Source organism: Niabella aquatica (genome assembly GCF_054779315.1).
The window spans coordinates 1-57,671 of sequence record NZ_BAAGYM010000014.1 but is presented as its reverse complement, the minus strand read 5'-3'; the positions used below and the strand labels follow the sequence as shown (position 1 = coordinate 57,671).

Below are 57,671 nucleotides of genomic sequence, written 5' to 3'. Positions count from 1 at the left end.
ATCTGGATCCAGGCTATTGGCTGCAGCAGGAAGAAGCCCGCTATATATGGAGCCCATTTTAAAGGAAGCCTGGTTAACAATAAAACAATAAATCCTACGATCATATATACGCCCAGTATATCGCCATCGGGGAAAAAAAGAGCGTTTAAGCATGCAAATGGCATCAACCCTAGTAATCTTTTAAAAGAACGCATAAATGGCCTTTCGTTGGCAGATTGGTTCACCAAAAACATAGAGAAGCCAAAAAGCAGCGCAAAAATCGGATAGGTTTTGTCCAAAAGAAAATGATAATCTGCCGCTTCAATCCATTTATCGATTTTATATAAAAACGGGTTGTCCGAATAAACGCCGCCATTGTAGTCAAACCGGGAAATAAAATGCCTGAGAGAAATTCCCAGCAAGGCAAAACCCCGAAGTACATCTATGACTTCAATCCTATTAACTATATTTGCTTCTAAACGTTGCATTAATGGAGGGCGATTAAATAAAATTGCTTAATCAGAATGCTAAATAAGTTCTTTTGAAAAAGTTTGTAAGTGCCTTTTAGACCAATACAGTGATTTTTTCGATGAACAGCTCCATTTTTTAGTTAAACCGTGTCGGGAAAATGATAAAATTGATCGCCATCGACCTTGATGGCTCTTTATTGAATGATGAGAAAAAGCTTCCTCCGGATTTCTGGCAGGTAATTCCGCAGGTATTTGAAAAAGGTATTACGGTAGTTATAGCCAGCGGCCGCCCTTTCCACAATGTATCTGCTGTTTTTGAAAGGATCAAAGATCAGCTTTATTTTGCATGCGACAATGGCAGCTTTGTAGTACATGCGAATGAAGAAGTTTTGGTAAGCCGGCTTGATGAATCGTCTATAAAAAATTTCATAGAAATATCGAGGTCTATAAAGGATGTGTACCCTGTTTTATGCAGCAAGCATATTGCTTACCTGGAAGACTGTAATGAATCTTTTAAAAAACAGGCGCTTACATATTACCAGGAATTTAGAATTGTGGAAGATCTTACGATGGTTGATGATATGATTGTAAAAATATCCTTGTGTGACCTGGCGGGTTCTGAAACCAACAGCTATCCTTTTTATAAACCGTTCGAGAACGATTTTAAGATAGCCGTTGCAGGGAAGATCTGGCTGGATATCACTAATATAAATGGCAGCAAGGGAAATGCGATCAAAGCTATACAGCGCAGGCTGAACATTGAAGCGGAAGAAACCCTGGTTTTTGGTGACTACCTGAATGACCTGGATATGATTCAAAATGCAGGATACAGCTACGCTATGAAAAATGCCCACCCGGCTATATTAAGAGCGGCAAAGTATATTACAGAACTGGATAATAACCAGGGAGGTGTAACAGATACCATTAAAAAGCTGCTGAACCTGTGATGCCTATAAAATTTATCGCGGGGATCTAAGTAATAATTCTGTTTTGTAGGCATAGCGTTTATCCACGAGATTTGGCAGACAGAGGGTGGACAATTTTTCGAATCGTTTTTAAACTGCTGATACAGTAAAAATTAATTGCCAAACAGCCGTTCCATGCACTGTGGAATGCTTTTGCTGTAATCTATCTGTACCGGCTGGTAATGATGTACCCAGTTCAGAAATAGCGATTTAAAGTCGCCCCCTATTTTTTCAATTGTCATAATGCCCATTTCCTTTAATGCAGCACCATTGCAGCACTGCTCATACTGACCCCGGATAGGTACCGCCATTATTTTTTTACCCAGGTGAATCGCTTCCGAAGGCGTTTCGAAACCGCCGCCCGTAATGATGGCGTGGCAATTTATCATGCTCTTATTGAAACGTTTTTTGTCTACCGGCAAGAAACGGATATTGCCCACCTCGTGCGCCGCAGTGCTTTGACCGCTAAAAATTTCGAACCTGAAATCTTTAAAAGGTAAAAATAGCGCAATCAGCTGTGGCTCACAATAAGAAGGCAGGTACACGGTTATATGGCCCTCGTCTTTCGGGTCTGCTTCCAGGATCTCTTTTTTAATAACCGGGGTAACGATAAAATCATCATAGCTTTTAAAGTGCAAGCCAATATATTTGTCGGCCTTTGCATAACTTTTTAATAGCCATTCGCCGGTTATGCTTTTTTGCTTCGGGCGCGGCACTTTCATCGACTGGAAGCTGGCCTGGTGGCCGAAGTTCACAGACGGAATTTGTTTCGCAGCACAGGCTTTGGCGGTTATGTACTCATAATCATTAATAACAAGATCATATTGCTCCACAGGCAGCTCATTGACCTGTTTTCTTAAGGCAACAGGATTAATAGCTTTTGCAATTTTCCAGTAATTGAGCGAACCATTGCAGGTATAATATAAACTAAGCCCTTTGCTTCTGTATGCTATGGGCGCATCCAGCTTTAAATGGCTGTTATCGCCGCTTAAAAAGATATCTACTTCTCCATATTGCTGCAGATACGGCAGCAACTCCATGCTGCGGCTTATATGACCGTTGCCTGTAGCCTGTATGGCATAAAATATTTTCATGAATTATTGGGTTAAAGAATGCAGGTAAAAGGAAATTTCGCTGGTTAAAACCTGGGGCTGCGATGCATAACGTGCTGGTTTTTCGATCACCATATCTTTTTCGTTGTAATGATATATCTGCCATTCACCGTTATAATATTCAAGCGATGTCATATTCTCCACCCAATCGCCTGAATTGAGGTAACAAACTGAACCTTTCCCATTGGTAACGGTCCTTTTTCGGGGTTGATGAATATGCCCGCATATCACTGTATCAAAATTTTTTTCGATGGCGATCTCTGCTATCTTTTGCTCGTATTCATCGATTTTAATCACCCGCTTATTAAACTGCTGCATAATAGCCTTGGCCAGCGACAGCTTTTCTTTTCCGAAAAGCTGCATAAAAAAGTTAACAGCCCTGTTAAAGCCCAGCAGCATGGCATATCCGTTGCTTCCCAGCTTTCCCAAAAACTTTGCCTGCCGGGAAGAAGTATGATCAAATACATCACCATGGAAAATCCATGTTCTTTTCCCATTCACTTCTATAGCAATTTTATCGGCCAGTAAGAAATTACCCAGCTCCAGGTCAGCATATTTTCTGAAAACGTCGTCATGATTGCCTGTAATATACACTACACGCGTGCCCCTGGTCAGCTTGCTGAATATTTCTTTAATGGCAGCAATATGAGTGGGGGGAAAATAACGTTTGCTAAACTGCCAGCCGTCAATAATATCTCCGTTAAGCACCAGGAGCCGGGGTTCGATACTTTTCAGGTAGGCTGTAAACTCCCGTGCCCTGGAAGCGTAGGTGCCTAAATGCAGGTCAGATATTACCACCACCTCAACCGGTCTTTTATTCATGGTTTAGAGTTTATCAAAACTCCGTTCTTGTTATAAACTAATTGTTATGGAAGTATTATGAGATTATTATGAAGTTATCTGAAACCGATGTGCAGGATAGTCAAATTAGCCTTTTCATTCTTATTAATCATCTAGAGGTAACCTGCCAACTGATGAGACAACAGAAGAAAATGATAAGGCGTTCCTGGCAGCCGGGAACGCCTTACACGGTGTGTATGACCGTCAATTTTTCAGTCTTACTTCGTTATTCTAAACCAGTCCACATCTATAAACCCTGCATCATTAATTTTTATATCACTGGTTATGAACAATCCTACTTTGGAACCGATCCATTTGCCGGGTGTGGATTTTATACTGCCTGCTTCAGTAAACTTTTTGCCATCCAGGCTATAACTGAATACACAGGTAGTATCTGCTTTAAACTGCATACGGAAGTACACCTCATGCTGGTTTAGCTTTACCACTTCCTTTTCTGTTTCCTTGCCGCCACGGTCGGCTTTTTCGCAGGAAGTAAATACAATGTAGCTGGCATCCTGTTTTCTTTTTATGGCAATGCTTCCATAGTTCATAGCCATAGTAGTTAAGCCAGCTTTCTCTCCTGTAAATTTTTCACTGGGTGTAAAACTGATTTTTGTGGTGGCAGTAAACGCATCATTAGGAAATTTTTGCAGCAGCACATGAGGTGTGTTCCACAAAGTCTGCTCTTGTTCTACCGGATGAGCAAATAAACGCAGCGCTCCTTTCTGAGTATTCATAAAGCTCCAGGTAGCCTGGGGATTGGCCTGCCATTGCCATTGCAGGCCTAGTTGCAGCTCGTTGAATTCGTCCGACTCTGCCGGGTTTTGTACAGGATAACTATTGCCTACATTGGGCTTTTTATATTTTAGTACCGGGTTACCGGTGCCATCACCGTCTTTATCTTCGCCAATTACCGGCCAGTCGTTCACCCATTTCATCGGCTGCAGATGCACTACGCGCCCGATAGTCTCTTTATCCTGGAAATGCAGGAACCAGTCTTCGCCGGTTTGTGTACTGACCCATGCGCCCTGGTGTGGCCCGTTTACAGAAGTTTTTCCCTGCTCCATTACTACTTTACGCTCGTAAGGCCCATAAATATTTTTACTGCGCAATACCAGCTGCCAGCCGGTAGCCACACCACCTGCCGGTGCAAATAAATAATAGTACCCATTGCGTTTGTAAATCTTAGGGCCTTCGATGGTGGGGTCTATTCCATGCCCATCATATACCATTACACCGTTGTTAATGACCTGGGTTCCTTCCGCATTCAGCTCTTTCATCACCAGAATGCTTTTGATACCTGCACGGCTTCCGGCATATGCAATGGATAAGTATACTTTGCCATCTTCGTCCCAGAAAGGGCATGGATCGATTAAACCCGAACCCGCATCCACCAAAACCGGATCGCTCCAGGGGCCGGTGATGTTTTTTGCCTTGGTAACATAAATACCAAAATCGGGATCGGGATAATAGATATAAAATTCCTCTTTATGATAACGGATGGCTGGCGCCCATACGCCATTGCCATGCTGATTTTTATTAAACACTTGTAACGGAACCTGGCGCTGCAAAGCATGACCGATGATCTTCCAGTTCACCAGGTCTCTCGAATGAAGAATCGGCAGGCCCGGTACCTGGTCAAAACTGGACGCGATCATGTAAAAATCATCGCCCACCCGTATAGCATCGGGGTCTGAATAATCTGCATTGATCACAGGATTCTTATAAGTACCGTCCCCGTTATCAGGGCTCCAAACCTGCGATACATAAGGCTTCTGGGCATGGAGCGAATAACTTAAAGCCACCAATACGATGGTAAACATCTTTTTCTTCATGTGTTATTTTTTGTTCAGTTATGCATAGCAGATAAAGTGAGTGACACAAGATAGCTGATAGTAGTACCACAGCCGGCCTAATCATTTACATCCCATCCATGCAAAATATTATTAATGGTGTACTGCGCCGCTTGTTCTTTGGTTAGCTGGTGCGACCAGCCGGCACGCTTCGTCTTGCCAGCACCTTTTCCGGTTGAATGATATTCGCCATAAAAAACAGTTTGTTCATTTGATACCTTACCCCAGTTGTTCCAGCCTTCCGGTTTTACCACCTCTGTCATCGTACAATCTATAAAAACGGTTTTGGCGTAAGGCCTCCAGGGACGGCCCAGGAAAAATGAAGCCGGTGGCGCATCTCCCTCTATGCTGCATTTGATAAACACGTAGCCGTATTTTGCCGAATCCGGGGTACTGGCTGCTGTGAAATAGCCGGCTTTCTTTCCATAAATGCGGCACTCCTCGAACACTGCTGTTGATGAGCCAAAGATGAAATCCACGGTACCTTCTATATAACAGTTTTTATAATACTGCCGGCTTCCTGCCCCATAGCCCCAGGTATATAAGGTATCCTGGAAACCCAGGAATTTGCAATTCAAAAATTTCACCCTGTCTACCGCCACTCTTACGGCTACTGCCTGCCCCACGGGACCGGAGCTGTTCTCAAACGTAATATTCTCTGCGGTAAAACCATCGCCATGTATAAAAAAAGAGGCGCTGCCGCTTGTTCCTATCTCTTTTCCAAATTCATTTTTTTTAGAAGCGTAATCATCAAAGGTCAAAATAACACTGTCTGCATGCTGTCCAATAAATTTCACATTTGTCTTGGTATCTGGCAACATCAGTTTTTCTTTATACACACCATTTTTTATATAAATGACCGTTTGGTTTTTACGAAGATCGGGTACTGCATTGATTGCTTCCTGTACGGTTTTAAAATCACCGCTGCCATCTTTGGCAACAATAATACCTGGTTGGCTACAAAAAGCTGTCATGCTGAAAAAAAACAAAGGAACTATTATCATCAGAACAGCATTAAAAGAATAAGACCGGAGGTTTCCTTCGTCAGGCTCAGGATGACATTCCTCTTTTTCCAGAACATCTGTTGCAAATAAATTCATCAATTAAAAGGAATTGGGGTTAAAAAATTCATTTCTTTCATCCATAAATGCAGCAGCGGCAGCCACAACTCAGTGCTGCCAGGATTTTCTGTGAGGCGTATGCCATGACCACCCTGGGGAAATACATGCAGGCTGGCATTTATATTATGGTCAACCAACGCATTGTAATACATAAGGCTGTTGCGAATATTCACTGTTTTATCATTTTGCGCATGGGTAATAAAAGTAGGTGGTGTGTAAGCAGACACCTGTTTTTCAGCAGAGTGCTTTTCAATACTGGCCACAGAAGTATCTGCACCCAGCAGGTTTACCCTGCTGCCCTTATGCGCCCATTGTCCCATTGAAACAACCGGCGATAGCAGTACTGCAAAGTCTGGACGATATTTAACCGTATCCAATGCATCATTTATCCTCGTTAGATCCTCAGGCTGTGTTGAAAGCATGGATACCACGTGCCCTCCGGCGCTAATGCCCATTACGCCTAATTTATCGGGGTTGATCTTCCATTTAGCCCCATTAGCCCTGATGTATTTGACGGCACGCTGTGCATCCTGTACTGGGGCATTGGCACGATCAGTAAGATTGCGTTGATGCGGCAGGCGGTAGATGAGCACAAAAACATTAATGCCAAGTGTATTGAACCATTTGGCAAAATTAAAACCGTTATACACATAAGAAGCTCTTTGATAACCACCTCCGGGACATATCAGAACCGTAGTACCTGTATTCTCTGCTTTGGTAGCAGGAAAAGCATAAATACCCGGTGTTTCAACCTCCCATATACGTTCATCTACAATACTGTCTTTTACTGGAATTTTATTAACTCCGGGTATTTTTCCTTTTTCCCAGACAGGATAGAACTCCTGGGCTGAAAGCTTAATGCCAAAGCAGAGAAGCAGCATCGTAATAAATACTGCTAATTTTAACCTCATCCATCGCAGCAGCCAGGAGCCTGGCCGACCACTTTGCCTTATTGTGCAGACACATTTTCGATAGTATTTGTCTTTCCACTTTTTTCTTGATAAAAAAGTGGAGCAAAAAATCAAGGCTGTGAAAAAATCGGCTAAAAACAACCTTGTAAGCCTAAACCCGCCAAACTCGCTCCGAAGATGCTGGCAATTATCCAGATCCTGCAGGCTCGGACAATGGCGGCTTTTTAACGGCTTACTGCAATTGTTTTTTAACGCCACTTTTTCAAGGCCACTCTCAAACGACACCAGAAACTGTACAAGCCACCTATTATTAAGATTGATAGTTGCTATTTCTTTTCGGGCCATATAAATGGTTTTAATGAGGTTTGTTTGAACCAGTCTTTTTCGCCCGGCAGATCAGGATTGCAGGAGGCGAAAATATTTTCCAAAGTATAGGCTACAGCTTCTTTATCTGTAAGCTGTTTGGCCCAGCCAACACGCCCTGCAGGATTAGCGCCCGCCCCTGTATTTTTATATTCTGCATACAGAACCGTTTTTTCATTTTCGGGATTGCCCCAGTTATGCCAGCCTGCTGCAGCAATTTGTTCAGGCAGCTCACAACGTATAAAAACCGTTTTAGCGTGAGCGCGCCATGGCCTGCCCAGGTATACTTTGCTAACTTCACCAGTGGCCTGGATTTTACAGTCTAAAAACACATAGCCAAACTTTTTGCCCGGCGTAGTGCTGGCAGCGGTTATGTAAGAGCTGGACTTTTCTTTTATTATACAATTCTGAAAAACAGCCGTGGATGGCCCGAAGATAAAGTCGGTAGTGCCTTCTATGTAACAATCAATAAATAATTGCCTCGAAGTTTCACCGGCGCTGAATATAGTATCCTGATCGCCTATGAGCTTACAATTCTTAAACACTGCTTTATCGGCATCTACATACAATGCTACCGCCTGCCCCACGCGGCCTGCACTGTTTACAAAAGTGATGTTTTGCGCCGTAAATCGGTTACCCGATATCTTGGCCGTAAACGAAGTGAAGGTAGTAAGCTTCCCGCGCCCGGAATAATCATTGAATGTGATAATGGTTTTATCCACATCTTCACCAATAAAAGTAACATCGGTATTGTTCGCAGGTAATTCTATCTTTTCGTTATACACGCCATTTTTTATATACAGGGTTATGGGCGCCAGCGGATAAACCCGCATGGCATCAATAGCATCCTGTATATATTTAAACTCCCCACTGCCGTCTTTTGCAACAGTGAAGGTATATTTGTATTGTTGGGGATTCGAGGTTTGTGCCTGTACAACGCTTGCCATTAACATTACTATCATTATTATAAAACCCGCGACAGCGCTATTATGCCTCCATCCCTTAAAATTGTATTTTACTTTTTTTTTCATCAATAAGGATTTTTTAATCAGTTTTATTGAAGCCAGCTCCAGTACTTCGCCCAATCGAGCAAAATATCGTTTCGCCACCTGGAAATCGTTTTGCCGCCCTGTATTTTCCCATCATATAATTCAGGCTCCCATTTGTCTGTGTACCAATTAGCTCCCAATACATAATCTGTCGCATTCCTTTTTCCCGGCCAGTTATTTGTCACAACCAATTGGCCATCGCCTGTAGGGAAACCAGCTATGGAGGAAGTAACTTTATAAGCAACTGTTTCGGCCTGCTTGGGTGCATACTTTAAAACATATTGTCCATTACCTAAATAATACCCTGCCCATTTTTGTGTGCTTTTCTGATAGGGTGTTTCCATCCAAAAGCAAGCGGAATCTGAAGGGATCGTTATTTCAGGTCCTTTCAGCCTAAACTCCACAATGGTGCAAAAAGCTACTGTATCATTTAAATTGGTTACCCTGTCGTAAACAACACGAGGGCTATATTTAAATTTTGAAAAACTGCCACCCCAGCTTTCACGCGCCGGGTTATTAGGATCACCATCCATTAAATATAACAGCGAAGGCGTATCTCCCATTTTTACCTCGCCATTGTAATAATTTTTGAAATCTTTTCCCAAATGCCCGGCGGCCTTGATATACTTTCCGTAATAGTCTGTCGGCAGCAAACTATCAAGGATAGTGCTGTTAGAAAAAAAGCCATAATAAGAAGCATTCACTTCTATCAACCATAGGCCGGGAAAATGCTCAGCAATGTAAGCATAGCTGTTGGCGCTCCATTTTTTATTAGGTCCTCCGATCCAATATACTTTTATGTTCTTCTGAATATCGGGGGCATCATGTAAGGCCTGCGCCAGGTCGTCCAGCCCGCCCCAAACCAAAACCCATAAGGGTTGGGTATTTTTTTCCCTGGCGCATTTAATGATCCAGTCGGAACCTTCTGTTGCCGCTAAGTATCCTCTATAAGGAACGGCCCCTAACCGTCCCTGTTTACAAACCGCCCGCAGCTCATCAGGTGCCGGATACCCTTTCTGATGCTTTTGCAGCTTTGGTAAATCCTTTTCGTACAGATCGATCATACGCAGCAATTCACTTTTATTGCCCGTCCCGTAAGAGGGTGATGAGACCAGCCCCTCTGTATGAAACAGGTGGGCATACATCAAAAAATGGGTGATGGACTGGTTGTCATCAGGGTCGGTACCGCCAATATCGGTACTGATAAGCACGCGCGGCTTAACCGGCACTGGTTGCTGGGCTGCTGTTGCCATACAATAGAAAACAGGCAATACGAACAGGAAGGTTTTTATACTCATCTTTTAAAATACGCTTTTACCTGTTTTTAATTTTCTGAGCAAGACCAGGTGCCACGATCCTGATATTTTTCAACACTATTTGCGCTACCAGCCTTGCACCCAGCTCGCTGAAATGCGTATCATCCGCTTTCCCATTGGGATAATTAGGATGCTCTCCCGGCGCCAGGTGCAAAAACAACAGTTTTGAATGCTCCACTCCTAATTGCTGGTATAGCTGCTGAGACTGCACATCCAGGTCTATCAATGGCACTTTCTGTTCTGCTGCAACATTACGCACTATCTGCGCATACACATCGTGCGTACCTGTTATTTTACCGGTACTGTCGAACTTTCTCCTGGCTACAGGAGTGATCAAAACAGGGTTGGCTCCTTTAGCCTTTGTTTCGCTGACATACCTTATCAGATTATTTTTAAATTCTGTTTCGGTAGTAGCGTTTTTCTTGGTAGGCACTTCATCGTTATGGCCAAATTGTATCAACACGTAATCGCCGGCAGCGGCTTCATCCGTTATTTTTTTCCATAAGCCTTCGTTAATAAACGATTTAGTGCTGCGGCCGTTCTTTGCAAGGTTCACTACCTGCACGGTACTATCCCAGAAATACACAAACGGCATTCCCCAGCCGGTTTCGGGGTAGGCTTTGGTTTCTTTAATAGCACAGGTAGAGTCGCCAGCCAAAAAGATTGTAATTTTCCTTTGAGGCATTACAAATGCCAGTAAAGGCAGCAATACAATGGCTATTATTACCCGTTTTTTGTTCATTTCTTATTCGTTTAATTATTTTTTAAAACATTCTTTCCCGGCGCCCATTTCGCCTGCCATTCGGGATACCTATCTAACACCCGCTGGGGAGCATAAGTATACCAGGCGTATCCGTCCCTTCGCTCCCTGTCCACTTCTGCCAGCGAATACACTACTTTGCTGTCCCGGTTGCAAAACATAGGCCTGTGAGTGCCTAATTCGTAATACCTTGTCCATACAGGAGGAGCCGCAGAATCTGTAACCACTACCCTGTCGGAAGTGCTGACCCGGTAATTGGTAACCAATGTATCGGCTTTAACAGTCTTAACCCTTGTATAGTAGATTTTTGAATCTTCAAACCAGCGCACTGCAGCCTGTATGGCGTTGATTATTTTTTGATCGGGGTGATCGATGTCCATCAGGAACTGCGCCACACCCGAGCTTTCTCCATTACAAATTGAAGGGGGTTCAAACTTTCTTGCCCAGGCGGGCGCTAAGGTAACTTCATCGTGTTGCTGGCACCATACGGTTAAAGTACCGTTATCTGTTATCTGTGTTTTTAAAATACAATCAATACCCTTTTCATAAGCCTTTATGATTCTTGCCCGCAGCTCATCATCTATAAAATCGTACAACGGTTCTTTATCTGCAATATGTTTCAAGGCCTGCACAATACCTTCCATCCCTCCGTCATTATAAGTTATATGGCTGCTATAATTATTTTGTAACGGATAGTACTGCGGCCAGCCGCCGTTTTTATATTGTGCAGAAAGTATGTATTCCAATCCTTGTATTGCTGCATTTTTATATTTTATCTCTTTTGTGGCTTTATAAGCAATAGCCAGCGCTCTTACCTGTGTGTAGCCGGTACCATTGTCGAAAGTAGTATTCAGCACATTTTTATGTTTGGCTACTTCCTGCTTTTGCTCTTCAGTAAGAACTGCAAACATATCGTAGTTTTTAGGCCATCCGCCATTGGCTTTCTGAAATAGCAGGATGTTATCGGCAATCTGCCTGACATCAGCAGGCTTGTACCGTGGCCTGCCCGGCAGTGCATTGATCATGTTGTTCTTGTCGGCAATGCCATACCAGTGGCCGGCATTGTCTGCAAAAGGGCGGGGATCTATCTGATCAATAACCTGCTGCGCATTTAATGATAAGAAGAATAGCCACGAAAAGGAGAGCATTATTAGTTTTTTCATCAGTACATTTTTATTTTACTGCCAGACCATTTATGTACACTTCAATATTGGTATAGCGCTTATCCAATGTATATGCTGAAGCATCAGCCGTACTATGTGGATCGAGCTTGTTTTTGATCTCCCATTCATCAGGCATACCATCTTTATCTGTATCTAGCGGAGGATCCAATTGTTGTAAATAGGGCCATGCATTTACTGTCTTTTCGTATGTTGTTCCATGCGCATATCCGCCCTGTACATCAATAAACCGTCCTTTCCTGTTCTTAACATCATTGATGATCCTTTCATCCAAAGTGTCTCTTTCGGGCATTACGGCCCCAGCGAACCGTAAAACATCGCTGTATGCATCTGCAGCAGATGTAACGGGCATGTCCAATACCGCAAAAGGCCTGGTCACAACGGCCAACTGTTTATGGCTTTCTGTTGCGCCTTTATCCAAATGTACGCCCAGCCAGTTGTTTTTACTTACATCAGCAGCGCCATCTACATAATTCCCATTTACATAAAAACGGCCATAAGGATTATTCTCTTCTTTACTTTTGGTGGGGTTCACGATCCTGAACCTTACATTTATATTGGTAGAGGGTCCATACCTGTAATAGTTATTTACAATATTGTAGCTGCCATTTTCGCCTCCATATACATTATTGTGCCCCCAATTATAGATCACATTATTCCTGAAATCTGCCAGCTCTTCACTTTCCCCCATCCGTACCCCGTTAAACCTTGGCGTGCGGCTGTTGCAATGAGCAAACAAGTTATGATGGGCGCTGAAATGCTTTCCACCCCAGATACCGCCATACCCATGATGTTCAAAATCTGTATCGCCTTCTTCAAAATGATAGGAATAGTTTAACGGCTCGCTGATAATGTTCCATTGCAGCGTAGTGCTATCGCCCCTGTAAACAGAACACACTTCATCGGTGCTCCAGCTCATACTACAATGATCTACGATAATATTCTTTCTGCCCGACCCGCCAAACGCATCATCTGCCCCGCCACCATCTACCATTCCCTTATTTTGATAGCGGTCGCCCATCCGGAACCTTAAAAAGCGGATAATAATATTGTCACCAGATAGTGAAATTGGATAATCGGCTAAACAGATACCACCGCCCGGCGCTGTTTGCCCGGCAATAGTTACATCGCCTTTAATATTCAGCTTCGACTGTAAATGAATGGTACCCGAAACGTTAAAAACAATGATACGCGCACCTTTAGCGTTTACAGCTTTTCTCAGGCTCCCATCGCCGGCATCATTTAAATTTGAAACAACCAGCACTTTCCCTCCGCGCCCGCCTGTAGTGTATTTGCCAAAACCTTCTGCACCGGGAAAGGCAATAGGCTTATCTTCCAGGTTGCTACCCGTCCTAAGGGTTTGCTGTGATCTGCAGGACAGAAACAACATCTGCCAAATAAAAAGAAATAGAATCGGGTTGATTTTCATTTGTTCTTTTTTACTTTTATCTCAAAATATTGTATATAGAAGCGCTTTTATAAATAGCCTGATTTTTCAAACGGTATTTGCAGGAAGATTAAGGCATAGCATTTACCAGGTTTTCAGTACATGCGCTCTATTACATTGCTTACTCTATTCTATAGCCTAACAACCTGCTGTTTGACGGAAGATGAATGACCGAATCACCTGCTGTATAGGGGCATTCGGGAACCGATCTTAAATAATAACTACGATTTTTGATTCTCTGTAATAGATTTCACGAGGCTATTAATATATACTTCGATATTATCATAGCCGGTACTTAAATCCTTTCCATTAGCGTTTGCTTTACTGGGGTCAAGCTTGTTGGCTATTTCCCAATCATCAGGCATCCCATCTCCGTCTGTATCTTTTAAAGTAGGGGCACTCTTCAGTTCAGGCCAGCCACCTACATCCTTCTGGGTATCTATAATACCCGGTAGTCCTGAAACAGATCCTTTATAAGCAGCTGTGCCGGTTCTGACTTCGTTAGCGATCCGGGCATCTACTGCATCTCTTTTATAAGAAGCCCCTGCATAGTTAAGTACTGCCTCATATGCCTGCCCGGCAGTATGCGGAGTAATTTCAGCGCTGGCAAATGGTACGGTTTTTCTAACCATTGCCTCGGTTATACCACCATCAAAATCTACTCCGCCGCTCCAGTTATCAGCCGTTACAGTAGAATTATTTGCTACATAATTTCCAGCTATATAAAAACTGCCATATCCCACTCCATAAACAGAAGGGTTGGTTGCGGCAGTGGCATTATCTTTTGAAACCTGGATAATCCGCTTATTTCTATTGGATGGCGTTGCCGGCCCTGGTTTGTAATAGTTGTTCACAATATTATATTCTCCGTTTTCACCACCATAAGCGCTGTTGCCACTCCAGTTATAAATAACATTATTCCGATAATCTACTTTATCGGGTCCGAAAATACCTACACCGGTACCGCTGCCGTTACTATAACGCAATCCACCATCAAAGCGGGGATTCCTGTTAGTGTGGTGTGCAATAAGGTTATGATGGAATGTTGCAGGCGAGCCTCCCCAGATACCGCCATAACCGTGCGCTCCTTTGGAATGCCCCGAATGATTCATACTTTCGGCAATCATGCACCATTGCATGGTAAAGTTTTTGGTATGATAGAAAGAAGCTGTTTCATCTATCGCCCAGCTCATCGAACAATGATCCAAAACAATGTCCTGAATTTCGCGTCCCCAAATGGCATCGCTTTCAATAGTAGCTACATAAGCATCGCCTAATCTAAAACGAATAAACCGGATAATTACATTATCAGCAGCAATATTCACTTCATGATCCTGGATACAAATACCATCTCCGGGCGCCGTTTGTCCGGCAATAGTAACATCGCCGTTCTTAATCTGCAACCTTGATTTAAGCTTAATATTCCCCGAGACTTCAAAAACAATTATACGTTTACCGGTTTGGTTAACTGCATCTCGCAGGCTTCCTGTTCCGGCATCATTCAGGTTCGTAACTTTAATTACCCTGCCCTCTCTGCCGCCGGTTGTATTCTTCCCTGCCCCTTCAGCTCCGGGAAAAGCTATAGCGGTTTCCTGCACCTGCACCGGCTTATCAGGCAAGGGTTTTTTATTTGTATTACTGCTGTTCTTACTACAGGAAGCAAACACCAACAATATTACAGAAACAGAGATATATCGGATCATTACGTTTAAAATAAAAAGGTACAGGAAAATCCTGTACCTGATCAAAAAACATCATTTAATTAATCCAGCGCGGGTCACCTATTCCTGCCGCTTTCAGGTTAACATTACTTATTGTAAAGTTCCCTGTTGAAGGACTTGTAAAGCCCGGATCCAGTTGGGTGTAATCCCCGGTATCATTTTTTGCCCCGGATGTAGTACTGCCCGTAAAGTTAGGTGCATTGAAGTAGTTATTCTTACTCATCTCCTTAATAGTTGTTGCACCCTGATTGGTATAGTAACCCAGTGTGGCTGCAAGTATATTCTTATTGAAAGTTATTTCATGAGCAGCCAACCTTATATAAAGCATTCGTCTGTTGTTGCCATCACTTACTTTGTAAAAAGTATTGTTATTGATAGTAATGATGCTTTTGACTGCAGGAAAGTTGGTTGATCCCCCGGCATCCATCCTGAAGAAATCACGGGCCAATGCGCTGTTATACACTGTATTGTTTGTAAAATCAAACACAGTAGCCAGGCCATTGCGGAAGTCAATAAAGTCGCCGCCATTGCACTCAATATCATAGATGATATTGCCTTTAAATAATACAGACTGAATCCAGGTTTTCTTATTTATATAGATGAGCCCTTTTGTATAGTTTCTAACCATACAATCTTCCATTTTGAATGCTGCGTAAGCTGTATTCAGATCTTCGTCATAGATAATGGCCTGGTTACCGTCTTTTGAACCTGTACCGTCCAATACCAGGTCTTTTAACTGAAGGCCGGCATTGGCAACGATCCGTAAAATGGTTCCCTTTAATACGGGCTTGTTGGCCGGACGCGCGCCTTTGATTGATATAGACTTTGTAATGGTAATATCCTGCGTATTATATTCTCCGGGCATTAATGCAAATACATCTCCGCTGTTGGCGTTTTGTAATATGGAGGTCAGATCATCACCAGGGTTTACCTGAATAGCCCCTCCCAGATCAAGCGGTGTGGAGAATGTAGTATAGCCCCTCGTTTTTGTACCGTTGAATAATGTGGCTGTGTACGCAGTTTCCGGAGCCAGGCCGGTTATAGTGGCGGCGCCTGCCGCTATTTCTGAAGGCGTAACATTATGCGAAATATTCCCGGGAGATAAAGTGATGCGGGTTGCATTTGCACCAGGTGTCCACCTTAAAATAACTTCAGTGGCTTTAATTTCGCTCAGATCTACTGTTTTCATGATCTGCTCGGGCCTGGTTTTAAATGTTACTGTCGTCCACTTTGAATCATCCGTCTCGGTACCGGTTGCTTTAATACGAACATAATAATCGGTTTCGCCTTCCAGCCCGGTAATAGTATAGGTAAGCACATCCTTAGATATATCGGGATAGGTTTTCACCGGGGTACCTGTCATCCCGGCGTTATCATATACCTCTACCTGGTAGGCCGTGGCCTTACTTACTTTATTCCAGGAAACCGAAGCTGTATTACCATCTATCACCAAGGCTGATACGCCTGTTGGAGAAAGCAACCTGCCAAGGTTAAGCGAGGTCATCTCCGGCTCTATGCTTTTGTTGCAGCCGGTAAATAGCAAGACAGCGCCTATACCAATCAAGCAAAGTATGTTTTTTATTATGCTGTTCATTACAATCGTTTTTGCTTCAAAAAATTTAATTAAAAGAATAGCCATCGTTATTAAGCATGCCATTACTTGCATTGATAAATACCTGCCATATCGGCCAGAACTGCTGCTGGTTAGGATCGCGTATGAACAGCGCGTTCCAGTAAGTAATATTGTCTCCCGTTGCAGAAAGCTTCCAGCTTTTGCTGGCTCCGTAATTGAGGGCGGCACCACCTGCATCAGTGTCTCCATAATTCAGACCGTAGATAACCACGCTTTCACCATCATCGGCTGTTTTATAGTAGATATTTTGAGGGAGCGCTGCATATTTGCCCTGCCTGTTTTCTAACTGCTGTAATTTAGTTTTAGCCTCATTCAATTTTGTACTTAGCAGATTCCAGCGGATGAGATCTTGTTTCCTTAGCATTTCGCCGGTAAATTCCAGTGCCCGCTCATCAACAATTGCATTAAAGAAGGCTGTTTTACTGGACGTAGCCTGGGCCATGTAAGTATTTACTTTTGCGGAATTGCCTGGAAAGGCTCTGTCCCGGATCATTTTTAAGTAAGGTGCTGCTGCTGCCGGACCGTCCAGCTCATTGATTGCTTCAGCAGCCATCAAAACCACATCAGCATAACGCATATACATCCAGTTCAGCCCGTCATCGTTGGTAGAAGTTACGCGGCGGGGCAGCCATTCGTACCTGTATTTACCAAAATACCATTTATTGAGCGCCGTAGGCACCTGTTTGCCATTGGTCCATTCATAAGGAACACAGGTTACATCCCGGCGCACGTCATCCTTATCGTATTCGTAATACATAATAGGATTAGGGCCATTGGTGCCACCTTTATTTTGCCCGGTATATTTATCAGTGGTTGTATGTTTTACACCCAAATCGAAGATCACCCGTCCCCGTCCTTCACTAAAAGGTATTTCCCACAAAGACTCCTTCCCCGCCTGAATGGTTTCTGCGTTCAGCGTTTTAAATACCCCTTCAAAAGTCTGCAACTGGCAGGTGCCGCTGTTAATTACATCCAGGCATTCTTTCTTAGCGACAGCATACATTTTTTCCGGGGCCAGATCAGGATCTGTGCTCCTGCGGATTTCATTATTCACACGCTGGCCATATCCGCCCGCTGCCAGTGCTATACGTGCACGCAGGCCTTTTACAAATGCCTTATTAATTCGCTCGGTTGTTTGAGTAGCTGCAGTTTCTTTGGGCCAGCCCACCAGGGCTGCTGCTTCTTCAAGATCGGTCAGTAATTGTTTGTAAATAACATCCCTGTCGCTTCTGGGTAAATAAGTTGTTGCTGAAGTTACCGGCTCAAACCTTGCAGGCACATCACCCCAAGCTTTCAGCAGATCATTATAAATAACAGCGCGCAGCGTGAGCATTTCTCCTAAAATCTGCGCCATTTCCTTACTGCTTTGCACATCACCATACGTGCGAATACCACGGATAGCGAGGTTGGCACGTTCAATGCCTTCGTAAAATTTAGCCCAGGCATTGTTGTCTGTATTCATTTGCGAATTAATGACATTGGTATTATAATTTGAAAGCAGTGATTTTTCATCCGTAACTGTCTTTAAAGCGTTATTCACTTCGCAATCAGTATTAATTCCATAAAATACCAGGTAACGGCCCCGGTAAGAGTTGGTTTCAGCAAAAGACTGGATGATACTGGCAATAGTAGCTTCGGCAAGGCTGGGCGTGGAAAAAATCACACTTTCATCCATTGACGATTTGGGTGGCGCGTCTAATACTTTGTTACAGGATACCGCAAAAAATACAGTTGCAATGACAAACGAAATATTGAATATCTTCTTGTTCATAAAATTCATTTTTAACAATTAAAAACCAAGATTTAACCCTAACACCACCATCCGGCTTTTGGGATAGGCAGAGTAATCTACTCCCGGAGTAAGGTTTGTTTTTCTACGTGTAGAAACTTCGGGATCAAACCCTGTATAATTGGTTAAACAGAAAAGATTATACCCTGTAGCATAAAAACGCAGGTTTTGAAGCCTGGCTTTTTTTACCAGCCTCGCCGGCAGATTATACCCAAGTGTAAGCGTGCCCAGGCGCAGGAAACTTCCGTCTTCTACCGCCCAATCGCTGAATATGTTACGACTCATATACGGCGACCACATCGTAGTACCGGCATTCATAGATTCCAGTTCGGCAGGATCGTTGGAAATGGTGCCATCTGCACGCAGGTTGGTCCATCTTTTGCCGCTTCCCATAATATCAATCATATTGCGTCCAAAGCGTTGCGCAGTGGAGGTATATTCAATCTTATTAGCATTGTAGATGCTGTTGCCGTAGCTCCAGTTAAACATAGCGCTTATATCAAAGTTGTACACCCTGGCATTAATGGTAAAACCACCCGTATGCTTTGGATTGGCGTTACCAATAATAGTTTGGTCCGCTACGTTCACGGTATCATTGCCATTCAGATCCATCAGTTTCATTGAACCTGGGCGAATGGTTCCCACAATGGAACTGGCATCCGGCACACCCTGCTTCAGTATCCATTTTCCGCTGGCGGCATCGTATCTTTCAAAATCTGAGACTTCGTACCTTCCAGATCCATCTATTTTATAACCATACATTTCTCCAACAGCGCCCCCTGTTGCTATCCAGAAATCGTTCCCAATCTGGGTAGAAGCCCAGCCCGATGACCAGCCGAAATTATCCATCTGTCCAAGCGATATGATCTTACTTTTATTGAACCCTATATTTCCGCTGAAATTCAGACCAAAATTTTGTTTTTCCACAGCAACCCAGTTTAGAGTAACTTCAAGCCCCTGGTTTCTTGTTTCGCCCATATTACGATACTGGTTATCGTACCCCGCACCGGAAACGGGGAACAGGATCAGCAGGTCTTTGGTGCTGTTACGATACAGATCAATGGTACCGTTTAGCTTTTTATCCAATACAGTAAAATCTAACCCGATATTTCTTGTAATAGTGGTTTCCCATTTCAGATCAGGATTGGCCATGGTTTTGGACGGCGCCCAGTAGCTGGTATAGCCGTTTACCCAGGAAGTGGTACTAACCGCATAAGCCTGAAATATCTGCCCTGTAGGGATGTTATTATTACCGGCGGTACCATAGCTGACTCTCAGTTTCAAATCATTCAGCCAGTCAGAAGCACCCTCCATGAACTTTTCGGAGGAAATACGCCATGCTGCAGAAACAGAAGGGAAATAACCCCATTTGTTTCCTTTTGAAAACTTGGAAGAACCGTCTGCACGGAAAGTGGCTCCCAGCAGGTATTTACTGTCGAAGCTGTAATTAGCCCGGCCAAAAAAGGAAAGTAAAATATCATCGGGGTTCAGATAATTTTCAGAAGAAAAGGGAACACCCTGAGCTGATAACCTGCGCGCATCGTTAAAAGTAAAAGAAGAGGGGAATCCATGCACTACAGATGTGAGCGCCTCTGATTGCGCATTAATATATTCCTGGCCTGCCAGTACATTAAGATTATGTTTTCCCTGAAGCAGGCTTGTAAAATCATAATTTAATGTGTTGGTATTGCGAAACGACTGTCTGAGGCTTTTCACCATTTCTATAGCGGGCTTTCCCTGGTTTTCGGCAGCCGGAGCATTATTTACATAATAGGTGGTGGTTCCGTAAAAGCGATCATCTGCAATTCTTACTTCATCTAAACCCAATTCGGTTTTAAACTGCAGATCGTTGGTTATCTTCCATGCAAAACTACCGCCCAAGTTAAAATTGGTTCTGCGTTGTAAACGGTCATTATCCGTAAGTGCAGTAATGGGATGATACAGGTTAAAGGCATCATCGGTTTCATCAGCATCTGTAAGGCCGCCAACAGGAAAAGGAGGATAAAGCATAGCATATTTTAAACGGGAGTCTGCCGAAGATTTTTCGTTTTGCTCATTAGCGCCCCCTCCTGTAACCTTAGTGTCAGCATAACGTAAAGACAGGTCAATATTTACCTTTTTGTTAGGCCGGCCATTCAATTTCAGGCTAAGGTTATCACGCTTATAACCTGATAAAAGCATAATAGCCTTATCATCAATTCTCGAATAACTTGCCGAATACCTTACTTTTTCAGACCCGCCATTCAAATTGAGGTTATGGCTGACCATACTTCCAATACGGCCAAACACCTGCTCCTGCCAATCGTTTGCCTGAACATCCTGGTACAGATCAATGTCCTGCCAGTTTCCCAGGTACTTCGCATACCGATCGTTTAATTTATTATCTAATAATGCGCTTTCATATTGCCACAGGGTATAATCGTAAGGAGAGAGCACGCCCAGTTTTTTTGCCAGTTTTCTATACCCGCCATATACATTATAATTCACCGAAAATTTTCCGGCTTTTCCACTTTTGGTTGTTACAATAATAACGCCGTTAGCTCCCCGTGAGCCATAGATAGCTGTGGAAGAAGCGTCCTTTAATACATCAATAGATTCAATATCTGATGGCGCAATATCAGAAATGGTATTTACAGGAAATCCATCTACAATCAGCAAAGGTGTATTATCGCCTGTAATGGAACCTCCGCCACGTACTCTTATTTTCATTTCTGCATCGGGCGATCCTTCTGTAGAGCTCACCTGTACACCAGCCAGTCTTCCACTTAATGCTTCTGCGGCATTGGCCACCGGAACTTTGCTAATTTCTTTTGATGAGATAGATGAAATGGCCCCGGTAAGGTCCTTCCTTTTAGAAGTACCATAACCAATCACCACTACTTCATCACCTGTTATAATGTTTTTTACAAGTGCTACAGACATATCATCCGTTGCGGCAACTGTTTGCGGCGTATAACCGGAAAAAGTAAATGTAAGCACTTGGGTGCCGGATGTAGGAACCTGAATACTAAAACTGCCACCGGCAGCGGTTTGGGCTACCACATCCCCATCGCCAACAGCAATATTTACACCCACTAAGGGCGCGCCTGTATCGTCCAATACAGTACCATTGATAGTTTTAGTCTGTGCAACTGCTGTATTACAGATAAAAAAAAGCGCAAGCAGATAAATTATAATTTTCTTCATATAGCTGGTTTGAATAAAAAATGCTACCTATAAACCGTTATGAAGAACAAGACTACCATTTTTTTCTTTCATGCAGGACAGGACAGGATGGATTTATTTACGCAAACGTTGCCGGTATCGTATGCATAAAGCATTTTATCCGATGGCTGCGTTTTCAGAGCATTGAAAAATGCGTTTTACCTATAAAAAACTACAATCGGTTTCAATATTTTCTATATAAAAGCTGGTTCCGGAAAGGGGGTCTTTCCACCTTGTAAAACCGGACCGGCTATTTTTACGCAAACGTTGCCGGAATCGTATATATAATTGATTATCTTCGCAAGAAAGGTGCCATGCGCATATGAAATTTGAAGCTGTTACTATAAAAGATATTGCCAAAGCACTGGGGCTGTCTACCTCCACCGTGTCCCGGGCGTTAAGAGACAGCTATGAAATCAGTGAAGCCACCAAGAAAAAAATAAGAGATTATGCAACCGAAATGAATTACCGGCCTAATCCTGTTGCATTAAGTTTAAAAGAAAAAAGAACACTGTCTATTGGCGTGGTTGTTTCTGAAATTGCCAATACTTTTTTCAGCCAGGTTATTAATGGCATTGAGTCCATCGCTTATAAAAACGGTTATAATGTAATTATTACCCAAAGCAAAGAATCCGTAGAAAGAGAAGAGATGATACTGGACTATCTCACTTCCAGGTCTGTGGATGGATTAATCATATCGGTATCGGCCGGAACAAACGATTTCAGCAACCTGAAACAATTGCATGAAAAAGGACTACCTATTGTTTTTTTCGACAGGGTGGTGGAAGAGATCCATACCCATAAAGTTATTACAGATAATTTTACAGGTGCCTACAGGGCCACGGGGCACCTCCTCGAAAATACATTTAAAAGGATCGCGGTGATCGCGAATAATGCTACCCTTTCCATAACCAGGGACCGGCTGGCCGGCTATATGAAAGCATTAAAAGATCATGCGATACCGGTTGAAGCATCTTTAATAAAATATTGCGATCATGGCGGACTTTTGGTTGAAGAAGTAGAAATCGCAGTAGAAGCGCTGCTTACGGCTAAGAAAAAACCTGATGCGTTATTATTGCTGGCTGACAAGATCACTACCGAAACTTTCAGCATTCTTAAAAAGAGAGGTGTTAACATGCCCCGGGATATAGGAGTAATAGGCTTTAATAATTCCAAATATACATCGCTGTTTGATCCGGCCCTATCAGTTATCAGCCAGCCGGCATTTGAAATGGGAGAAAAAGCGGCATCGCTTCTGCTGGATCTTATAGAAAGTAAACGTACCGTAACCGATTTTAAACTGGAAAGCCTGCCACCGGATATTATTATAAGAAAAAGCAGCAGGCTTCCGATAGCTGATTAGCAGGAGGTAGTACAGAATATTATCCTGCTTTTTGAAGATCGTTCTATTGGTTGCGTTTGCTGTTTTCAGTTACATCAAAACAGGAATGATTCCATAGAAAGTTTTCTGTATCGGATTTAAAAACTGGCGTTTGCACTATCGGCATTTCCCTTTCTTCCCGGGTATGGGCCTGGAATCCGGCAATGGCCGCATCCCAATTGTCCCTTTTTCGGGTTCTTGAATTAAAACTCATGCTAAGGGTGTTTACCGTGGCGTCGTTTTTGATGGCTGTAGCCGGATTTTTAGCCGTGTAGGTGCACTCCTTATTTTTATTGTGATATTTCACGCTCAACGTTCAGGGATAAAATTGTACGAATGAAAATCATAATTGCACCCAACGCCTTTAAAAACAGCTTACCGGCTGATGAAGTGGCTGCCGCCCTCGCTGAAGGATTCAAAAAAGCCGGGTTCAAAGGCTATATCAGCAGTTGCCCGGTGGGAGATGGAGGTGATGGAACCGGGGAGTTATTATGCCGGTATTTTAATGCGGAACGGGTTTTCTGTAATGTAAAAAATCCGCTGGGAACACCCATACAAGCACCCTTCGGATGGATAGCAGGAACGCGGACGGCCATCATAGAACTGGCAGATGCTGCCGGCCTGCGGCTCTTAAAACCTGGAGAACATGCCCCGCTTAAGGCCACTACAGCAGGATGCGGACAGTTGATAAAAGCGGCGCTTGAGAAAAACGCCAAGGAAATCCTTCTTTGTGTGGGTGGCAGTGCTACCATTGACGGCGGGTCTGGCCTGTTAACAGAGCTGGGCATTGTTTTTTATGCTGAAAACGAAACTGCCATAGAAAATCTGCCAATAGGTTTACAAAACTTAGCAACTGTATCAACCAGGGAATTAGACCGCCGGTTGGCTGGTACAAAGATTACAATTCTCTGCGATGTCAAAAACAAACTATTGGGAACTGCCGGGGCAGCAGCTGTTTTTGGCCCTCAAAAAGGAGCAACACCGGAAGATGTTATAGCACTGGAAAAAGCACTTTCCCGGCTGGATGCAGTTACTGAAAAAATAACCGGGGAAAAAATGAGGACATTGATGTCGGGTGGTGCCGCCGGCGGTATTGCAGCAGCATTGGTGGCTTATTGTAATGCCAAGATCGTGCAGGGAATTGATTACTTTTTAACGCTTACCGGCTTTGAAGAACAGCTGGGAAAAGCCGACTGGGTCGTTACCGGTGAAGGTACCATAGACCTCCAGACACTGGACGGTAAAGCACCTTTTGGTGTGGCTAAAATGGCCAAGGCAAGAGGGATAAAAGTGATCGGGGTAGCAGGTAAGATCCCTGAAAAAAGAAGCAGGAAGCTGGCAAGGTATTTCGACAGGCTGATCTGCATTAATGAGCCCGGAGTTTCATTGAGCCTGGCCCTGGTACAAACTTACCCTAACCTGGTAAAAACCGGTGCAGAAATATGCAGGCAGATCATGCAGCAATATTGATCCCAGCCGGTATAAATAAAAAAATTATGGAGGTTGATCACCTTTAAAAACTGGGCTTCAATAATTCTTTATATATTTGCCACCCCTTTTAAGTTCTTTTATATGAATTCTTTCGGCCCGGTAGTTCAATGGATAGAATAGGAGTTTCCTAAACTCTAGATACAAGTTCGATTCTTGTCCGGGCTACCAAACCGGAGTTTTCACAAAAATCGTGAAAGTTCCGGTTTTTATTTAATATATATGTATTTGAAATATTGTAGGTTGTTAGTAAAACAACGTTAATCTTGAAAGTTCGATACATATCTATTTAACAGATCAAGAAATGCATAGCCCCCAACTCTTCGAGGTTTTTTTATTCCTGTTTTCGCATTTAAACTGACGCCTTTACATTTTAGACACCTGTAATAGTGTAAGTTCTTTTTCCGGGCCAAATAGCCAACTGCAGTTCGGAAGCTCAACTTTTACCAGCTTGGGCACTATTTTTAAGCAGCGTACCTGCATTCCGCGATTTAGTTCAGATGGGCAAGAATACAGGCTAAAGCCAATACCGGTAATTGATAGACTTTAAATCATTTAATCTACAAGATGATACTATTCTCTTATTAAAAGAGGCAAGAGTGCAGCTTATTGATTTTGAATGGATTTCTTGCTTAGCTTATTCAGTAATTCTTATGGAAAGCCAATTTTTTTCCCAGGGTACTTTATCTTAATATCCGCCTTAGCGTTTATTTTTTGTTTTAATATACCTCCTCTTTGGGGGTTTCTTATGATGATAGATAGAAATTATAACGATCCTTTTCTTTACTTTATCAATATAATAAATAAGGTCGAAAGGGTATTTTTTTAAAATAAGTTCGCTTAGGTTTTTATAAGTGTTTCTGTATCGTTTGGAATCATTACAGACAACTAATAGTGCATCGGACCCAATAAAAACAGAATCTTTAATTTCTCCATTTGTGTATTAATAATTCATATGAATGCTCTTCGCTTACTTGTCATCACTATAAAGAGCGCTTAGTCTCGCATAGAACTCAGCAATACAGGCTTCATCCAGCAGCCATTTCGGCTTTGCTAATTCTTTCTCATCAGGCAACCAGTTATTTGTTATAAATCCATATTGGTCTTTTGAATTTTCCCAGGCATAATTCAGGTCTTTTTCTATTGCTGCGATATACTGATCATTTCTATCTACATGATATAATGCTTCATAACCTCTGAATAAAACAGTTACAAACCAGGGCAGGTCAATTCTAAAAACAAGCCTTTTATCGTGTGGGATGTTGCTGAAGTAGTTATAGGTGTCCTTTGCCAACTGTTGCGCCTGTTGCAGGTATTTTTTATCTTTTGTGAAGCTGTACAACAATACAGCAGCCTCAAGCATAAAACCGGAATTGTAGGTGTAAAAAGTCCTGTTTACAGTACCATCCAGCTTTTTATCGTTACTATACAAGCCGTTTGTGTCTTTAAGATTTTGATATTCCCAGTTATAAAACTTTTTGCCCCAATCGAGATAATACTTATCCTTTGAACCCCGGTAGATTTTCAGGGCAACGAGCAATGCAGTCCCATTGCTGCAGGCAGGCTTCTGGTCATTATGGCCTTCAAGCCATGTAACACCACCACCAGCATCATCATTCCACCCGCTGATAATGAATTTGAAAACCTCTTGTGCGCGTTGGAGGTATAAAATGTTTTTAGTATTGAAATAAGCTTCCATATAATCAATACCAACTAAGCCATTATCATCATAATACCTGTCAACTTTTTCAAACATTAAAGGGTAAGCCTGGTAACCTACTGGTTTACGTGTCGTATCGCGATAGTATTCAACACCTGTAACGCAACTATCCAAATAAAACAGGTATTTTTCTTTTAGCGAAGGAAATTTCAGCAGCACGTTTGTTGCCGAAAACACTCCAGAAAAAGGCCATAGAAAACTTACTTCTTTTTCTTTTACTGCATTGCCCTGAAAATAGGTCAGGGAATCGGTACCTGCTGAAGGGAAATGCTCTGAAAATAAACCGGGATACTTTGTAACCCTGAAATGTTGCCAAACATTTATATACATGCTTTCTGCTCTTTCAAGATAAATACGGTGCTTATCCTGCGCAGAAGCAAGTGATGAAGCAGTGACAAGAAAGAACGCCAGGAGCATTTTCATATTGAAGTAGAAGTATTTTTTTCTGAAAATTTATTGGATAGAAGGAGGCGGTATTTTTACACCCCAGTTTTTATTAGGTTTATCTCCCATGTGAAATACCAGTTTGCCGCCCTGCATCAATTCATTACGGTACAACCAGCATTTCTGTAAAGGGTTCCCATTAAACTCGGCGGACTGCACATACATATTTTCTTTTGAATTATTCTTTGCTTCAATAATAAGCTTTTTATTATTGTCCAGTTTAATCTCAGCTCTATCAAATAAGGGGCTGCCCAATTCTATAATGGGCCTGCTATCAGTAAAACCCTTTACATCAAACAATCCCAGTGCCGCCATTACATACCAGGAGCCTAATTGTCCCTGGTCCTCATCCTGACCATAGCCATAGCCATGTATGGTATCCGTCCCATAAAACTCATCACATATACGTCTCGTCCATTTTTGTGTCAGCCAGGGTTTGCCCGAAAAATTAAACAGCCAGCTTATATGCAAACAAGGCTGGTTGCCATGATTATAAATGGATTTAATTCCCGCAAATGCATCTATTGTTTTACCGCCGCCAAAGCCATCTTTTTCTGAAGCGGAGAAAATACTGTCCAGGCGTTTGTTAAATTTGTCTTTTCCGATTGCAGCAATTAACGCTGCAGGATTTTGAGGAACAAAGAATGAATATTGCACGGCATTGCCTTCCTGGAAACCACGCCATGCTTCATAAGGATCAAATTGATCTACAAAAGAGCCCTCGGCTTTCTTTGGCTGCATTAATTTGTTTTCCTGGTTGAATACGTTTTTCCATCCATTCGAATACCGGATCAACTTTTTGTAATCATCTTTTTTCCCCAATGCCTTCGCCATTTGTGCAGCAGCGAAAGCGCTGAAATTATATTCAAGCGTGTGGGAAACTGAAAAATGAGAACCTGTAGAATCTGTTTTATCTTCTTCCAGGTAAGGTGAAAAACCCAGTTCAACAAAAGCTTTAGTATCCATTTTTCCTGAACCTACCGGTCTTTTTTCCCAGCTTAATTCGTTTGCTTTTACCGCCTCATAAGCAGCACTAATATCATAATTCCTGATGCCCACCTGATAGGCCGCTGCTACTGCCAGTCCTACCATATTTGTTCCTACGCCAGAAACAAATTCGCTGTTAGCTATACCATCACCAAACCAGTTTCTATCCTTGTACAACTGAAGCTGTGTATATACATAGCTGGAATACCACTGCGGATAACTCAATGCCCATAATTGCGTTATGTTCCAATAAGCACCCCAGATAGCATCTGTATTAATATACTGCCTATAGGGGTCATCTGTTGTTGCGGAATGGCCAATAGCGCCTCCATGTTTAGGATAGTCACCATTTACATCACTTGCAATACCACGGCCTGATAAAGCATGATACAAACCTGTGTAAAACTTCTTTTTATCGCTTTCATTACTGCCGCTCACAAAAATTTTGCTTAATTCCTTTTGCCAACTCTCCTGGGCCTTTGCTTTGACTTCATCAAACGAAAGTGAAGAAGCCTCTTTTTGCAAATTATTTTTTGCATTTGCAATGGAAGTGTAAGAAAGTCCAACTTTTATTTCGATTTGCTCATTTGTGCTTGTTAAATAATTTAATGCAAGCCCTGCTCCTTTGCCGCTTGCAGAGTCGGTATTTTGATATAAATTCTCCACATCAAACGCTGTAATACTTCTGGGTTTTGTACTGATCTCTCCATAAAAATACATGCATACTTTACCGGATGGGTCATATTTTTCAACATACTTAGGATAGGTGTATACAAATCCTTCGAAATGTGTATCACTAATCATCCGGATTGCTGCATCTGTAACAGTGCCGCTTTCCCCCTGAGTATTGCCAATGTCCAGAATAATATGAGCGCTATCTGATTTTGGAAAAGTGTATCGGTGAAAGCCAACCCTTTTAGTAGCTGTAAGCTCGGCTGTAATATTATAATCATCCAACAGGACTTTATAATAGCCGGCTTCTGCAATCTGCTGCGTTCTGCTAAAAACGGATCGGTAGCCGGATTCAGTATCATTAAGATCACCGGGTTTAGTTTTTAATTTACCTGTTGTTGGCATAAAACTTACACCTCCAATCTGCCACTCATGAAAATGAACAAACCCTTCAATAGAATTTTGACGCGTATCATATCCTACCGCTTCCCATCCCGATGGGTTTCCATAATGTCCGTTTGTTGAAGGAGCCAGTTTTGCCATCCCATAAGGAACTGCTGCAGGTGTGTAAAAAAACCACCGGCTGTGTGCCGTACCAATGTTTGGGTCTACATATTGCAGCACATTTTGTGAAGAGGACCCATTCAGTAAAAAAATGATAGACAAAAAGCTAATAAGAATTTTTTTCTTGATATTCATTGCAATATTTTTTAGGGATCACAAATTATTATTTATAACTGGACAATAACGCCTGTACCCGCTGCATCCATGCCGCATCTACGCCTTCCATATTCGTGTATCTCCCGGATCCATTAAGACTGGCAAACTGGTAATAGCCTTTCGTGGCAGCATCTCTCAAGATAACATTAATAGCATCTATATTACCTTTTGCATAACTCAGCCAGGAATTGTTTTTATCTCTCTCGTACAAGCTTATCATGGCCTGGGACCCCCAGCCACACCAGGCGGGCGTGGTCCGAATGTCATCTGTGTTAAATATATACAGGTTATAAGTGCTGTTCCATAAAACCTTATTCATGGCATTGCCTAACGACTGTGCCTTGCTTATATAGCTATTATCCTGCATTGCATCAGCGTATAGCAAAAAGGCTTCTATCATAATTGCATTATCATAGGTAAAAAATGTGCTGTATTTTTTACCACTGTTATCATACTGCCATATATACAAACCTTTTGGGGCATCGTACATAACATTATTCAACCAGGTGTTTACAGATTCTGCCCATTGTTTATAGACCTGTTCTCCGGTGATTTTGTATAATTTTAAAAACAACTGCAGGGCAAGTCCATTGGTTTGGGTAGGCTTATATGTTTTTTGGGTACTCCACCAAAAACCGCCTCCTTTGAAATCATCCCAAAGATTACTATTGATTAACCAGTTGGCACAGGCTTTAGCTTTGCTCAGGTAATCGCTTTTCCTTGATCCTGTTGTTATATCATAAGCAGCAAGATAAATCACCCCTGTCAACGAATTGTCATCGACATATTTATCACCAGCAGCGCCTGACCCATCTATGTTTGCCTGCGCAAAATAACCACCTATAGGACTATTTTTATCCCACATATTCTGAAGCCATAAAAATGTCTTGTCCATGTGAGAAAGATAGCTTTCGTGACCTAAGGCTACCATAGCGATATCGGCATACAACTGGCTGGTATTGTACCACTCATACGTTATATTGGTATTTGTAGTAGTATTCACACGGTAGCCGCCATAAGCAGTGAGCAAATGATTCACACTAAACTCATGTGTTTCTTCTGCCTTCGTAAAATATGCAGAAACCTGCGTAGGAGGATCTCCGCCATTACCTGGATCTGTGGGATCACCCGGGTTGTCACTTTTCCTGCACGAACTAAATATTACGATGAAAATTACGGTAGATGTTAATAAAGTAATTCGCGAACAACCCTTTATAGATGTATTTTTTATAATCATTTTCTAAACTATTTTAAAAGGAATTATAGTTTTGTTATGACATGCTTGTAAGACGAGTTGGGTTGAAAATATAGGGTGGCTTTTATATTAGCCCGGTCCGCAGAAGGATCAAATTTATAGGTATTATCCCATTGTGCATTATTTACCGGCCATAGATAAAAATAAGAAGCAGGCTGTCCAGCAGGAGCAATATTGTTCACATTAGAACTACCCATGTATTCTTTTCCATTGGACGTGTGCAGAATAAACTTATACCGCTCATCCCTTCCCCAGCTAAACTGGTAAAACTCTACAGGAATTTTAGCAGCTTCCCAGGTACTGTTACCTGCATAATTGAGCGTTCCTATAGAGGTATTATAAGCAGACATAAAAAGCCCGATAGAATCAATAGCAGTCTGGCTTGCCAAAGCGATATTAAAATCATAATTTAACCGGTAAGCCCTGGTATCCCCCGTAACTGTTGTTGTGGAGTTCCCCTCTTTGATTATATTATTTTCATCCATATAATAGGGTGTACCACCTTCACCTGGTTTGTCAGTTAAAAAATAGCTGCCCGCTTTTAACGATGTGTATAATTCATAATTACCATCTGCGGTTTTCTTCAATTGTATCGCTTTGGTAATGTCATCTCCGGATTCCGTAGCCGTGCCGGTTATATACAATGCTTCCGGTAATACTGCAAACCCGGCCGGCCTTTCCAGGGTAAGGGAATATGTCTGACTGCTAAGTATGACGTTAGCGGCTTTTGTAGCCCGAACGGCCCATTTTAATTGCCCGGATGAAGAAGATTCAATTCCTGCAAGCGCAGCGATCTTATTGAGGTCTTTTTGTAATATCCCGGCTGTTGTTTGCAGCCCGCCACCATCAGCAACTATTTTGTAAACCGGGTTGCTAAAATTTCCGTCCATTTTGTCAAACGCTACTTCGTATAGTATAACACCACTGTCAGGTGTACTGGCTGCTGACCATTGAAAAATAATATTTCCGCCTGTTGTAGGGTTCAATTTTATGTTGGATTTGTCAGCAGGAGCGGCTAACGTACTTACAGGGGTAAGTTCAACATTCAAAGTTCGCTCATCTTTTTTACAGGAAGCAAGGGCAACCATAACCAATAATATCCAGTTAAGGATGTGAATATTTTTACGCATAAAAAAGTTTTTAATTTTAAGACAATCAGTACCCCTCGTTTTGAGAAAGATTTTTATTCAGAGACCGTTCGGATGCCGGAACAGGCCACAAGTAGTTGGCAGGAGCTGTAAACTTCCTCTGCTGTACCCGTATATAGCCATTATCTACAGATGGATCGCCATACTTTGCGCCATGTACAAAGCCATTCATCGTAGTTTCCGCGGTTTTCCACCTTTTAATATCATCTATTCGCAAACCTTCCATAGCCAGTTCTGCTCGCCTTTCATTTCTTATAATGTTTGTCATATCTGCACCGGCGCCGGGATAATTTACAGCACCCGCATCTGTAAATCCGGCACGTATACGCAATGCTCTTATAGTTTGGTTCCAAACAGTTTCATTCATTTGACCTAAACTATTTTTGGCTTCAGCATAGTTCAGCAGGATCTCTGCGTAACGTATCAGATGAAGATTAAGTCCTGAAGCAAAACCAGACAAGGCGCTGGGGTCAAAATATTTACGCCAGTAGTAACCGGTTTTGGATGAACTTTGCGATGTCTGGCTATACTCGTCCAAAGCAGCAGGATCAGGGTCAGTTCCAGGCTTTATATAAATTACTTTTGTTGAACCGTCTGCACGTACCCAGTTGAATTTATCATATACGACAGTTGCTGTAAGCCGGGGATCCCTGTTTATATAGGGATTGTTTTCATCATAACCCGAACCTGCATCGCGAATGTTTCTGCCATTCAGCATAATATAACTTTCTACCAGTGATTGCGTGGGCGCCATACTGCTTACACGGCCTCCCACCGACCTGGGTGCAAAATCAAAAAACTCGGTCCAGGTTCGTTCAGCCGGTATATATTGCAATGACCATATATCTTCCGGGTTGTTTTTGTTTATAGCAGGATTGGTAAAAAGATTAGTATAACTGCTGTTTAGCGAATACGTTCCGTTTGTTTGCTGGTTGTTCATAAGCGCTTCGCAGATATTTGCTACTTCCTGCATCCTGTTTCCCTGGTATAATAATACTCTTGCCTGTAGCGCTAAAGCAGCGCCTTTGGTTATCCTGCCATCTTCACTTTGAGGAATTTGTGCGTTTGATGGTAAAGAGTCTGCGGCAGCCTGCAGCTCTCTAACGATGAAATTAACCACGTCTGCTTTGGGTGTACGTGCGATAGTTTGTGCTTCTTCCGGCGTAAGTACCCGATCTACCAGAGGTACATCACCAAACCACCTTGTAAGATTAAAGTGCGCGAATGCCCTTAAAAACCTTGTTTCCAGTTTCAGCCTTGAAATAGCGGAAGGATCAAGGGTTTTGTTTTTGTCTATATTTTCCAGGAATAAGTTACAGGATAAAATGGTGGTATAGTAAAGCCCCCAATCATTGCGAAACTTTGCCAGAGAAGGTGTATAAATTCCTGCAGCTATTGCATTTACATCTCCCGAAGGGCTGTAAGCATTATCAGACAATGCTTCGTTGTAAAAGTAAAGTCCGCTGTTGTAGCTGAGGCTGTAGTTATTGTTCAGCGCATTGTAAACGTTGGCGTCAATTGTCCAGAAGTTGGATTCAGAGAACCGGTCTGTAGGAGCAAGATCCAGTTTTTTGCAGCCTGCAGCAATGAACAATATCAGGATGGCTATATAAAGCTTGTTAGAATATTTCATATACAATATTTTTATTTTTTTAGAAGGTTATTTCAATACTGCCTCCGTAAAAAACAGGTAATGGATAAGTTCTGGCACTGTTAGAAGCGTTCCCGAGATTCAGACGGTTATCAAACTCCGTAGTTTCGGGATCAATGAAAGTGAGCTTGCTGAGTGTCACCAGGTTTTGTCCAATGAATGATACGCGTAACCTTTTAACACTCCATTTTTGTGTAACAGATGCAGGTAGCGTATAACCCAGGTTAATATTTTTTAACCGTACGTATGCTGCGTCATATTTATACATATCAGAACCCAGACGCCAGTTGTTGCTATTGGACTGAGACCCAATAACGGCAAGCCTCGGGTAGCGGGCATCAGGATTATCCGGTGTCCAGAAATTGGTTTGATGGGTATAAACTGTTGCTCCATAATTATAATGAAAAGGCTCTACCAGTTCACCGCGCAAAAACTGATCTCTTTTACCTACGCCCTGAATAAAAAGCTGCATATCGAAACCTTTATAGTCCAGCCGGTACGTAAAACCAAATGTATACCTCGGAAACGGATTGCCTAAAACTGTTTTATCAGCATCATCTATCTTACCATCATTGTTCAGGTCTTTAAATTTAATGTCGCCAGGCCCTACCGTAACGCCGGAGGGCTTTGCGGAACTTTGCACATCTGCGTTGTTTTGGAAAAAGCCATTTGTAACAAACCCATAGTACTGTGTTATCGGTTGTCCTACTCTTCGCAATAAAGAATACACATCCTGGTTTATGATTTGTTCTGTTGCGCCGCCTGTAAGCCGGAGCAGCTCATTCTTGGTATCTGCAATATTGACGCTAAAACTTTGGGTTAGTTTGCCGCTTACCAGTTTGTAGGTAGCCTGCGCTTCCCATCCACGATTTCTTACGGCTGCAACGTTATAATCAGGGAATGTAGAAAGGCCAAAGATGAGTGGCACATCCTGACGGCTTTGTAAAATATCGGTAGTTTTCTTGTCGAAATAATCAAACGCAAAAGTAAGCCTGTTATTAAATAGCCCCAGGTCCATTCCCAGATTCAGGGTAGCGGCTTTTTCCCATGTAAGGTCAGGGTTGCCTAAAACATATCCGGCGCCTCCAACAACTGAGTTGTTATAACCATAAGCAGCAGCATAATTAAAATAAGTTGCCTGGTATTGATAGGCGCCAACGTTCTGATTTCCTAATACACCATAAGTTGCACGAATTTTTAAATGATTGATTGCCTTATTCAGGGATGCCATAAATTGTTCATCAGAAACTACCCATCCGGCGCTTATCGAAGGAAAGAAGCCCGTACGGTTTCCTTTTGCAAATCTGGATGAAGCATCCACGCGGAAATTGCCCTCTAAAAGGTATTTATTGGCAAAGGAATAATTAACGCGGCCAAAAAGAGAACTGATACTTGACTCGTTAACAGCAATACTATTATAGGAATTGAGCGGGTCAACAATCGTTCCGGTAGTGGGCGTACCAAGATATTGATCGGTATATAACTTTTGAACCTGCGACCCTTGCTGCCTGTAGTTTTCATTAGAACCGCCAAACAATATTTTAAAGTAATGGTTTTTTACCGCATTAGAATATTCAGCAAATAGTTGTGTGTTGAAAAGCTGGGATTTACTATTATTATCGAATACTGTTCTGTCATCGCCATATATTCCCGAAGGCAGGTAGCTTACCTGTTGCCTTCTAAAAATTAAATTATAACTGTTCAGTGTACCTCCGAAAACGCCCGTCAGCTTTAACCCTTTGGCAAGCGTAAGTTGAGCGTTGAAGTTTCCGAAAATCTCATCATTATCAGACTGGCCAAATCCGCCCTTCATTAAAACACCATACTCATTGTACTGTGAAGCAACATCATTCGTTAAAAAATTTCCGGCAGAGTCCGTCCAGCTATAATTTAACGGGACACGGTTGGCATCTGCAAAAATGTTGTTATTCCCAACTGTATTTGTTTTGTTGCGGGTTTTGGTATAATTTAAAATGATATTGGTTTTTAACCTCCCGATAATGGAAGATTGATTTAAGCGAAGATTATATACCTGGTATCCAAATGGCTTTCCTGACCCTCCATTTCCGATGAGGTTGCTCCCCTGATTTTGATAGCCTCCAGATATATAGTAGGAATTATTTTCACCACCACCACTAATGTTTAAAGTATGTTGCTGCATAGGAGCATTTTTGAGCAAGTGCTCTACATCCCATGTGCCATTTCCCTGCTCTTTTAATTTTTGGATCTGTTCGGGTGTGTAGGCTGGAGGTAAATCAGAATTGATCAAAGCAAGATTTTTGTAATATGCATTGTCCCATGCGCTCACTTTTTCCACCAAAACCCTGGGCACCTGGATACCAAAACTCCCATCGTAACTTACGGTTGGCTTCTGGTTAAGTCTACCGCTTTTTGTTGTAACCAGTATCACGCCGTTAGCAGCCCGGGAGCCATATATTGCCGCAGATCCTGCATCTTTTAAAACAGAAACACTTGCAATGTCATTGGGATTTATCGTATTTATATTACCACCGATGATTCCATCAACAACGATAAGTGGCGTATTATCTCCGGTTGTGCCGATTCCGCGGATATTAAGATTTACGCCACTACCCGGTTCCAGGGAAGGTTGCTGTATGATAAGATTAGGTGCTTCTCCCTGTAAAGCCTGAAGCGCATTGGTAACAGGTTTATTTTCTATATTTTCACTTCCAACCTGGCTTACAGCGCCTGTTAACGACACTTTTCTTTGCGTTCCGTAACCCACAACAACTATATCTTCCAGTGTGGTTTCAATATTGCTTTTTAAAGAAACATTAATAGTAGTATTACTACCAATTAAAATTTGCTGTGAAATAAACCCTGCAAACGAAAATACCAAAGCCTTTGCATCTGCATTTCCTGTAACAGCTATAGAGTAATTTCCCTGGGCATCGGTTGTAGTACCTGTTTTACTGTTTTTCACGGCAACAGAAGTACCTTGTAACGGAGTGCCGGAGCTGTCGGTGACTGTTCCGGTAATAATACGGGTTTCCTGGGCTTGTGATATAAATACCCACAGGAGTAATCCCGCAGTTATCATGCATATTTTAACAATCGCGTGAGAGAATAAATGCCTGGTCAGTTTCATAACGTTTGTTTTAATTTGTAAATAATGGCAAAAGAGAGATCGTTTTTATTTGGTTTGCATATCATATTTTGTTTTCCAGAAATCTTCAATTTCTTCCAACGACTTACCCTTTGTTTCAGGAATTAATTTGAAAGTGAGATATAAGGCGGGTGCGCATAAAACGGCAAAAGTCCAGAACGTTGCTGCAGGGCCCCAGTGGGTACTTTTTAGCATGAGAGGTGTCATCTGGCCTACAAAAAAATTGGCGATCCACATGGATAATATACCTAATGACACGGCTTGCGCACGGATTGCGGTAGGAAATATTTCACTGATGATGATAAAGGACACAGGTCCAAATGAAAAAGCAAAACTTGAAATGAAAAGCAGAATAAATAATAAAATCCAGGGGCCGCTTGTAAGATCATTATAAAATAAGAAACCAATGACAACAAGGGATATAACTGCTAAAAAAATACCCAAAACAAGCAAAGGGCGTCGTCCCCATTTATCAACAGTTAATATAGCAACAAATGTAAATACAACATTTACCAGGCCAATGGTTACCTGCCCCCCAAAAGCATCACCTAATGAAAAACCAGCCTTATCGAGAATGGATGGGCCATAATAAATAATGGCATTAATACCAGATACCTGGGATAGAAAGGGCAGTGCAATACCTATGATCAGTGCGGTTCTGTAGATGGGTGAAAATATTTCTTTGAATGTTCCTTTTTCTTCCCGGATGCCCTGCCTGATGGCATTCATTTCAGCGTCGGCAAGATTTGTATCTGTAATCTTTAAAAGAATGCGCTTTGCTTTAGCCTCTTCATTTTTAAAAATCAACCACCGTGGCGATTCCGGAATAAATAATAACCCGGCCCAGAAGATGAGACTGGGTATCAACCCACACCCTATCATAGCCCGCCAGGGATTTTCTGCCAAAACAAAATGTAAAAAGGAGGATGAGTATTGATTTGCAGAAAATTTCAGAATAAGGACATTTGAAAAATAGGCTGCAACAATGCCAACGGTAATGGCCAACTGGTAAATCGCTACCATTCTCCCCCTGAAAGAGGGCGGCGAAATTTCCGATATATATAAGGGGCAAATCATTGATGCTACCCCAATTCCTAAACCGCCGATAAGCCGGAAGACAATCAGCCAAAAACTGCTGGATGCGAACATACACCCAATTGCCGACAGGAAAAATAACCCAGCAGACAATAGCATAACAAACTTTCGTCCCCGCCAGTCGCTTAACTTCCCGGAAAGAATTACCCCGATGATACAACCCAGTAAGGCCGAGCTCACGAACCAACCTTCCATAAATGATGTAAAACCAAAGTCTTTCACTACAAAGGGTAATACACCAGATATAACCGCCGTATCGAAGCCAAATAAAAAACCTCCAATTGCGGCTATTATGCAAATTCCTGTTACATATCCGTTATAATGCTTTTTTGTCGGCAACGGCCTAATATCAGTATTAGTGGCAAGCATGTGAATATTTTATTTTATAAATGCTTTAATGATTTTTACAGGTTCATTTGTTTCATTCAGTATCTCAAATTCTCCGAGTGCCGCGGGAATAATAAATGTTTCTGCATAGTTGAACCGAGCCGCATCGCTATTTTGCCCGGATTTAACCAAGATAGATTTTCCCTCTACCAGCATCATAACCCAACATTTATTATTAGTGTTAAGATGTATCGATGATTTAAATTCAATCCGGTGTACATCATAAAAATGCTCGGTATGGGTTGGAAGATGCACTAAAGTATATTGATCGTTTTGTTCTATAACCGATGGCCTGGAGATCAACTCTTCGATAACTTTCTCTCCTTTCCTGGAAAAGTCCAGATTTTTAAAAGCGTGCTCAATATTGATAGGACGCGGGTTTCCATCAAGGTCGGGACGTAACCAGTCATACATCTTAAACGTAAATATGTAAGGTGTGGCGCTTATTTCTAATACAAGATTATTTTTCCCAGCGCTATGTACAGTTTGGTTAGGAATCAGGAAGAAATCGTGTTTTTTAGCGTTATGCTTTTGTACATAATTTTCGATTGCTACAGGCACATTATTATTAAAGCTTTCCTCCAGCACATTTTTAAATTCCTGGCGCTCTACCCCTTCCTGGAATCCCAGGTATACCGTGGCCTCTTCTTTGCAATCAAGAATATAATAAGTTTCATCCTGTGTTATCTTTTCACCAAATTCTTTTTGAATATAATCGAGCGAAGGATGGCATTGTATCGAAAGATTTCCTCCTTCTACTGTGTCGAGATAATCGAAACGGATCGGGAATTCATTGCCAAAAGTTGTATAATCCTTTCCAAGAATGTTTTTGCCCGCTATATCCATTAACCATTTAAACGCCACTTCCAGAACGTTTCCATTACTCTCCAGCACTACGCCGTTTTCAGGAACTATTAATTCAAAAGACCAGGCATAGTTTACCTCATCTTTGTTAAGGGCATTGATATGTTGCTTCAACCATTGTCCTCCCCAGGCACCAGCTTCAAACCAGGGTCGCACGCGAATAGGATTAGCGCTTAACGTTTTTAACGCGTCATAAATCGAATCTGCGTATGCCCAGGATACATTATCCCTCCATTGACAATCAGCTATAATATTTATCCTGTCATAAATAAGTTGCCTGTGCTGGTCGTTAACAACCCAATCAACAAAATACAAGCGCTTATATATTTCAGGGTTAGAAAGATGGAAAGTATCTGCCATACTTACTTTCTGGCCGGCTCTCATACGATATTGAATTTCATTTTTCGGTACATCCAGGTATATAAGATCTGGCCAATTTGCAAGTGCTGCGCCACAACCTATGAATATATGTACACCCCCTTTTTCAGAAGGCTTAAACACTTCTATTTCTTCTCTAAAAAAATCTTTTAATTGCAGATTTGCATGCTTTCCCCAAACATCTCCGGGTTCTGATACAAAAGGTTGTATTAATTCGTTTATCTTTTCCGTAGGGAGTTGAAAGTCCGATGTGTTATACCAGTTTACTGTGATGCTATTTTTTTCAAAATAACCTGATAGATTTTGCTGAACCGCCTGCCAGTCATTGCCAACAATACCATCAATCATTACGTATTGACGGGTTGCCAGCCATTCACCTAAAGTGTCATACCCCGTATAAATTTTATTATTTCCAATATTAAAGGAAGGGTATAAATCATACGCGTAATTGGCCAAACCTTTATCCCCGTTGTATTGAGGCATCAAGGGTTGTGAAGTTTTCCTAAATCCTTTTGGCTCCTTTTCTGTTTTGATTTCATTTTCCTTAATTAAGGCTGTCGCTCCGATGATCGATGATAGTTCCATGTTTTCAGAAATTTTTATGGTAGTTGAATAATCACTGTTATAGATATATTTTTTAAAGGAGGGGAGAAATAGTGAAGCTGATTTAGCAATGCTTCCGCCAATAACGATGCAATCAGGCTTAAACGTTTTTAACCAGTCTTTGAGGATGCTGGCGAGGTGCTTACCAAAATCACTGAAAATGTTAATGGCTTCCTGGTCATTATACTCTTTAGCTCTCCGGGCTATATCATAAACCGTATGAGCCTTCAGGGGCGATTGAGCATTATATGTATTCAGTATCCATTTGGAAGAGATATAATCTTCGCTAATCCCCTTTAAATAAGGCAGATTGTATAATTCCCCGTTGGGAGGGATTTGATCACCCCCTTTAATTATTTTACTATTAATAATAAAAGCCGCTCCCAAACCAGTTCCCAGGGTGATCGCAATAAAGCGTTGCTTATCTTTATGGCTTGGGTGAAGGCTTTCACCAAGAGCAAAACATGCAGCATCATTTTCAAATAAGACAGGTATATGATCTTCAATTTCCAATAGTTGTCTCACCACGATTTCAATATTCAATCCATAAAGCGCATTATATTTATTAACATCCTGCATCAGGCAAATACCGTTCTCATAATCAAATGGTCCCGGAACGGCTACAGCTACGCCGCTTAACCGGCCTTTCTTACCTGAAAGCTTAAGCGATTGCTGCATACCCAATTTCCATTCTTTGAGTATCTGTTTTCTGTCACCATTACTGGTTACAGGTTGATTGTTATAAGTTTCCTTTAACAGCTCATTGGTATTGGCATCAATCAGCACAGAGGAAATATGCGATCCACCTATATCAATTCCAAAATAATATTTGTTAGAATGTTCAGACATATATTTGTTGGGATGTTCAGACATAATTGTTTTTGACAAAAAAATTTAAATATTAGCTTTAATGCTTATTGAATACGAGAATTTATCAGAGCGGTAATAGCCAACATTATATTCCACAGGCCGGTCACCCGGATCATACACAAAACGTTCTCTCACCAGAATAGGAGATTCATTCGCAACCTGAAGTTTACTGGCAAGATCTCCCGCAAGCTTTGCGCTAATATGTTCATCAGATCTCAGAACACGTACGCCATATTTGCTTTCAAGCAACGTATAAAGAGGCATAGAAAAATCATCAGTTGGTAAAATTCCTATACGTGGGTGAAAATAACTTTCAAAATATACGATTGGTCCGTCCTTTGTACCTTTAAGCTTGGATAGCTTTAATACCTTTTTTTCAGGAGAAATGTTGAAAAACTGAATGAGCTTTTCGGTGGGTATTACCCACGTTGTTTTAATAAAAAGATTGGATACATGGATCCCTCTTTCTTGCATTTCTTTAGTAAAGCTTTGCCAGTGATCCAGTTCAGTAGAATAGGGTTTACTTTTGGATGCGACTTTTGTTCCTACCCCCTTTTTTCTTTTTAGCAAACCTTCGTACTCAAGTCTATTGGTAGCCTGGCGTATAGTGTTTCTGGAAACGCCTAAAGTATTGGCCAATTCCACTTCCTTGGGCAAAAATGCACCATTCTTAAATTCTGCTGAAGAAATCAAATTTCGAAGTAGCTCTTCAACCTGTACGTGGAGTGGCAATTTACTTGTATGATCAATGGACAAATTCATATAGCTTGTGCAAATGTATGAACATTATTATGAATAAAAAACTTTTTTATTATTTTTCACAAAACGTAATCAGCGAATTAGCTCAAATGAAAAAGCGAAATTCAAATTTTGTCGGATAAGATTTTTTGTGAATCCATCACATTCTTTTTCGTTCCTATCAGCATTTTATAATTATGTATCAGTAAAGACGCCATCTTGACAGTCCTGCAATTCACAAAACTTCAGAAAATCTTCAACAATTAAGTTCGCAACATTTCCGGCCCGCTCTACATAAAAACATGATAATTAATTAATACCATCAATTGTCAGTTTTTTTATTTTTAATCAGGCGTTGATGTTCGTGTTGCGCCTACTTACCTTTTCTTTTTTTCTCAAATGAGGCATTAGCGTCAGAAAACAGAACCTTTCGAACTTGTTTTTGACAGTTCAGATAACCTGATGCGAATCTATTATACGATGTTGTTGAAGCTTACCGATACTCATACTACTCAAAATAGGTTTCGCTCATTTTAATGTAAAATTCTCCGTTTGTAACTTTTTTGAATGACTTCAGATCCGAAGCAAATAAGGTAGATGAAAAAGTTCCTTTTATATATCCATTCTTTATTTCGATAATTTCAGATACAGCATCTGCTACAAGGTTTTCAAACCCAGGTTGCCCGAATATTTCTGTAAGAGCGCCTACAGTCGTCCAACTAACTTTATTTTCATCAGTATAGCCAATTCCGACCTGCGGCCTTTTATTACCCGTACCAGGAATATTCTCGGAAGTGTAGGTTTTCATTGGATCCTTGAATATCGATGGAGCCTCAATTTTATTGTTTCCATACATTACAATATAAATCATCTGACCTCCGGAATTGCTATTATCTGCTGAAGCAGAAACACCGATGTGATAAACAGCTTTTTTTTCCGTTTGTGTTATTGGGCCTGCAGAGGGGCGAACACTATATTTTTTTTGAACACCATCGATCTTAAATTGAATATATCCATCAGGATCTTCCTTTTTCTCTTCAGGAGCGGATTTTTGACATCCTGATAACAATGTTACAAGTAGGCAAAATAAATAAACCCTTAGGCTGTTAGGTAGTTGTTTTGTTTTCATTCTATTGAATACATATTTGGTGTTTAAAGCAAGAATGTATATATGTGAATGCTTTATAAGCAAAATTACTTATTGCTAACCACCGTATAAAGGTAAGAAAATAGTATAAATAGCTTTCCCTTTCGGCTGCGCAAGGTCAAGTAAGTATATCAGGCCCCTATGCTACTACTATCTTTACAGTCAGGCAATTCAGAAAAAGCAACTAAATCTACTAATAACTGGTTCGATAAATTTGCTGTTCTTTCTACAAATTCATTTTTTATATTCTATCCCGAAATAGTTGAAAAGAGATGACAGCAGTTTCTGTTTTGTGGCAGCCTGCACTATCACATAAAGGACTGTTGATCAAAAGTGGCACCTGTTTAGGTGCTGTGCCAGTAGATAGGGTACAAAACAGTTTTATTCTCTGACAGTCAGGTAGGGTATATTTGCTTCATTTAGAACCCCGGGCATTACCGTCCGGGAAAAAAGGATGTGCTCATTAAGCTATATTAATTTACGGTTAACAACTATTCTCCTAAATTTGCATTTCCTTTTGCAATTATGAGTGATGCAATAAAACACGAATGCGGATTGGCATTCATCAGACTCCGAAAAAGTTTTTCCCATTATTTAAAAAAATATGGAACCGTAATGTGGGGGCTGAACAAGCTGTACCTGCTTATGGAAAAACAACATAACCGCGGCCAGGATGGCGCCGGTATTGCCGCAATTAAATTAAATGTGGAGCCCGGCCATCCTTTTATGCACCGCATAAGAAGTGCCCAGGCTGGAGCCATATCTGCTCTTTTTCAAAATATTGCTGAAGAAGTTAATGACCTTGCAAAATACAATCCTGATATTGTAAACCACCCGGGATTAATGAAGGGACATGTAAAATTTTTAGGGGAATTATTGCTGGGGCATTTGCGTTATGGAACACAGGGTAAAAACAATGTGGAGTTTTGCCATCCGTTTATTAAAAGACATACTATTACCACCCGCAATCTTGCTTTAGCGGGTAATTTTAACCTGGTAAATACTGAAGATCTTTTCAGCAAACTGAACATAGATCCCGGACCTTTCCAAAAGCAAAGCGACCTGGCCGCTATGATGGAGATGGTTCATAAGCACCTGGTAGATGCAGATGAAGCTTCTCCTGCCAAGCCTGATATTAATCAAGTGCTGAAAGAAGTGATCCCCCAGTTTGATGGAGGATTCACAGTAGGAGGCGTTACGGGCGACGGTGTGGGTTTTGTTTTCCGCGATCCGCATGGTATACGTCCCTGCTATTATTATATTGATGACGAAGTAATTGTTGCGGCCTCCGAGCGCGCTGCCATTCGCACCACTTTTAACGTAGGTGAAAATGCAGTAAAAGAGCTGATGCCGGGCAATGCGTTGATAGTACATGAAAACGGCAGCTATGAAATTGAGGAAGTAGTAACCCCCAAAGAACGTAAAGCGTGTAGCTTTGAGCGTATCTATTTCTCGCGCGGCAGCGATGAAAAAATTTATAAAGAAAGAAAAGCGCTGGGCTTTAATTTGAGCGAACAGGTGCTCAATGCTATTGATTTCGATTTAAAAAACACCATCTTTTCATATATTCCCAATACAGCCGAAGTAGCCTTCCTGGGCCTGCAGAAGGGAATGCAGATGTACCTGAACAAGATCAAGACCGAGCGTATTTTAAGCTGGGGTAAAGATTATGACGAAGAGAAGCTGAGCGAAATGATCAACCGGCGCATCCGCGTGGGCAAAATAGCCATCAAAGATGTAAAAATGCGCACGTTTATTACCGAGGACGCCAGCAGAAATGAAATGGTACAGCACGTTTACGATGTGACCTATGGCACTGTAAGGCCCGGTATTGATACTATTGTGGTAATAGATGACTCTATTGTACGCGGTACCACCCTGAAGCAAAGCATCATTAAAATGCTGGCACGCCTTAAACCCAAAAAGATACTAATTCTTTCTTCAGCTCCGCAGATCCGTTACCCCGATTGTTACGGTATAGACATGAGCAAAATGGGCGATTTTATAGCCTTTAATGCTGCGGTTGAGATCTTAAAAGACCGGGGCAAAGAAAGCCTGCTGGACGATCTTTGGCAGCAGTGTAAAGAAATGAAAGCCGAAAGCCGCCTGCATGAAGAAAACATGGTGAAGCAGATTTATAAAAGCAGCACCAGCACTGAAATAGCCTATAAAATAGCGGAAATGATTACTCCCAAAGATTTAAATATTCCTGTACAGGTGATTTTCCAGAGTATTGAGGATTTACATAAAGCCTGCCCTAATAACCTGGGCGATTGGTATTTTACCGGTAACTATCCCACTCCGGGAGGCAATCGTGTGGTAAACCAGGCCTTTATGAATTATATGGAAGGCAAGAACGAGCGGGGATATTAACAGCAAAGGATATTTTAAAAGCTTATCCAGCCTGCATTACACGCGTGTATATATGTGGGCTGTTTTATTTCCGGCTCAAACGCATTAAAATACGCAGAGAACTCCCTTTTACAAAACCGTGCTAAAGCTGGGTACGCAATGTATCAGGTCTGTGGCTCTCCACAACACTTTTTGCCGGTTTCAAACGGATTCAACCCTGTTTTTACTATATTTTCCGTTTCATGGCTATGTCTCTTTTTTATGCCGACATTATTACTATTTTTGGCAAAATTGTGAGCATTAAATGAAGACATTAATCATTATCCGCCATGCGAAAGCAGAAGAAAGTCATGGAGAAGCCGATAGCAAACGAAGGCTTACCGAAAGAGGTTTGCAAGATGCTGAGTTAATGGCAAAGAGATTACTTGACAAAGGGTATAAGTTAGATAAGATATTTTCCAGTCCGGCAGTAAGAACCAGGGAAACAACCGCTATTTTTGCTAAAGTGCACCAGGTAGAAAAAGAAGATATTAAATATTTTGACAACCTGTACCTGGGAGATACCCTGCAAATAACAGAGGCGGTAAACTGGCTGCAAAAAAATATTGATACTTTGGCGGTTGTGGGCCATAATCCTGGTGTTACTAATTTTGTAAATGATGTAACCGGTTCGGATATAGATTCGTTGCCTACTTCGGGGATAGCTGTTATAAAAGCCAATTGTGACGACTGGCAAGAATTTAATAATGCTCAGAAAACTTTAGCAGAAGTATTTTCTCCAAAAAGCTGATTGCGGGCAGATAATTGTTGATCGTAAGGAAATGGTGCTGGATTTCATATTTTCTTAAAGTCAACTTTCTGTCATCTGTCAATCGACATCTGTCAGCTAAGATAGGTCATCTGTCAACTCAAAAGAATGGGTCAAAAAAAGCTTATCCGCTTTGCGGAATTAGATACTTTCAAAAATGTATTGCAGTTTCCCGGAAATATGGCGGGTAACTGGCATCAGCATTTTAACAATGATCATCCTATTGTATTAGAACTGGCCTGTGGCAAAGGTGAATATGCGTTTGGCCTGGGCCAGCTGTTCCCCCAGCAAAATGCCATTGGCGTAGATATTAAGGGAAACCGCCTCTGGGTAGGCGCTAAAAAAGCACTGCAAAATAATCTAAGCAATGTGGCTTTTTTACGGGCGCAGATAGAAGGGCTTACACAATATTTTGCCGGCGGCGAAGTAGACGAAATATGGATCACCTTTCCCGATCCGCAGTTGCGCTATTCCAAGGCCAAAAAACGATTAACCCACCCGCGGTTCTTAAGAATATATCAGCAGGTACTGAAACCGGGGGGTAAGATCCATCTAAAAACAGACAGTCCTGACCTGTACCGGTTCACAAAAGAAGTGATCGGCATGTATCACTGTAACCTGCTGGCCGATATAGATGACCTGTATCAACAGGAAGACAGGCCGGAAGCGCTGAAATTAAAAACCCATTATGAAGCGCTTGACATTGCTCAAAGCAGCCGCATTCATTATATATGCTTTACTTTACCGGAACAGCTTCCCGGGCCTGAAAAGGATACGGACCTAAAAGAAGCCATTAAGTATGAGTTGGATAGAGGGTGAAGATTACTACCAGGATGAAGCCGGGATGGTAACGCTTACGGCAAAGTATTTGCTGGAACGCCGATTTTGCTGTGGTAAAGGATGCCTGCGTTGTCCTTATGATTATATAAGAGTTCCTGAGCCAACACGCAGTTATTTGTTGAATGAAAGACAAAAAAACAATAAAAAAGACCCATAGCTTAAAAAGCATTACACCATCAGGAACAACTGATCAGGGCTTTTTCGAGCAGGTATTTGATATAGCCCGCCAGATCCCCAAAGGACGCGTTACGTCCTATGGGGCTATTGCCAGGTGTATTGGCACCGGCAAATCGGCCAGGCTGGTGGGCTGGGCTATGAGCAGCAGCAATAAAGTAAAACCAAAGGTTCCTGCGCACCGTGTAGTGAACAGTGTGGGCCTTCTTTCGGGTAAACATGCTTTTAAAACGCCCACGTTAATGGAAGAGCTTTTAAAGAAAGAGGGAGTTAAGGTAAAAAACGATAAGGTAGTCGATTTTAAAAAGTTGTTCTGGAATCCGGTGGAAGAATTGGGGATTTAAATGAAAAGGTAATAAGGGATTCATTCGCTTCAAAAAATAATCTGTACACCTGCGACAAATCTCCCCTATTTTCGCGCCTTCAAAATGTTTGCTCAAACACATAGTACAACATCTTTACGCTTCAAAGGCTGGAGCCGTAAATCATACGCCGCTTTTTACAGCGTTGGCAGGCATGTTACTATTGGTAATTTAAAAAGCGTGGTTGCTGATACTTTTTTGGGCAAACAAAAAAACAGTTTTTTTTACAACGATGAAGTAAAGCCGGAGCAAGAAGAGGGATGTCCTGCCGATCCGCCGGACGACTGGCTGCAGTTGCTGGCAGAATTACCATCAGGAATACAAAATACTTTTTCTTTTAATACCTGTTTGCTGATCTCTGGCCGGAGAAACAATAGGCTTACCCGTCATTTCGACGAAACTTCTGGAAATTATTTATACCGTTACCATGCAGGTGCGGTTTTTTTATTTATTGGCTGATGGCAGGTATTGCTATCAGCCCTTTTTGTTTAAAATCATAAACTTTAAAAAAATATGAAGAAAGGCTTTATATCGATAATCGGCTTATTGCATACGCTGGCTGCTGTACAAAAGATCAACGCGCAGGAGCAAACATTAGATCCTGTAACCGTAACTTCTTCTTTAGCAGAAAAACGGATATCGGAAACGGGCAGAAATATTACCATTATCCGGGGCGATGATATTTCAAAACTACCGGTTCATTCTTTAGATGAACTGCTCAAATACATTCCCGGGTTAGAAATACAATCCCGCGGGCCCCAGGGCTCGCAAAGCGACATCAGTATACGGGGCGGTACCTTTCAACAGGTGCTGGTTATTTTAGATGGATTAAGGTTAAACGACCCTAATACAGGCCACTTTACTGCTTATATTCCCCTGACACCCGCACAAATAGACCGGATCGAAGTACTGAAAGGAGCATCTGCGGCAGTTTATGGCTCAGATGCGGTAGGTGGCGTTATTAATATCATTACCAAAAGCTCCGGCGCCGTACAAAAAGATGCTAAAGTTTTACAGGCACAGGTAGGAGCCGGTGAATACAATCTTGTAAACACCAGCGTTGGCGGCTTTTGGCAGGCAGGCAGATTAAGTGCGGATGCAGGCATTTTGTCCAATCATTCCACAGGTGTTTTACAAAGAGGTACAAGAGGATATTTTCATAATACATCTGTTTCTGCAGGCTTCCGTTATCAATTGAACAGATACTGGAATATATCTGCCCGAACAGCCTATGATAACAGGGATTTTGCTGCACAGAATTTTTATACCACGTCTGCATCAGATACCGCTTCAGAAACAGTGCGCAGCTGGTGGCACCAGTTAAAAGTTGGTTTTGAAAAAAAACGTTCCAAACTTAGTGTGAATGCGGGGTATAAGACCCTGAACGATGCATATGCCTTTAACAGCGTTGCCCCTGCCAATCAAAATACTTCCAAACTCTTTCAGTCGTTATTACTATTTCAGCAACAACTGGCAGAAAACACATTGCTGACCACCGGGCTGAATTACCAGCATAAAACTATTGTTTCTAACGACAGGGGCAATCACTCTTTAAATATAGCAGCGCCGTTTGCAGGTATTTCGCAGCAAATCGGCCGGAATCTTAATTTATTGCCATCTGTAAGGATAGAATTTATCGGAGAAAATAAAGCAGAGTGGCTGCCTCAGCTAAACGCTTCTTTACATATCAGTAACTGGCAGATGAGAGCAAGCGGTGGCAGAACCATACGCGATGCCGATTTTACGGAGCGATATAACAATTATGGGAAGTCCGCTATTTCCAATGGTCAACGAGTGGGGTATCCCGGGCTGGTACCCGAAGTATCCTGGAATTATGAGGCTGGATTTGACTGGTTTTACCAATCCCGGTTCAGGCTGTCTTCTACGTTTTTCCAGCGTTTTCATAGCCGGCTGATAGACTGGATCTCTACCCCTTATGCCGATATGCCAAGAAAAGATAACCTTGACGCTGCAGGCACTTATGCACTGGCAAAGAATATTGCCGAAGTCAGTACAACCGGGTTTGAAACAGACGCCCAATACCTGGGTAGGATTAACGATAAACAGCGCTTAGTGCTAAACGGCGGGGTAGTATGGCTGTATAGCAGCAGCAGCGAAGCAGCCCCCTCGTTTTATATATCCTCTCATGCAAGATTTTTAAGTAACTTTAATATACAATATGAAGCAGGTAATTGGGCACTTGGGTTGACCGGTATTTACAAAAGCCGCAATCCGCAGCAGGCCTCTCCCATTAATGCTTTTGTAAGCAAAGACTATTTTGTATTAAATGGCAGGGGATCCTATAGCTTTATTCAAAAACGCCTGGCAGCTTTTATACAGGTGGATAATATTTTTGATAGAAATTACAGCGATCTGTTAGGCGCACCCATGCCCGGCCGATGGTTGCAGGGAGGTATAAGCTTTAATATGGTAAAAGTAAAATAATGCATTCGGCCTGGTATCGCTCAAAACAGGATGTAAACGCCGAAATTCCTTTGCATAAAAAAATCCCGTATACTCTCGCAATGGTTTTATTTTTGCGCAAAATTGATTTATAATGTTACAAGTAAATGTGATCAGGCAAAATGTGCAGGAAGTGAAAGAACGCCTGGCAGTGAAGAACTTTAAAAACCCCGAGCTGGTTGATAAGGTCATTGAACTGGACGACCGGCGTAAAAAACTGCAATTAGAATTCGATACCACGCAGGCCTCGGTGAACAGCGTATCCAAAGAAATTGGCGGCCTGATGGCGAAAGGCGAGAAAGAAGCTGCTGAAGCTAAGAAAAAAGAAGTGGCAGAATTGAAAGCCCGCTTACAACCGGTCAATGAAGAGCTAACAGGTACAGAAGCAGCATTGCAGGAAATACTGGTGCAGTTACCTAATTTACCATCCCCACTGGTACCTGAAGGCCATAGCGCGGAAGATAATGAAGTAATACGTGAAGGAGGCCACAGGCCGGTGCTATACGCAGGGGCCCAGCCACACTGGGACCTCATCAGGGAATATGATATCGTTGATTTTGAAACAGGCGCCAAGCTTACCGGCAGCGGGTTCCCGTTATATAAAGGTGCGGGCGCAAAATTACAGAGAGCATTGGTTCAGTATTTCCTGGACTATAATATTAAAGCGGGCTATACCGAATACCTGCCACCGTTTATGGTAAACGAGGCATCCGCTTATGGTACCGGCCAGTTGCCAGATAAAGAAGGCCAGATGTACCATATGCCCGCTGACAATTTTTATATGATCCCTACATCCGAGGTACCGGTTACCAATATTTACCGCGATGAGATCTTAAAAGCAGAGCAATTGCCTGTTAAGATGACAGCCTATTCTCCCTGTTTCAGAAGAGAAGCGGGTAGCTTTGGCAAGGACGTGCGTGGGTTGAACCGCGTGCACCAGTTTGAAAAAGTAGAAATTGTACAATTGGTGCATCCTGCCCAAAGCTACGAGGCCCTGGACGAAATGGTCGCGCATGTGGAACAGCTGCTGAGCTCCCTGGAACTTCCCTATCGTATTTTAAGGCTTTGTGGTGGCGACATGAGCTTTACTTCGGCGCTTACCTACGATTTTGAGGTGTACAGCGCGGCACAGGAGCGCTGGCTGGAAGTGAGCTCTACTTCTAACTTTGAAAGCTATCAAACCAACCGCATGAAGATCCGCTTTAAAGATGAAAACAATAAAACCCAGCTGGTGCATTCGCTCAATGGCAGCTCCCTGGCACTGCCGAGGATAGTAGCCTGTATTTTAGAAAATAATCAAACAGAAACGGAGATCCGATTACCAAAAGTGTTACATTCATATTTCGGAAGGGAAACGATCTCTAAATAAAAATATATGAAGAAAACAATCATTGCTTTAAGTGTACTAACTTCTGTTATAGTGGCTTGTACTCCCAAAGCTTCAAAAACACCTGCGTCACCGCCCGTAGTTGAAGCGGCCGTTAAAGCAGGCAACAAAGAAGCAGGAGGTATATTAATTAGCTCGGCCAAATGTACCAGGTGCCATAAAGATGAAAAAGATCATGTGCCTAATCATACATTCGAAGAGCAGGAAAAGCTGATGCAGGCAATGGCTAAAAAAGCGAAGCTTACACCAGAGGAAACGATCGATCTTATGGCTTATGTAAAAGCCAACGCAAAAAAATAACATCGTCTTTAAAATAATACGCCATTCTGGAAAAGCGGATTTACAACTAATTGTAAATCCGCTTTTTATTAGGTATAAAATAGGATAATGACCGTTGTACACCTACCAGGTAAAAGTATTCCCGCATGTTTTTTGTAATCTTTACCCTGCATTGCATTTAAACTTTTCATACGATCCGGAGTCAAGTAAAAAAGCTGTTGGCATGGAGATTTCAAACCAGTTAAAAAATCAACACCTAATGTGGCGGGCCGGTTTTGGTCCCTCAGTAGAGCAGTTGGGCGATCTGCCTAAATACAAGCCGGAAAGATATTATAAGGCTTTGGTAAAAGCATCGGCAAAAGAGCCGCAATACATTAATGTAGCAAGCGATACTCTTATAGATCTTTATGAGCAACAACAAGACGCCGGAAAAAGAAAAAACCTGGATGAAACGCAGCGTCGCGAGATTAATAAGATGCAGCAAGCCGCGGTAAGGGACCTAAACCTTTACTGGTTCAAAGAAATGGTCAGCACTCCGGCACAATTACGCGAAAAAATGGCTTTTTTCTGGCATGGTCATTTTGCCAGCAGGAATAATAATATCTTCTATAATCAGCTGCTACTGCATGTTTTCAGAAAATATGGGTTAAGCGATTTCGGAACTTTACTCAAACAGGTTTCTCAGTCAGCGTCCATGCTTTATTTCTTAAATAACCAGCAGAACCGGAAAGGCAGACCCAATGAAAATTTTGCCCGTGAAGTAATGGAGCTGTTCACGATGGGGCGCGGAAACTACACCGAGAAAGATATTAAAGAAGCGGCCCGTGCTTTTACCGGATGGACAGCCAACAGCAAAGGCGAATTTGTTTTTCGGGAGAACTTTCACGATAACGGCGAGAAAACCGTATTGGGTCAAACCGGCAATTTTAACGGGGAAGATGTGCTGGATATAATCTTAGCGAATAAGCAGACAGCAAGATTCATTGCTCAAAAAATCTATACCTTTTTTGTGAACGATAAGATAGATGAGCCGATTGTTAATAACCTTGCTGAACAGTTTTACAATAATAAATATAATATAGCGGCGTTGATGGAAGCCATTTTTACCAGCGGCTGGTTTTATGACGCCAGGAATATCGGCGCTAAAATAAAATCACCTGTTGATTTATTGGCAGGCATACAACGCATGATCCCTATGAAGCTGGAAAATGATTACGCATTGCTGAACATGCAAAAAATATTAGGCCAGCAGTTATTGTACCCGCCCAATGTTGCAGGCTGGCCGGGCGGCAGATCGTGGATCGACAGCAGCACCCTGATGATGCGGTTGCGGATACCACAAATGTTTAATGATAAAGACGAGTTAAACGTAGCGCCCAAGCAGGATGACGACGTGATGATGGGAAGAAAAACAGACGGGAGCGCTGCGGTGCCGGTAAAAGCACCGGCACCTAAAAAAGTGTATGGCGCGGTAGCAGCAAAGATCAATTGGTCTGGAAATATCAGTCAATATGAAAAAATAAAAAAAGAACAATTGCTCGATGCTATAAAAAATAATTTATTACAGGCAGGACACTCTAAAGTAGAAGAAGTGGTAAGCAGAAATATAGACACTTCGTCCCGGGAGGCATATATAAAGTCGGCTACAGTGCAGCTGATGAGCACACCGGAATACCAGATGTGCTGATAAGTGGAGCGTGAGGGGTGAATAGTGGTTAAAATATAAGGTGTAAGTATCCCATATTAGGCATTCAACATTGAACATATTACTATGTTAATCAGGCGTAAAGAATTTTTACAGATAGGTTCGCTGGCAACCGCATCTATGATGATGCCCAAATTTTTAAAGGCTTTTGAGTCTAACGCTTTGGTACCACCGGGCAATAAGGTAGTGGTAGTGGTACAGTTAAGCGGTGGCAATGACGGATTAAATACCGTTATACCCGTTCGGAACGATATTTACTATAAGCTTCGGCCCGGCCTGGGTATTAAGATGGATAAAACGGCTGCGCTTACGGATGAGGTAAGCCTGCACCCCGCTTTAACAGTATTTAAAAGCCTGTATGATGAAGGGAACCTGGCTATCCTTAATAACGTAGGCTATCCCAATCCCGACCGCTCGCATTTCAGGAGCATGGATATCTGGCATTCGGCAAGCAAAAGCAATGATTACTGGAACACCGGCTGGATAGGGCGTTACCTGGATGCCCAGTGCAGCGGCTGCGATAAACCCACTCAGGCGCTTGAGGTAGATGATGTATTAAGCCTGGCCTTGAAAGGAGAAACCGCCAATGCCATTGCGGTGAAAGATCCCCGGCGTTTATATGGAACTTCTAATGAAAAATTTTTTAAAGAGGTAATGAAAAATCATGCCCATGATCATGATGATGAAGAGCCGGTGGAATATCTTTATAAAACAATGGCTCAAACGCTATCCTCTGCTGATTATATTTTTAAACAAAGCCGTTTGCATCCAACAGGAGCCAGCTATCCCAATACCGAGTTAGGGAATGGATTTAAAACAATCGCCTCTCTTATTTATTCTGATATCAATACCAAAGTATATTATATTTCTTTAGGCAGTTTTGATACCCATGTAGGCCAGGAAGCCCAGCAGGAAAGGCTCTTCACACAAATGAATGACGCCGTAAGAGCTTTTACTGATGATTTGAAGAAGAATGGCCGTATGAATGATGTGCTGCTGTTCACCTTCTCTGAATTTGGAAGAAGGGTAGCGCAAAACGCCAGTAATGGCACCGACCATGGTACCGCCAATAACATGTTTTTAATAAGCGGGGACCTAAAGCAAAAAGGCATTTTAAATGCCATGCCAGACCTGTCAGACTTAAACGATGGCGATTTGAAGTATCATATTGACTTTAAAGATGTGTATGCAACGGTATTGAAAAACTGGCTGAATGCTGACGCCGATAAGATATTAGGCGGGCATTATAATACGCTTGGCTTCGTGTAATACACAGATAGTGTTTATACGAACTTTTTACTTATGAAGGTGTTTTCTATGAAACACTTTATACATGGATCGTTCCCTTAAAGATTTAAAAATTTTTATGAAGATTGCCTTTTCAGAAGGCATTTCTTACCTGCTGTTGCTACTTATAGCGATGCCTCTTAAATATTACGCTGATTTTCCTGAAGTGGTGAAATACACCGGCTGGTTGCACGGTATACTGTTTGTTTTATTCTGTATATACCTGTTAAAAGTATGGATTGGTCTGAAATGGAGTTTAGGGAAAGTCCTTATTGCTTTTGTCGCATCATTAGTGCCTTTCGGCACATTTTTACTGGATGCAAGACTAAAGAAAGAATATCCTGAAGTAAAAACAGCATAGACTTAACGTCTGTCATCATTCAGAATAATATTTCTTGCTATATTCAGCAGCCGTTCTTTATCGCCGGAAAGGCCGCCTCCGCTGTAAATATTCATATCCAGCTCATTCAGTAAACTAATCACTTCATTTTGCCGGGTTGAAGGGAAACGGTTTTCTGTCATTACCTGTATGAGCCTGTTCGTAGTAATATTTTGAGGCAAAGCGAGCCGTTCCTCAAGCCAGGCGGTTAATGCCCGCTTCAGAGTCACATAAAACGTATCCCCGGTATAGTGAAGGGTATCCCCGGCCTCCTTCAACAATTCTTCTGCGCGGCTGGTATTACCAGAGAGGTGTACAGGTTCCTGCTTATTTTGTTCCGGAATAGCTGCAGGACGCATGCGGTTCTTTCTATTCCTGATCACGAACAATAACAATAATGTGCCCAGGATGACTGCTCCGGCAATCAGCAGCGCTGTATTATCCTTTCCCTTTTGATCCTGCATTATGCCTTCCGCCCCCGCATTTCTTTCCTGCACTACGTTAAACTCAACCGGAATATTGGTAATAGTCTTGTACTGGTTGGTTATTACATCAAAAAAGGTAAACTGAACAGAGGGAATCGTATATCGTCCTGCCCTCTCAGCCTTAAAAGGTATAGTAAAAGACTTATAGCCATTACCTTCAGGAGTTTTTGCTTTGTCTTCATCTATCTTCGAAGGAAATACTTCTACGCCACCTGGCCAGTTTATTTCGGGCTGCTTTACCTTAGAAAAATCACCTTTGCCTAAAAAAGTTATGGTTAAGTGTCCCTGCTCTCCCGGGGCATAAATAACTTTAGACAGTTCTACATTCATTTTAAAATCGCCTGTTACACCGTCAAAACCCTGAGGCTGAGAGGCGGCAGGCAATGCAGTAACCAAAACCGACAGGGGAACAGACGCTATCTGCAAGGTGTAATAGCCGTTGTTTAAGGAATAGTCTTCGCTTACACCATCCAGGACAGGATCTTTATTGCCATTCGCATCCACCAGCCTCACGCGGTTACGCATGGTTAATGCCCCCAATATAAACCTTCCTGCTTTGTAAGGCGTAAGCTGCAGCTTTAAAATGGTATGTACATCAAAAACAACACCGTCAACATTTTCGCGCGCAGGAGTTATATCTGCTTCTCCCATAAGATCTTTTATATCAAATCCGTCAAAAGATGGTCTTTTCACGATATTCGATTCAGAAGCCATGGCACTGTACAGCTTATAGGTAACGGTGATAGGTTCGCCTACAAATACATCAGTGCTGCTTGCTTCAACTTTTAAGAAGATATTGCTTTTTAAACGATCCTGTAAAGAAACGTATTCATCACCCTGTGCACGGCAAATGCCCGTTAACAAGATAAAAAATATAGATAAAAGTGTTCTCATTAATAACCAGATTATTGTTTGCTCGCCTGTTTTGACCCAATAGCAGCAGTGTGCCTCCGTTTACGAACTGTAAGGATAATTAGAGGTCACCCGCCTGTGGCCTCAATATAATATCTTCTACACATGCTGCAAAAGAAAGCTGTGAAGCGGCAAAAACCATCTTCGCGATATCTTCAGCTTCCATTATCCGTTTATTGCTGTTATCAAATCCTTCCCAGGAATCGGTAAACACAGCGCCCGGAAATACGGATGTAACTTTTATTCCATACGGCATCAGCTCTTCCCGGAGATTAGCACTAAATCCGTGAAGAGCATATTTGCTGATACTGTAAGCACCCCCGTTAGGATATGCCTTTAAAGATGCAATAGAGCATATATTAAAGATATGTCCCTGCTGGTGCTGCATCATTACAGGCAATAGAGCTCTTGTAACGTGGTAGGCACTGTAGAGGTTGATAGCTACCTGCCTTTCGAGCGTTCCATCCGGTTCATCACTGATATTGCCCGGTTCAAAAAAACCGGCATTGTTAATCAAAACCTGTGGCTGGGTATTTTCCAGGCACCAGTTTCCAAAATCAATGGCTTTTTCTTTTTGTGAAAGATCAAAAGCTTTAGCCTGTATTTCAACCTTGGGGTATCTTGTTTGAAGTGTTTCCATCGCCTCGTATAGCTTAAAGCCGCTACGTGAGGTGATCGTCAGGTTATAACCATTTTGTGCAAATATTTCTGCAATGGCAAAGCCTATCCCCCTTGATGCGCCTGTAATTATTACATTTTTCATAATATTATCTTTTCTTGATCTGCAATAAACATACCGTGCAAAGTTCTGTATTTAAGATTTAGTATTTTATTTTTACAGGCTATGCGATATAAACATTTATTTTTTGACCTGGATCATACGCTTTGGGATTTCGACTCAAACGCAAAGCTTACCCTGGCCGATCTTTATCATACACTAAAGCTTAAAGAAAGAGGTGTGTATGATTTTGAGTTGTTTTACAGGAATTATCTTGCCCACAATACCATGCTTTGGGCAAGATACCGGAATGGGTTTATTAAACAGGCAGAGCTGCGCGTAAAAAGAATGCGCCTGTCTCTGCTCGACTTTAAAATTGGCGACGAAACCCTGGCAGAATCCATGAGCAGGCAATTTTTAGAAATGCTCCCTACCCGAAATGTATTATTTCCTTACGCTATTGAAATTTTAGAGTACCTGCATAATAAAAATTACAGGCTGCACCTCATTACCAATGGTTTTGAAGAAGTGCAGCATCATAAAATAAACAATTCAAAGATTAACCACTTCTTTGATAAGGTAATAACATCTGAAGGCAGCAATAGCCTAAAGCCGAATAAAGAGATTTTTGAATTTGCATTAGCTGCAACCAAAGCCAATATTAGTGAGAGCATCATGCTGGGTGATGACATGGAGGCTGATATTATTGGCGCCAGCAATGCCGGGCTGGACCAGGTATTTATTAACCATGTAGATGCCGCACCGGATTTTAAACCAACTTATATGGTTAGATCATTAAAAGAGCTGGAAAATATATTTTAGCACCTCGGCGTGCAGGAACATAAGATAAATTAAAGCCTGTGAATGTTTTGTCTATATGGAACAAGCGACGGGGATAATCTTTTTACGAGACCGGTACTTAAAATGATAACGGTATTATCTGTTTTAGACAGATTTAGATAAAGCTTCTCTTGTGACCCGAGGTATTTTTGGAGCTGTATTCTGCCGCAGGTATTACACGTTTATTAAGGGTCTTCCTGAAAATATGTAATGCAGTGTAGGCTTGTATTTTATTAGCAAAAGAATATAAAAAATGCCTCATTTGGAGCAAAAATTGCTTTAAGTGAGGCA

General features: G+C 41.9%; 44 protein-coding genes and 1 tRNA gene (1 of these 45 running past the window's edge). 17 read left to right on the top strand and 28 right to left on the bottom strand.

The window, feature by feature from the left end:
- Nucleotides 1-467: the beginning of a DUF418 domain-containing protein gene (locus tag ACYVBM_RS12205; RefSeq protein WP_460685941.1), read on the bottom strand. The gene continues 706 nt to the left of window position 1, outside the view; the window shows 467 of its 1,173 coding nt (coding positions 1-467); it begins with the start codon at nucleotides 465-467; its stop codon lies beyond the left edge, outside the window.
- Nucleotides 468-607: 140 nt separating this feature from the next.
- Between ACYVBM_RS12205 and ACYVBM_RS12200 the strand changes: the two genes are divergently transcribed.
- Nucleotides 608-1,396 carry an HAD family hydrolase gene (locus tag ACYVBM_RS12200; RefSeq protein WP_460685940.1) on the top strand — a complete coding sequence of 263 codons (789 nt, stop codon included), beginning with the start codon at nucleotides 608-610 and terminating at the stop codon, nucleotides 1,394-1,396.
- 131 nt (nucleotides 1,397-1,527) lie between these two features.
- Here ACYVBM_RS12200 and ACYVBM_RS12195 read toward each other — a convergent pair whose 3' ends face one another.
- The 14 genes from ACYVBM_RS12195 to ACYVBM_RS12130 all read right to left on the bottom strand — a co-directional run bounded on the left by ACYVBM_RS12195 (nucleotide 1,528) and on the right by ACYVBM_RS12130 (nucleotide 21,696).
- Entirely contained in the window at nucleotides 1,528-2,508 is a 981-nt protein-coding gene (locus ACYVBM_RS12195) for a glycosyltransferase family protein (RefSeq protein ID WP_460685939.1), read from the bottom strand.
- A gap of 3 nt (nucleotides 2,509-2,511) precedes the next feature.
- Nucleotides 2,512-3,348 (bottom strand): UDP-2,3-diacylglucosamine diphosphatase, encoded by an 837-nt coding sequence (locus tag ACYVBM_RS12190; RefSeq protein WP_460685938.1) that lies wholly within the window; start codon nucleotides 3,346-3,348, stop codon nucleotides 2,512-2,514.
- 236 nt (nucleotides 3,349-3,584) lie between these two features.
- The gene (locus ACYVBM_RS12185; protein WP_460685937.1) at nucleotides 3,585-5,201 is read right to left on the bottom strand and encodes a glycoside hydrolase family 43 protein; all 1,617 of its coding nucleotides are present in this window, start codon (nucleotides 5,199-5,201) and stop codon (nucleotides 3,585-3,587) included.
- 77 nt (nucleotides 5,202-5,278) lie between these two features.
- Nucleotides 5,279-6,319, bottom strand: a complete 1,041-nt coding sequence (locus ACYVBM_RS12180) for a pectinesterase family protein (protein WP_460686012.1) — start codon at nucleotides 6,317-6,319, stop codon at nucleotides 5,279-5,281.
- On the bottom strand, nucleotides 6,319-7,596 hold the full coding sequence (locus tag ACYVBM_RS12175; RefSeq protein WP_460685936.1) for an alpha/beta hydrolase: 1,278 nt from the start codon (nucleotides 7,594-7,596) through the stop codon (nucleotides 6,319-6,321). The genes ACYVBM_RS12180 and ACYVBM_RS12175 overlap by 1 nt, the downstream gene beginning before the upstream one ends.
- The gene (locus ACYVBM_RS12170) at nucleotides 7,578-8,645 is read right to left on the bottom strand and encodes a pectinesterase family protein (RefSeq protein ID WP_460685935.1); all 1,068 of its coding nucleotides are present in this window, start codon (nucleotides 8,643-8,645) and stop codon (nucleotides 7,578-7,580) included. Before ACYVBM_RS12170 ends, ACYVBM_RS12175 begins: the two co-directional genes overlap by 19 nt.
- A gap of 23 nt (nucleotides 8,646-8,668) precedes the next feature.
- Nucleotides 8,669-9,961 carry a nucleoside hydrolase-like domain-containing protein gene (locus tag ACYVBM_RS12165; protein ID WP_460685934.1) on the bottom strand — a complete coding sequence of 431 codons (1,293 nt, stop codon included), beginning with the start codon at nucleotides 9,959-9,961 and terminating at the stop codon, nucleotides 8,669-8,671.
- 16 nt (nucleotides 9,962-9,977) lie between these two features.
- Nucleotides 9,978-10,721 (bottom strand): rhamnogalacturonan acetylesterase, encoded by a 744-nt coding sequence (locus ACYVBM_RS12160; protein ID WP_460685933.1) that lies wholly within the window; start codon nucleotides 10,719-10,721, stop codon nucleotides 9,978-9,980.
- Between the two features lie 11 nt (nucleotides 10,722-10,732).
- A complete protein-coding gene (pelA, locus tag ACYVBM_RS12155) occupies nucleotides 10,733-11,902 on the bottom strand; it encodes a pectate lyase (RefSeq protein ID WP_460685932.1) in 1,170 nt (389 codons plus the stop codon).
- 10 nt (nucleotides 11,903-11,912) lie between these two features.
- On the bottom strand, nucleotides 11,913-13,349 hold the full coding sequence (locus ACYVBM_RS12150; protein ID WP_460685931.1) for a pectate lyase family protein: 1,437 nt from the start codon (nucleotides 13,347-13,349) through the stop codon (nucleotides 11,913-11,915).
- A 239-nt stretch (nucleotides 13,350-13,588) separates the two neighbouring features.
- On the bottom strand, nucleotides 13,589-15,070 hold the full coding sequence (locus ACYVBM_RS12145; RefSeq protein WP_460685930.1) for a pectate lyase: 1,482 nt from the start codon (nucleotides 15,068-15,070) through the stop codon (nucleotides 13,589-13,591).
- A gap of 55 nt (nucleotides 15,071-15,125) precedes the next feature.
- A complete protein-coding gene (locus tag ACYVBM_RS12140; RefSeq protein ID WP_460685929.1) occupies nucleotides 15,126-16,682 on the bottom strand; it encodes a DUF4957 domain-containing protein in 1,557 nt (518 codons plus the stop codon).
- A gap of 25 nt (nucleotides 16,683-16,707) precedes the next feature.
- The gene (locus ACYVBM_RS12135) at nucleotides 16,708-18,492 is read right to left on the bottom strand and encodes a RagB/SusD family nutrient uptake outer membrane protein (protein WP_460685928.1); all 1,785 of its coding nucleotides are present in this window, start codon (nucleotides 18,490-18,492) and stop codon (nucleotides 16,708-16,710) included.
- A gap of 18 nt (nucleotides 18,493-18,510) precedes the next feature.
- A complete protein-coding gene (locus ACYVBM_RS12130) occupies nucleotides 18,511-21,696 on the bottom strand; it encodes a SusC/RagA family TonB-linked outer membrane protein (RefSeq protein ID WP_460685927.1) in 3,186 nt (1,061 codons plus the stop codon).
- Between the two features lie 340 nt (nucleotides 21,697-22,036).
- On the opposite strand from ACYVBM_RS12130, the gene ACYVBM_RS12125 reads away from it, so the two are divergent.
- Nucleotides 22,037-23,077: a LacI family DNA-binding transcriptional regulator gene (locus ACYVBM_RS12125; protein ID WP_460685926.1), complete on the top strand. Its 1,041-nt coding sequence runs from the start codon at nucleotides 22,037-22,039 to the stop codon at nucleotides 23,075-23,077.
- A gap of 43 nt (nucleotides 23,078-23,120) precedes the next feature.
- On the opposite strand, the gene ACYVBM_RS12120 is transcribed toward ACYVBM_RS12125, so the two are convergent.
- The gene (locus ACYVBM_RS12120; RefSeq protein ID WP_460685925.1) at nucleotides 23,121-23,402 is read right to left on the bottom strand and encodes a hypothetical protein; all 282 of its coding nucleotides are present in this window, start codon (nucleotides 23,400-23,402) and stop codon (nucleotides 23,121-23,123) included.
- 29 nt (nucleotides 23,403-23,431) lie between these two features.
- Between ACYVBM_RS12120 and ACYVBM_RS12115 the strand changes: the two genes are divergently transcribed.
- Nucleotides 23,432-24,565, top strand: a complete 1,134-nt coding sequence (locus ACYVBM_RS12115) for a glycerate kinase (protein WP_460685924.1) — start codon at nucleotides 23,432-23,434, stop codon at nucleotides 24,563-24,565.
- Between the two features lie 114 nt (nucleotides 24,566-24,679).
- Nucleotides 24,680-24,754: transfer RNA gene (locus ACYVBM_RS12110), tRNA-Arg, on the top strand.
- Nucleotides 24,755-25,553: 799 nt separating this feature from the next.
- On the opposite strand, the gene ACYVBM_RS12105 is transcribed toward ACYVBM_RS12110, so the two are convergent.
- From ACYVBM_RS12105 to ACYVBM_RS12060, 10 genes are all read right to left on the bottom strand, one after another.
- Complete coding sequence (locus ACYVBM_RS12105; protein WP_460685923.1) at nucleotides 25,554-26,726, bottom strand: glycoside hydrolase family 76 protein; 1,173 nt, start codon at nucleotides 26,724-26,726, stop codon at nucleotides 25,554-25,556.
- A gap of 30 nt (nucleotides 26,727-26,756) precedes the next feature.
- Nucleotides 26,757-29,105, bottom strand: coding sequence for a GH92 family glycosyl hydrolase (locus ACYVBM_RS12100; protein ID WP_460685922.1), 2,349 nt, complete (start codon nucleotides 29,103-29,105; stop codon nucleotides 26,757-26,759).
- 28 nt (nucleotides 29,106-29,133) lie between these two features.
- On the bottom strand, nucleotides 29,134-30,363 hold the full coding sequence (locus ACYVBM_RS12095; protein ID WP_460685921.1) for a glycoside hydrolase family 76 protein: 1,230 nt from the start codon (nucleotides 30,361-30,363) through the stop codon (nucleotides 29,134-29,136).
- Nucleotides 30,364-30,386: 23 nt separating this feature from the next.
- Complete coding sequence (locus ACYVBM_RS12090) at nucleotides 30,387-31,511, bottom strand: SusE domain-containing protein (RefSeq protein ID WP_460685920.1); 1,125 nt, start codon at nucleotides 31,509-31,511, stop codon at nucleotides 30,387-30,389.
- Between the two features lie 25 nt (nucleotides 31,512-31,536).
- Nucleotides 31,537-33,162 (bottom strand): RagB/SusD family nutrient uptake outer membrane protein, encoded by a 1,626-nt coding sequence (locus tag ACYVBM_RS12085; protein ID WP_460685919.1) that lies wholly within the window; start codon nucleotides 33,160-33,162, stop codon nucleotides 31,537-31,539.
- Between the two features lie 19 nt (nucleotides 33,163-33,181).
- Entirely contained in the window at nucleotides 33,182-36,289 is a 3,108-nt protein-coding gene (locus ACYVBM_RS12080; RefSeq protein ID WP_460685918.1) for a SusC/RagA family TonB-linked outer membrane protein, read from the bottom strand.
- 45 nt (nucleotides 36,290-36,334) lie between these two features.
- Complete coding sequence (locus tag ACYVBM_RS12075; protein WP_460685917.1) at nucleotides 36,335-37,771, bottom strand: sugar porter family MFS transporter; 1,437 nt, start codon at nucleotides 37,769-37,771, stop codon at nucleotides 36,335-36,337.
- A gap of 9 nt (nucleotides 37,772-37,780) precedes the next feature.
- A complete protein-coding gene (locus tag ACYVBM_RS12070) occupies nucleotides 37,781-40,507 on the bottom strand; it encodes an ROK family protein (protein ID WP_460685916.1) in 2,727 nt (908 codons plus the stop codon).
- A gap of 21 nt (nucleotides 40,508-40,528) precedes the next feature.
- The gene (locus tag ACYVBM_RS12065; RefSeq protein ID WP_460685915.1) at nucleotides 40,529-41,266 is read right to left on the bottom strand and encodes a GntR family transcriptional regulator; all 738 of its coding nucleotides are present in this window, start codon (nucleotides 41,264-41,266) and stop codon (nucleotides 40,529-40,531) included.
- Nucleotides 41,267-41,750: 484 nt separating this feature from the next.
- Nucleotides 41,751-42,371, bottom strand: coding sequence for a hypothetical protein (locus ACYVBM_RS12060; protein ID WP_460685914.1), 621 nt, complete (start codon nucleotides 42,369-42,371; stop codon nucleotides 41,751-41,753).
- Between the two features lie 543 nt (nucleotides 42,372-42,914).
- Between ACYVBM_RS12060 and ACYVBM_RS12055 the strand changes: the two genes are divergently transcribed.
- The 12 genes from ACYVBM_RS12055 to ACYVBM_RS12000 all read left to right on the top strand — a co-directional run bounded on the left by ACYVBM_RS12055 (nucleotide 42,915) and on the right by ACYVBM_RS12000 (nucleotide 54,407).
- Nucleotides 42,915-44,762 (top strand): amidophosphoribosyltransferase, encoded by a 1,848-nt coding sequence (locus ACYVBM_RS12055; protein WP_460685913.1) that lies wholly within the window; start codon nucleotides 42,915-42,917, stop codon nucleotides 44,760-44,762.
- A 283-nt stretch (nucleotides 44,763-45,045) separates the two neighbouring features.
- Nucleotides 45,046-45,531 carry a SixA phosphatase family protein gene (locus tag ACYVBM_RS12050; RefSeq protein WP_460685912.1) on the top strand — a complete coding sequence of 162 codons (486 nt, stop codon included), beginning with the start codon at nucleotides 45,046-45,048 and terminating at the stop codon, nucleotides 45,529-45,531.
- A 126-nt stretch (nucleotides 45,532-45,657) separates the two neighbouring features.
- On the top strand, nucleotides 45,658-46,368 hold the full coding sequence (gene trmB, locus ACYVBM_RS12045) for a tRNA (guanosine(46)-N7)-methyltransferase TrmB (protein ID WP_460685911.1): 711 nt from the start codon (nucleotides 45,658-45,660) through the stop codon (nucleotides 46,366-46,368).
- Nucleotides 46,349-46,546 (top strand): DUF5522 domain-containing protein, encoded by a 198-nt coding sequence (locus ACYVBM_RS12040; protein WP_460685910.1) that lies wholly within the window; start codon nucleotides 46,349-46,351, stop codon nucleotides 46,544-46,546. Before trmB ends, ACYVBM_RS12040 begins: the two co-directional genes overlap by 20 nt.
- A complete protein-coding gene (locus ACYVBM_RS12035) occupies nucleotides 46,512-46,907 on the top strand; it encodes an MGMT family protein (RefSeq protein WP_460685909.1) in 396 nt (131 codons plus the stop codon). The genes ACYVBM_RS12040 and ACYVBM_RS12035 overlap by 35 nt, the downstream gene beginning before the upstream one ends.
- Before the next feature lie 84 nt (nucleotides 46,908-46,991).
- On the top strand, nucleotides 46,992-47,384 hold the full coding sequence (locus ACYVBM_RS12030) for a hypothetical protein (protein WP_460685908.1): 393 nt from the start codon (nucleotides 46,992-46,994) through the stop codon (nucleotides 47,382-47,384).
- A 54-nt stretch (nucleotides 47,385-47,438) separates the two neighbouring features.
- Nucleotides 47,439-49,370: a TonB-dependent receptor plug domain-containing protein gene (locus ACYVBM_RS12025; RefSeq protein WP_460685907.1), complete on the top strand. Its 1,932-nt coding sequence runs from the start codon at nucleotides 47,439-47,441 to the stop codon at nucleotides 49,368-49,370.
- A gap of 112 nt (nucleotides 49,371-49,482) precedes the next feature.
- Nucleotides 49,483-50,757 carry a serine--tRNA ligase gene (serS, locus tag ACYVBM_RS12020; RefSeq protein ID WP_460685906.1) on the top strand — a complete coding sequence of 425 codons (1,275 nt, stop codon included), beginning with the start codon at nucleotides 49,483-49,485 and terminating at the stop codon, nucleotides 50,755-50,757.
- A 6-nt stretch (nucleotides 50,758-50,763) separates the two neighbouring features.
- The gene (locus ACYVBM_RS12015; protein ID WP_460685905.1) at nucleotides 50,764-51,075 is read left to right on the top strand and encodes a hypothetical protein; all 312 of its coding nucleotides are present in this window, start codon (nucleotides 50,764-50,766) and stop codon (nucleotides 51,073-51,075) included.
- Nucleotides 51,076-51,277: 202 nt separating this feature from the next.
- Nucleotides 51,278-52,741 (top strand): DUF1800 domain-containing protein, encoded by a 1,464-nt coding sequence (locus tag ACYVBM_RS12010; RefSeq protein WP_460685904.1) that lies wholly within the window; start codon nucleotides 51,278-51,280, stop codon nucleotides 52,739-52,741.
- 84 nt (nucleotides 52,742-52,825) lie between these two features.
- Nucleotides 52,826-54,028 (top strand): DUF1501 domain-containing protein, encoded by a 1,203-nt coding sequence (locus ACYVBM_RS12005; RefSeq protein WP_460685903.1) that lies wholly within the window; start codon nucleotides 52,826-52,828, stop codon nucleotides 54,026-54,028.
- Nucleotides 54,029-54,125: 97 nt separating this feature from the next.
- Entirely contained in the window at nucleotides 54,126-54,407 is a 282-nt protein-coding gene (locus tag ACYVBM_RS12000; protein ID WP_460685902.1) for a DUF3817 domain-containing protein, read from the top strand.
- A gap of 2 nt (nucleotides 54,408-54,409) precedes the next feature.
- On the opposite strand, the gene ACYVBM_RS11995 is transcribed toward ACYVBM_RS12000, so the two are convergent.
- Together ACYVBM_RS11995 and ACYVBM_RS11990 are read right to left on the bottom strand one after the other, a co-directional pair.
- On the bottom strand, nucleotides 54,410-55,804 hold the full coding sequence (locus ACYVBM_RS11995; protein WP_460685901.1) for a BatD family protein: 1,395 nt from the start codon (nucleotides 55,802-55,804) through the stop codon (nucleotides 54,410-54,412).
- 79 nt (nucleotides 55,805-55,883) lie between these two features.
- Complete coding sequence (locus tag ACYVBM_RS11990) at nucleotides 55,884-56,585, bottom strand: SDR family oxidoreductase (RefSeq protein ID WP_460685900.1); 702 nt, start codon at nucleotides 56,583-56,585, stop codon at nucleotides 55,884-55,886.
- A gap of 81 nt (nucleotides 56,586-56,666) precedes the next feature.
- On the opposite strand from ACYVBM_RS11990, the gene ACYVBM_RS11985 reads away from it, so the two are divergent.
- Entirely contained in the window at nucleotides 56,667-57,362 is a 696-nt protein-coding gene (locus ACYVBM_RS11985) for a YjjG family noncanonical pyrimidine nucleotidase (RefSeq protein WP_460685899.1), read from the top strand.
- Nucleotides 57,363-57,671: the final 309 nt, after the last annotated feature.

What these genes read in the sequence shown, in the direction of transcription:
- ACYVBM_RS12000 (WP_460685902.1), top strand. Translation starts at nt 54,126, where the DNA reads ATGAAGATTGCCTTTTCAGAAGGCATTTCTTACCTGCTGTTGCTACTT.
- ACYVBM_RS12100 (WP_460685922.1), bottom strand. Translation starts at nt 29,105, where the DNA reads ATGAATATCAAGAAAAAAATTCTTATTAGCTTTTTGTCTATCATTTTT.
- ACYVBM_RS12185 (WP_460685937.1), bottom strand. Translation starts at nt 5,201, where the DNA reads ATGAAGAAAAAGATGTTTACCATCGTATTGGTGGCTTTAAGTTATTCG.
- ACYVBM_RS12145 (WP_460685930.1), bottom strand. Translation starts at nt 15,070, where the DNA reads ATGATCCGATATATCTCTGTTTCTGTAATATTGTTGGTGTTTGCTTCC.
- ACYVBM_RS12130 (WP_460685927.1), bottom strand. Translation starts at nt 21,696, where the DNA reads ATGAAGAAAATTATAATTTATCTGCTTGCGCTTTTTTTTATCTGTAAT.
- ACYVBM_RS12135 (WP_460685928.1), bottom strand. Translation starts at nt 18,492, where the DNA reads ATGAACAAGAAGATATTCAATATTTCGTTTGTCATTGCAACTGTATTT.
- ACYVBM_RS12010 (WP_460685904.1), top strand. Translation starts at nt 51,278, where the DNA reads ATGGAGATTTCAAACCAGTTAAAAAATCAACACCTAATGTGGCGGGCC.
- ACYVBM_RS12050 (WP_460685912.1), top strand. Translation starts at nt 45,046, where the DNA reads ATGAAGACATTAATCATTATCCGCCATGCGAAAGCAGAAGAAAGTCAT.
- ACYVBM_RS12070 (WP_460685916.1), bottom strand. Translation starts at nt 40,507, where the DNA reads ATGTCTGAACATCCCAACAAATATATGTCTGAACATTCTAACAAATAT.
- ACYVBM_RS11985 (WP_460685899.1), top strand. Translation starts at nt 56,667, where the DNA reads ATGCGATATAAACATTTATTTTTTGACCTGGATCATACGCTTTGGGAT.
- ACYVBM_RS12085 (WP_460685919.1), bottom strand. Translation starts at nt 33,162, where the DNA reads ATGAAATATTCTAACAAGCTTTATATAGCCATCCTGATATTGTTCATT.
- ACYVBM_RS12105 (WP_460685923.1), bottom strand. Translation starts at nt 26,726, where the DNA reads ATGAAAATGCTCCTGGCGTTCTTTCTTGTCACTGCTTCATCACTTGCT.
- ACYVBM_RS12190 (WP_460685938.1), bottom strand. Translation starts at nt 3,348, where the DNA reads ATGAATAAAAGACCGGTTGAGGTGGTGGTAATATCTGACCTGCATTTA.
- ACYVBM_RS12140 (WP_460685929.1), bottom strand. Translation starts at nt 16,682, where the DNA reads ATGAACAGCATAATAAAAAACATACTTTGCTTGATTGGTATAGGCGCT.
- ACYVBM_RS12170 (WP_460685935.1), bottom strand. Translation starts at nt 8,645, where the DNA reads ATGAAAAAAAAAGTAAAATACAATTTTAAGGGATGGAGGCATAATAGC.
- ACYVBM_RS12200 (WP_460685940.1), top strand. Translation starts at nt 608, where the DNA reads ATGATAAAATTGATCGCCATCGACCTTGATGGCTCTTTATTGAATGAT.
- ACYVBM_RS12150 (WP_460685931.1), bottom strand. Translation starts at nt 13,349, where the DNA reads ATGAAAATCAACCCGATTCTATTTCTTTTTATTTGGCAGATGTTGTTT.
- ACYVBM_RS12005 (WP_460685903.1), top strand. Translation starts at nt 52,826, where the DNA reads ATGTTAATCAGGCGTAAAGAATTTTTACAGATAGGTTCGCTGGCAACC.
- ACYVBM_RS12075 (WP_460685917.1), bottom strand. Translation starts at nt 37,771, where the DNA reads ATGCTTGCCACTAATACTGATATTAGGCCGTTGCCGACAAAAAAGCAT.
- ACYVBM_RS12025 (WP_460685907.1), top strand. Translation starts at nt 47,439, where the DNA reads ATGAAGAAAGGCTTTATATCGATAATCGGCTTATTGCATACGCTGGCT.
- ACYVBM_RS12160 (WP_460685933.1), bottom strand. Translation starts at nt 10,721, where the DNA reads ATGAACAAAAAACGGGTAATAATAGCCATTGTATTGCTGCCTTTACTG.
- ACYVBM_RS12065 (WP_460685915.1), bottom strand. Translation starts at nt 41,266, where the DNA reads ATGAATTTGTCCATTGATCATACAAGTAAATTGCCACTCCACGTACAG.
- ACYVBM_RS12080 (WP_460685918.1), bottom strand. Translation starts at nt 36,289, where the DNA reads ATGAAACTGACCAGGCATTTATTCTCTCACGCGATTGTTAAAATATGC.
- ACYVBM_RS12060 (WP_460685914.1), bottom strand. Translation starts at nt 42,371, where the DNA reads ATGAAAACAAAACAACTACCTAACAGCCTAAGGGTTTATTTATTTTGC.
- ACYVBM_RS11990 (WP_460685900.1), bottom strand. Translation starts at nt 56,585, where the DNA reads ATGAAAAATGTAATAATTACAGGCGCATCAAGGGGGATAGGCTTTGCC.
- ACYVBM_RS12035 (WP_460685909.1), top strand. Translation starts at nt 46,512, where the DNA reads ATGAAAGACAAAAAAACAATAAAAAAGACCCATAGCTTAAAAAGCATT.
- trmB (WP_460685911.1), top strand. Translation starts at nt 45,658, where the DNA reads ATGGGTCAAAAAAAGCTTATCCGCTTTGCGGAATTAGATACTTTCAAA.
- ACYVBM_RS12030 (WP_460685908.1), top strand. Translation starts at nt 46,992, where the DNA reads ATGTTTGCTCAAACACATAGTACAACATCTTTACGCTTCAAAGGCTGG.
- ACYVBM_RS12175 (WP_460685936.1), bottom strand. Translation starts at nt 7,596, where the DNA reads ATGGCCCGAAAAGAAATAGCAACTATCAATCTTAATAATAGGTGGCTT.
- ACYVBM_RS12055 (WP_460685913.1), top strand. Translation starts at nt 42,915, where the DNA reads ATGAGTGATGCAATAAAACACGAATGCGGATTGGCATTCATCAGACTC.
- ACYVBM_RS12095 (WP_460685921.1), bottom strand. Translation starts at nt 30,363, where the DNA reads ATGATTATAAAAAATACATCTATAAAGGGTTGTTCGCGAATTACTTTA.
- ACYVBM_RS12180 (WP_460686012.1), bottom strand. Translation starts at nt 6,319, where the DNA reads ATGAATTTATTTGCAACAGATGTTCTGGAAAAAGAGGAATGTCATCCT.
- ACYVBM_RS11995 (WP_460685901.1), bottom strand. Translation starts at nt 55,804, where the DNA reads ATGAGAACACTTTTATCTATATTTTTTATCTTGTTAACGGGCATTTGC.
- ACYVBM_RS12165 (WP_460685934.1), bottom strand. Translation starts at nt 9,961, where the DNA reads ATGAGTATAAAAACCTTCCTGTTCGTATTGCCTGTTTTCTATTGTATG.
- ACYVBM_RS12195 (WP_460685939.1), bottom strand. Translation starts at nt 2,508, where the DNA reads ATGAAAATATTTTATGCCATACAGGCTACAGGCAACGGTCATATAAGC.
- ACYVBM_RS12015 (WP_460685905.1), top strand. Translation starts at nt 50,764, where the DNA reads ATGAAGAAAACAATCATTGCTTTAAGTGTACTAACTTCTGTTATAGTG.
- serS (WP_460685906.1), top strand. Translation starts at nt 49,483, where the DNA reads ATGTTACAAGTAAATGTGATCAGGCAAAATGTGCAGGAAGTGAAAGAA.
- pelA (WP_460685932.1), bottom strand. Translation starts at nt 11,902, where the DNA reads ATGAAAAAACTAATAATGCTCTCCTTTTCGTGGCTATTCTTCTTATCA.
- ACYVBM_RS12090 (WP_460685920.1), bottom strand. Translation starts at nt 31,511, where the DNA reads ATGCGTAAAAATATTCACATCCTTAACTGGATATTATTGGTTATGGTT.
- ACYVBM_RS12040 (WP_460685910.1), top strand. Translation starts at nt 46,349, where the DNA reads ATGAGTTGGATAGAGGGTGAAGATTACTACCAGGATGAAGCCGGGATG.
- ACYVBM_RS12115 (WP_460685924.1), top strand. Translation starts at nt 23,432, where the DNA reads ATGAAAATCATAATTGCACCCAACGCCTTTAAAAACAGCTTACCGGCT.
- ACYVBM_RS12125 (WP_460685926.1), top strand. Translation starts at nt 22,037, where the DNA reads ATGAAATTTGAAGCTGTTACTATAAAAGATATTGCCAAAGCACTGGGG.